This window comes from Acinetobacter sp. SWAC5, from assembly GCF_003419885.1.
Classification (GTDB): domain Bacteria; phylum Pseudomonadota; class Gammaproteobacteria; order Pseudomonadales; family Moraxellaceae; genus Acinetobacter; species Acinetobacter cumulans.
On record NZ_QUWR01000025.1, the window covers coordinates 1 to 43,241 of the forward strand.

Annotated in this window: 25 protein-coding genes, 1 tRNA gene and 1 pseudogene; 12 read left to right on the forward strand and 15 right to left on the reverse strand. The window is 40.4% G+C overall.

Annotation, left to right across the window (positions count from 1 at the left end):
• Window positions 1-392 precede the first annotated feature (392 nt).
• The 5 genes from DYI81_RS15260 to DYI81_RS15280 all read right to left on the reverse strand — a co-directional run bounded on the left by DYI81_RS15260 (window position 393) and on the right by DYI81_RS15280 (window position 7,000).
• Window positions 393-1,973, reverse strand: coding sequence for an NAD(P)/FAD-dependent oxidoreductase (locus DYI81_RS15260; RefSeq protein WP_117008007.1), 1,581 nt, complete (start codon window positions 1,971-1,973; stop codon window positions 393-395).
• 19 nt (window positions 1,974-1,992) lie between these two features.
• Entirely contained in the window at window positions 1,993-2,838 is an 846-nt protein-coding gene (locus tag DYI81_RS15265) for an SDR family NAD(P)-dependent oxidoreductase (RefSeq protein WP_117008008.1), read from the reverse strand.
• A gap of 26 nt (window positions 2,839-2,864) precedes the next feature.
• Window positions 2,865-3,821, reverse strand: coding sequence for a metal-dependent hydrolase (locus DYI81_RS15270; RefSeq protein ID WP_117008009.1), 957 nt, complete (start codon window positions 3,819-3,821; stop codon window positions 2,865-2,867).
• A 219-nt stretch (window positions 3,822-4,040) separates the two neighbouring features.
• Window positions 4,041-5,510: a VWA domain-containing protein gene (locus DYI81_RS15275; RefSeq protein ID WP_117008010.1), complete on the reverse strand. Its 1,470-nt coding sequence runs from the start codon at window positions 5,508-5,510 to the stop codon at window positions 4,041-4,043.
• Window positions 5,498-7,000 (reverse strand): AAA family ATPase, encoded by a 1,503-nt coding sequence (locus DYI81_RS15280; protein ID WP_117008011.1) that lies wholly within the window; start codon window positions 6,998-7,000, stop codon window positions 5,498-5,500. Before DYI81_RS15280 ends, DYI81_RS15275 begins: the two co-directional genes overlap by 13 nt.
• 133 nt (window positions 7,001-7,133) lie before the next feature.
• On the opposite strand from DYI81_RS15280, the gene DYI81_RS15285 reads away from it, so the two are divergent.
• Both DYI81_RS15285 and DYI81_RS15290 read left to right on the forward strand, forming a co-directional pair.
• Window positions 7,134-7,622, forward strand: a complete 489-nt coding sequence (locus DYI81_RS15285; protein WP_117008012.1) for a hypothetical protein — start codon at window positions 7,134-7,136, stop codon at window positions 7,620-7,622.
• A 394-nt stretch (window positions 7,623-8,016) separates the two neighbouring features.
• On the forward strand, window positions 8,017-9,642 hold the full coding sequence (locus DYI81_RS15290; RefSeq protein ID WP_117008013.1) for an NAD+ synthase: 1,626 nt from the start codon (window positions 8,017-8,019) through the stop codon (window positions 9,640-9,642).
• A gap of 207 nt (window positions 9,643-9,849) precedes the next feature.
• Here DYI81_RS15290 and DYI81_RS15295 read toward each other — a convergent pair.
• Window positions 9,850-9,926, reverse strand: a tRNA-Met gene (locus DYI81_RS15295).
• Window positions 9,927-10,108: 182 nt separating this feature from the next.
• Between DYI81_RS15295 and DYI81_RS15300 the strand changes: the two genes are divergently transcribed.
• Both DYI81_RS15300 and DYI81_RS15305 read left to right on the forward strand, forming a co-directional pair.
• Entirely contained in the window at window positions 10,109-10,510 is a 402-nt protein-coding gene (locus DYI81_RS15300; protein ID WP_106985736.1) for a hypothetical protein, read from the forward strand.
• A gap of 293 nt (window positions 10,511-10,803) precedes the next feature.
• Window positions 10,804-11,244 carry a universal stress protein gene (locus tag DYI81_RS15305; protein ID WP_106985737.1) on the forward strand — a complete coding sequence of 147 codons (441 nt, stop codon included), beginning with the start codon at window positions 10,804-10,806 and terminating at the stop codon, window positions 11,242-11,244.
• A gap of 102 nt (window positions 11,245-11,346) precedes the next feature.
• Here DYI81_RS15305 and DYI81_RS15310 read toward each other — a convergent pair whose 3' ends face one another.
• The 3 genes from DYI81_RS15310 to DYI81_RS15320 all read right to left on the reverse strand — a co-directional run bounded on the left by DYI81_RS15310 (window position 11,347) and on the right by DYI81_RS15320 (window position 25,956).
• Entirely contained in the window at window positions 11,347-11,667 is a 321-nt protein-coding gene (locus DYI81_RS15310) for an MGMT family protein (RefSeq protein ID WP_117008024.1), read from the reverse strand.
• An 84-nt stretch (window positions 11,668-11,751) separates the two neighbouring features.
• Complete coding sequence (locus DYI81_RS15315) at window positions 11,752-24,009, reverse strand: BapA/Bap/LapF family large adhesin (RefSeq protein ID WP_117008014.1); 12,258 nt, start codon at window positions 24,007-24,009, stop codon at window positions 11,752-11,754.
• 447 nt (window positions 24,010-24,456) lie between these two features.
• Entirely contained in the window at window positions 24,457-25,956 is a 1,500-nt protein-coding gene (locus DYI81_RS15320; RefSeq protein ID WP_117008015.1) for a cation:proton antiporter, read from the reverse strand.
• Window positions 25,957-26,186: 230 nt separating this feature from the next.
• Between DYI81_RS15320 and DYI81_RS15325 the strand changes: the two genes are divergently transcribed.
• The gene (locus DYI81_RS15325) at window positions 26,187-26,741 is read left to right on the forward strand and encodes a hypothetical protein (RefSeq protein WP_117008016.1); all 555 of its coding nucleotides are present in this window, start codon (window positions 26,187-26,189) and stop codon (window positions 26,739-26,741) included.
• An 80-nt stretch (window positions 26,742-26,821) separates the two neighbouring features.
• Here DYI81_RS15325 and DYI81_RS15330 read toward each other — a convergent pair whose 3' ends face one another.
• Both DYI81_RS15330 and DYI81_RS15335 read right to left on the reverse strand, forming a co-directional pair.
• Window positions 26,822-27,727 carry a neutral zinc metallopeptidase gene (locus tag DYI81_RS15330; RefSeq protein WP_117008017.1) on the reverse strand — a complete coding sequence of 302 codons (906 nt, stop codon included), beginning with the start codon at window positions 27,725-27,727 and terminating at the stop codon, window positions 26,822-26,824.
• A 56-nt stretch (window positions 27,728-27,783) separates the two neighbouring features.
• Entirely contained in the window at window positions 27,784-28,704 is a 921-nt protein-coding gene (locus DYI81_RS15335) for a DUF808 domain-containing protein (protein WP_117008018.1), read from the reverse strand.
• Window positions 28,705-28,892: 188 nt separating this feature from the next.
• Here DYI81_RS15335 and trpS point away from each other — a divergent pair, with 188 nt between their 5' ends.
• Window positions 28,893-29,906 (forward strand): tryptophan--tRNA ligase, encoded by a 1,014-nt coding sequence (gene trpS / locus DYI81_RS15340; RefSeq protein WP_106985745.1) that lies wholly within the window; start codon window positions 28,893-28,895, stop codon window positions 29,904-29,906.
• A gap of 360 nt (window positions 29,907-30,266) precedes the next feature.
• On the opposite strand, the pseudogene DYI81_RS15345 reads toward trpS, so the two are convergent.
• Together DYI81_RS15345 and lysS are read right to left on the reverse strand one after the other, a co-directional pair.
• Window positions 30,267-31,650: pseudogene (locus DYI81_RS15345) on the reverse strand (capsule assembly Wzi family protein).
• A gap of 300 nt (window positions 31,651-31,950) precedes the next feature.
• Window positions 31,951-33,480, reverse strand: a complete 1,530-nt coding sequence (gene lysS, locus DYI81_RS15350) for a lysine--tRNA ligase (RefSeq protein ID WP_117008019.1) — start codon at window positions 33,478-33,480, stop codon at window positions 31,951-31,953.
• A gap of 493 nt (window positions 33,481-33,973) precedes the next feature.
• Here lysS and DYI81_RS15355 point away from each other — a divergent pair, with 493 nt between their 5' ends.
• On the forward strand, window positions 33,974-34,480 hold the full coding sequence (locus tag DYI81_RS15355; RefSeq protein WP_117008020.1) for a YqiA/YcfP family alpha/beta fold hydrolase: 507 nt from the start codon (window positions 33,974-33,976) through the stop codon (window positions 34,478-34,480).
• 154 nt (window positions 34,481-34,634) lie between these two features.
• Here DYI81_RS15355 and DYI81_RS15360 read toward each other — a convergent pair whose 3' ends face one another.
• Window positions 34,635-35,177: an adenine phosphoribosyltransferase gene (locus tag DYI81_RS15360; RefSeq protein WP_106985748.1), complete on the reverse strand. Its 543-nt coding sequence runs from the start codon at window positions 35,175-35,177 to the stop codon at window positions 34,635-34,637.
• A 541-nt stretch (window positions 35,178-35,718) separates the two neighbouring features.
• Between DYI81_RS15360 and rubA the strand changes: the two genes are divergently transcribed.
• The 5 genes from rubA to DYI81_RS15385 all read left to right on the forward strand — a co-directional run bounded on the left by rubA (window position 35,719) and on the right by DYI81_RS15385 (window position 40,798).
• Complete coding sequence (rubA, locus tag DYI81_RS15365) at window positions 35,719-35,883, forward strand: rubredoxin RubA (RefSeq protein WP_068974687.1); 165 nt, start codon at window positions 35,719-35,721, stop codon at window positions 35,881-35,883.
• Between the two features lie 76 nt (window positions 35,884-35,959).
• Window positions 35,960-37,141, forward strand: a complete 1,182-nt coding sequence (locus tag DYI81_RS15370) for an FAD-dependent oxidoreductase (protein ID WP_117008021.1) — start codon at window positions 35,960-35,962, stop codon at window positions 37,139-37,141.
• Between the two features lie 58 nt (window positions 37,142-37,199).
• On the forward strand, window positions 37,200-38,138 hold the full coding sequence (gene estB / locus DYI81_RS15375; RefSeq protein ID WP_106985750.1) for an esterase EstB: 939 nt from the start codon (window positions 37,200-37,202) through the stop codon (window positions 38,136-38,138).
• A 13-nt stretch (window positions 38,139-38,151) separates the two neighbouring features.
• Window positions 38,152-39,057 (forward strand): LysR family transcriptional regulator OxyR, encoded by a 906-nt coding sequence (gene oxyR, locus DYI81_RS15380; RefSeq protein WP_106985751.1) that lies wholly within the window; start codon window positions 38,152-38,154, stop codon window positions 39,055-39,057.
• Between the two features lie 1,099 nt (window positions 39,058-40,156).
• The gene (locus DYI81_RS15385; RefSeq protein ID WP_117008022.1) at window positions 40,157-40,798 is read left to right on the forward strand and encodes a response regulator transcription factor; all 642 of its coding nucleotides are present in this window, start codon (window positions 40,157-40,159) and stop codon (window positions 40,796-40,798) included.
• A 135-nt stretch (window positions 40,799-40,933) separates the two neighbouring features.
• Here DYI81_RS15385 and ppk1 read toward each other — a convergent pair whose 3' ends face one another.
• Complete coding sequence (gene ppk1 / locus DYI81_RS15390; RefSeq protein ID WP_117008023.1) at window positions 40,934-43,015, reverse strand: polyphosphate kinase 1; 2,082 nt, start codon at window positions 43,013-43,015, stop codon at window positions 40,934-40,936.
• Window positions 43,016-43,241: the final 226 nt, after the last annotated feature.

The following is a 43,241-nucleotide window of genomic DNA, read 5'->3' on the forward strand; positions in this document are numbered from 1 at the left end:
ACGGATGAATATATTTCAGAAATCACTCAACGCTTGAATCATCGGCCAAGAAAAAGACTCGGCTTTAAAAGTCCGAGTCAGGTATTATGGCAACAACATGGTGTTGCACTTCAAATGCTAATCTAAGTATCTAAACAATTAAATCTGTATATTGCTTTTTAAGTCACTCCAATGATATGCCTACGCGCTCATATCAGCGCAACCACAAACATTTTAAGATTCCCCACGCACAATCCTCATTAGCTAGCTTAGGCAGGCGTTTAAGACGTTTTAAGTACTCGGCATATTCAAGCGGAATCAAAAAAAGCTAAATTCTATCGAAGCACCCATTCAAACGATAAATAAAAAAGCCTGAGATATCCCCAGGCTTTTAATGAAATCTATTTTTAGCTTTAAGCAACATCATAACGCGATAAATCGAGCTTCTGTAGGCGTGTTTTTAGCTCAGTTAAGGACCATGGCCATGCAGCAAAGTTTCGGCCATTTTGATCTAAATAATAACTTGAGCAACCGCCTGCATTAAATACGGTTTTATGCAGATTGGCTTGTAACTTCACATTATGGTAACGCAATACATCTGGCTTAATTGAGATTTGCTTTAAGCCCTGCTGTTTCATTTGAAGTAGCCCATCCACAATGTATTGAATCTGTGCTTCTGCAATACCAATAAATGAATCGTAAACCAAAATATTTGGCCCTAGCACCAAAAATGCATTCGGTACTTTTTCAATGCTCGCCCCCAAATACGCCTCAGGAGAACTGTCTTTCCAACGATCCGACAGTCGAATACCGTCCGTATCCCATACTCGCTGACCAATAGGCGGATGAGCCACTTCAAAGCCCGTACCCAGTAAGATTACATCCACTTTAAAGCGCTCACCGTTGGCTGCAATGACGGTATTTCCGTCTATTTCAACTAAACCATGCGGCACCAATTTAACATTGTCTTGTTGCAATGCAGGATAATAGTTATTGGCAAATAAAAGTCGCTTACAGCCAATCGAGAAATTGGGGGTTACGGCTTCTCTGAGTGTGTCATCTTTAATTTGCAATTTTAACAATTGACGACTGAGGTAATTCGCAGGCTCTAAAAAATTAGGATGACGTAAACCAAAGTTAATGCCATTTAAAATCTGCGCCACACTACCACGCCAGATTTGCTGAATGGCAGGGAATCGCTCGACCAATGCTTTGGTTTTATTGCCCAGCGGCATGTCTGCTTTTGGCAATACCCAAGGGGCTGTACGCTGAAATACCACCAACGCTTTGGCCAAAGGCTGTACTTGCGGAATAAATTGGATTGCAGAAGCGCCAGTGCCAATCACCGCAATACGCTTACCTTTTAGGTCATAATCATGATTCCAGCGCGCAGAATGAAACATTTCACCCTTAAAGCTTTCAATACCTTTAATTTTTGGTAAAGATGGCTCTGTAATCGGGCCAGTGCTAAAAATCACAGTTTTTGCTCGATATGCACCTTGTGAGGTTTCCAAATTCCACACATGCGCTTTTGCATCCCATTTTGCATCTAGCAGTTCATGCTTAAACTGAATTTTATCTTGTAGCTTAAATTTCGTTACCACATCTTCTAAGTAACTTAAAATTTCAGGTTGTTTGGCAAACAAATGACTCCATTGATGACTCGGTGCAAATGAAAATGAATACAGTGCTGAAGGAACATCACAGCCACAGCCTGGATAATTATTATCACGCCATGTTCCACCCACACGGTCTGCTTTTTCGAGCACAAGATAATTGTCATAGCCTGCTTGTTGCATTTTATGTGCAGCGACAATTCCTGAAATTCCCGCGCCAATCACAATTGTGTCGTAAGTATGCAGTACTTTTTCAACTGCTTTTTTTGTAGCTTTAGCGCTACCAGTCTTCGCCACTGTCTTTGTACTCACTTGTATTGAATCGCCTTGCTCAGATACGGCCTGAGATTCATCTGCTAGATCTAATTGTGTTTCCATATTCATTTTCTTCACTTTTTTATTTGGTCAAATTACTAAAAATGGGATAACCCAAACCTAAAAGCTTGACGTACAAACTTGGTGAAGCACGTTTTAACCACCAAAATAACTTCGCATCAGGTTGCGGAATGGTATACAGCTTGCCTGCATCTAACTGATTCAATGTTTTCGCTGCAACCGCCTCACTGGTGGTAAAAGCATGTTGCATCAATAATTTATCGGCCATACCCGAATAACGACTCGGTAAACGGCCATTTTTCATAATATTGGTTGGAACCAAGGTAGGACAAAGCACATTCACGCGAATGTTTGAAGCACGTAGCTCAGAAGCTAAGGTTTCAGACAATGCCAACACACTCGATTTGGTCACGTTATAAGCAGTCATTTCGGGAGCTGCGGTATAACCTGCTGCAGATGCCACATTAATAATTGCACCAAAACCCTGCTGCTTAAACTTCGGCACAAAATAATGGCAACCATGAATCACCCCCCATAAGTTGACATGCATACACCACTGCCAATCCTCAAGAGAAACCTCTTCAAACTTACCACCCAAGCCCACGCCCGCATTGTTAATTAACAAACTTACAGGGTGTCCAAGCAAAGCTTCAGCTTCTGATGCCAAATCCTGCACAGACTCTTTATTTCCCACATCGCACTGTACAGCATAAGCTTGTTGACCTGTTTTGCTACGGATCTGCTCTACTGTTTCTTGCGCTGCCTCTAAGTTAATATCTGCACATACAATTTGACCACCGCGCTGTGCCAGCTCAAGTGCAAAACTACGTCCAATACCACTTCCTGCACCTGTTACAACTGCGTATGCTTGGTGACTTGGCTTTTTCTTTTGACTAAATAATCCCATCGATATTTCCTTATCTCAATCTGTACTTACACACGCAACGCTGGCGTAAATTCTTTGGTGAAATACGGCGTTAACACCCCTGTTTCTGGGTTTAATAAACGATCTTTGTAATATTCTAAAAACACCGAGGTATCGTGATCATTCGGGTGAAAGCTTGGTCGTAAATAATCAAAAATATGTCCAATACTGCTACCATAAACCCCGTCTTTTAAGCCAAAGATCAACTGGAAACTACGCGGTACATCTTTCCAATAACTCAGACTGATTAAGTTTGATGGCTTGCGGTAAAACGGTACAAAGAAAGCACCGACTGAGATTAAGCCGAGAATCGTGATCAGGGCTGGAAAAAAGCCAGCCACACGCAATGCATAATTGCTGGATAAGACCTGAAACACATCAAAGGCAATATCTTTATGCTCTGATTCTTCTAGCATGTGCCACATCCAAATGGCACGTTGCTTCTCATCACTCGATCTAAAAAATAGCTCTTCATGATTCATCATGTACTCAGCCAATACCGCTGTAAAATGCTCAATTGCAGCCATCAATGACAGCTTCATTGGTTGTGGTAAGCGTTCAAAACCATAAGCAAAGACATAATGTTCTAATTTACGAAAAATCGTCACAGGTAAGCCACGTTGTAAATAAGCTTCGTTCAGCTCTTCATGCATTTTTGAATGTATAGCTTCTTGACCAATGAGTGAGGTCACGCGTTGCTTGAGCACAGGGTCTTGAATGAAATCACGGTGAAATCGCGCGGTATCAATCACAAGGTCTTCACCGCGAGTCAAAAAAATTGATAATGAGGCAAAATAAGCGCTGGCCAATTCTGCATTCATATAAAATTTTTCATCGACTTTTTGAGGCTCAAAATCAAATTTCATGTGACGAATTGGCACAACATTCGATTGGCTATTTTCATCAAATATAGGAGTGGTAAATACCTTAGACAGTGCTTTTTTAATTGGGCTAATCATTTGCATAATGCTTACTCTTTTTTATTCGCATCCGATCTGCGAAATACGCCAATGTGGTGTACGCAATACACCAACCGATGTAAAAAAAGTAAGCCAACTGGCTATGCAATCCATTTGCAAAAATCGTCTTTAGATTGGCATTTTTTACCTATCTCGACGCATGTCTAACAATTTTTTCAATTATTTTTCTTTAAAAACCATTTTCTTATCAGTTCAGGTCACGCCCTATTTTAAAGGTATCTCTCGTACTGACTTGTTAGGAAGCTCAATCACCTTGCCAGTTGCCGACTGATAAATCCATTGATGATCAAATAAACCCTGATCTAAATGATCAAATCTAAAATTACCAATAGCCACAGCATAAAAGCCTGTACCTTGCTGTTTATGTTGTTCAATGCTTTGCATCAGCTCTACACCCAACTGCCCCATAATAAAGTCTGAAATCACTACAATATCCGCTTGGCGGAAGGTGGGCTGTTCTAGCATATCTACTGCATGTTGCATGGCTGGAATAATGTCGGTGCCCCCGTGAAAAGATTGGCTTAAAAACTCAATCACATCATCAAGCGCCTGCCCTTTTTTTAACTGAATAGCCGTCAAATGGGTCGAGAAGTTAATTAAATACATGGGACGTTTTTCACGCAGTGCTTGTATAGATAAATACAAACACATCGCTTTCGAAATCAGTTCAGGCTGACCATGCATAGACCCACTGGTGTCTAGACAGACAATCATCGGACCTTTTTTACCCACGGGCTTTTGCTTCGGTTTTGCATCATGAAAAATTCGACTGGCTTGCTGTCCTTGCAAATGAAAACTACTGATATTGGATTCAAGATATTTTAAATCAAATAGAATCTGCAAATCAGGATCTGCCAACAAAGCCAGTTCATTCGGCAGTGCCCACGACAGCTCTCGACCTAATTGTATACCTGCAATTTCATCTGAAGCCTGCTGAACAACAGCACTATCAGGCTGGTTATGCCACTGTGTCGCAATACGCTTACGTGCAAAGTGTGTCGGCTGTGCTGAACCAATCAGCTTACACAAACGTTGCAAAGCAACATCACTGGCTAAGTATTCACTCCATTCTGCAAATTTTTCAACCGCTTGTGGGCTCAGTTTCCCACTGGAATAATCAATAAAAATACCCGTATCTGCACCTAAGCTATCTTGATGTTTCGACATTTTTTGTAAGGACAACAAAAAGTCCTGAATATCTTGTAAAAATGCATCACGCATCAGCGCCAATTGTTCAAATTCCCAATGTGCAATCGCCTCAGTTAACTTACGTTGCCACTTATCTTTCAATATTTGAAAATGCAGTTGCCTACGATTGTCATTCAGTGGTTCATCTGCATAGTGCCATGCATCTAAAAGCGGTGTGTCCTGCAAACGTTCCGTCATGGCCTGATACTGTTGTTGCATCTGCTTGAATTGCGTGGCACTCACTTCTGGCTGTGCCATCCAAAACTCAAACTGTTGTACTTCAGCCAAATAAGGATGTTGCGTGTCTAAATTATTTTTAGCCTGATAAGCCCATTCATGCACACGCTCATCTAACTTTTGTGCCACTTTACGATCATCTAGCCAATGCTTAACACTCGATTGCCCAAGCTCACTATAGAGCTGATCCGTTAAACGCTGAATAGAAGCATGCGTTTGCCGTGCCGATGCTGTTTTTAGCGCTGGCATAACTGTTCCAAACGTACACAATCCTGTTGTTGGATTTGATACAGCGCTTCTCTTGCTTGCATGCCTTGAGCCAATTTTTCTGCCTGCGCAGGCAACACAAATATTGATTGCAAGGCTTGTTGCTCATGTGCAAAAGCCTGCGCTTGTTGCATAGCATCTTGTTGTAGTTTCGCTGTGAGCTGTTTAATCTGTGCTTTCAATTGCACCACTTGTGCATCATCTACCACATTGCGCAGACTGCCTTTTGGATATTTAATATAAGGCGTCACCACTTCTTCCAAACCATAGTAGCCACCCTTTAAGGTACAACGACGACCACCGTTATAATTGCACACAATACCGCGCACTTCTTCACCAGTAACATCTACAGCAAAAAAGTCTTTATTGGTGCCCATTTTATCCAGTGCCAAATACAAAGTTCGATCTTTATAATGTTCATCTAAATTCATCGTGACACGCAAATATTCAGTATCGGCAATGAGATAACTTTCATACACGTCGTCGGTATAGTAAAAGGCATTTAAAATGTCTTGTTCTAACTGTTCTTTTTCTACAATTAATTCATCCAATGCTGAGGCATATTTCAGACCAAACTCTAAAATTGATTCCTCGACAATTTGAGCAATAAGTTCAATTTCCTCGGGTTGAGTCCATAAACAATGCTGCAAGATAAACAAATCATTTAGCGCAACTTGACTGCGTTGGTCTAAAAAAGCGGCAGCCTTAACCAAATATGCCACACGTTGCCAACGTCGATCGGACACATAAATATCAAGCTCATCCAGATTCAGCGCTAAACGTTGTTTAATTTCATCAAACACAGCTAAAACAGCATCAGGTAACTGCACTGCATAGATCTGTATACGCCACTCATCAAGCTCGTGCTTTTTAATCTTAAGTGCACTGTCGACTTCTGGCTTTGCCATTACAGGCTTGGCTTGCAACAAGGCATGAAAATGATTGACCTGCTGTATTGGAGGCACCACCAAACGCAAAATAAAACGATCATAAAGTGCATCAAGTCCCTGATCGCTTTCTGGAATTTCGTTTGAAGCGCTCATGAGGACTTTTAATGGTACGTGTTGAATCATGTCACCATTTTTAAAACTATGTTCGTTCACCAAAGTCAGTAAGGTATTCAAAATCGCAGGGCTGGCTTTCCAAATTTCATCTAAAAATGCAAATTCAGCACGTGGCAAATAATGCTCGGTTTTACGAATATATTGATCTTCTTTCAGTGCCTTAATTGACACAGGACCAAAAATTTCTTCAGGCGTGCTAAAGCGATTCATTAAATATTCAAAATATTCTGTAATTTCAAATGCGCTCGACACACGGCGCGAAATCAAGCTTTTGGCTGTACCGGGTGGACCATATAAAAAGGTATTTAAACCCGCCACACCTGCAAGCAAACCCAGGGCAATAATCTGTTCACGCTCATACATGTGCTCACTCATGGCAGAAATGAGAGTGTGAATACGTTTTTTCATAGTGCTTAAAACCTGAGTGAGACCACACTATTGTAACTTTCATGTTCTAGAGATGAAACCTTCTGCGGTCTACACTTGAAAAGCCACACCACAGACTGCTATTAATAACCACAGTGTATTACTCGATTTAACTATGTTGCCTATACTGTCTGTGCTCCTGCCCTTTTTAAAACTCGATCAATTTAAGTGCCGACAGTTAACGCCAGCAGAAGTTCAACTGTGCCAAAGCGTATTTGGTGACTTAATTGATTACAGCCAAGTGCGCATCATGAATCAGTTGTTTGTCCCTTGGCAAAGCCCTTGGGTCGTGATGGCACCTTGTGGTGATATTCATGCACATAATCGGCATTATAAAGCTGACTATAGCCAAGCCAGCCTAGCGTACCAAGCACTGTTTATTCATGAAATGACGCATATTTATCAATTCCAGCAAGGCATCAATGTTTTACTCCGCGGTGCCTTGTTGCAAACGGCTTATTTTCTCTCTGCACGAAAATACAATCCCTATGCTTACCGCTTTAAAGCCAACAAAGCCTTTACTTGCTATAATATTGAACAACAAGGTGATATTGCGCGAGATATTTTCTTAAAGAAAATCCCAAATATTATTCTTCAACCATAATGAACGGTTTTATATCATTAATTTTATTTATAATAATGAAATATAAAGTGATTTAAAAAATATACTATTATTAAACTTCATAAATACACAAATACCCTCCGCATATTTAGCAAAAATTAACCTTTAAAATCTCCAAAAACTCACATTTATAGGACAAGCTACAAGCTTTGAGCTTGAAATGATATAAATAGCCCCTAGTATCTATGTTAAATTCAGCTAAAATAGCTGAGACTTAATTTATGCGTCGCCAGTAATTTTCAAGCACACATTTATATGTCAATTTTCGCATTTAAGTTCGTTGTTTATTAATCCGCAAATACACTCCACTGGATTATTATAATAAAAATATCAGTAATTTAAGTGTATTCACCTATAGGAATAGGATTTAGTTGGAATGAATAGTTTTAAAATTGCACTTGCTCAATTCTCTCCACATATTGGAAATATAGAAGCTAATACTGCAAAAATGCTCGAGCAAGCAAATGAAGCTAAAAAACAAAATGCCGATATTATTGTTTTCCCAGAACTTTCAACGCTAGGTTATCCTGCTGAAGATTTATTGCTACGCCCTAGCTTAAATAAACGCACTAAACTCGCTTTTGATCAATTAGCAGAAATTAAAGATATCGTTTTGGTTTTTGGCTTCGTCAACACGACTGAAGATGGCCACCGCTATAACTCAGCTGCCGTTATGAAAGACGGTCAAGTTTTGGGTGTATATAACAAACAAAATTTACCAAACTATAGCGTATTTGATGAAAAACGTTATTTCAGCGAAGGACATCAACACCTTGTGTTTGAATACTTTGGCCATAAATTTGGTATTTTAATTTGTGAAGACGTATGGTCTTTACCAACAGTCCAGCAGCTGGCTCAACTCAACGTAGAAACTGTACTGGTATTAAATGCCTCACCGTATGAAGTAGGTAAACCACAGCATCGTGTTGAAACCATGAGTGCTTTGGCTAAACAATTGCACATTAACTTGGTGTACTGTAACCAAGTCGGTGGACAAGATGACCTCGTCTTTGACGGTACAAGCTTTGTGATGAACAAAGATGGTCAAGTTGCACTACAAGCACCAAGCTTTAAAGAAGAGCTGTACATTGCAGAATACGATGGCGCACAAAAAACCTTTAAAGCGGGTTCAATTACTCCTGTACTTGAAACCATGGCTGAAATTTACCAAAGCCTTGTACTTGCAACACGCGACTATGTACAACGCTCTGGTTTTAAAGGTGTAATTCTTGGCCTATCGGGCGGTATTGACTCAGCTTTAACGTTGGCGATTGCTGCTGATGCCATTGGCGCAGACAAAGTACAAGCCGTAATGATGCCGTATACCTATACTGCACAAATCAGTGTGGAAGATGCTGCTGAACAAGCGAAAAATATGGGTGTGACCTTTGGTATTGCCGAAATCAATCCAATTGTGAACAGCTTTATGCAAACGCTCTATCCTTTCTTTGGCAATGCACCAGCAGATGCTACAGAGGAAAACTTGCAAGCGCGTTCACGCGGTACGCTATTAATGGCGCTTTCAAACAAATTTGGCAACTTGGTACTGTCTACAGGTAACAAATCTGAATTGTCCGTGGGTTATTGCACGCTTTATGGCGATATGGTCGGTGGCTTTGCGGTATTAAAAGACGTATACAAAACCATCGTGTTTGAATTGGCTAAATACCGTAACAGCATTGCAGAATCCCCTGTTATTCCTGAACGTGTAATTACGCGCCCACCATCAGCAGAATTGCGTCCAGATCAAACCGATCAAGACTCTTTACCTGCTTATGATGTATTGGATGCGATTTTGTATGCTTACATTGAAGAAGACATGAGCCAAGATGATATTGTTGCCAAAGGCTTTGATGCTGAAGTGGTTGCAAAAATCATTCGCTTAGTCGATTTCAATGAATACAAACGCCGTCAAGGTGCGATTGGCCCACGTATTAGCTCACGCGCATTTAGCCGTGAACGCCGTTACCCAATCGTTAATGGCTGGAAACCAGGCATCTAATTAAATACAGCAGATGCGCAATATAAAAAAGCCCAAACTTAGTGTTTGGGCTTTTTTTAGATCTGAACTCAGTTAAATTTAAACCGAAGTACAACAGCATTATCTATTGAGATAAATACAGAATTTTCATTTTATTTGTGCTGAATTATTTATACTTTTTTAAAGCACAAAAAAAAGAGACCAAGCTGAGAGCTTGGTCTATAAAAATGGTGGCTATGACGAGACTTGAACTTGTGACCCCCGCATTATGAGTGCGGTGCTCTAACCAACTGAGCTACATAGCCGTAAACTGTGTGGGCATTATCTAAATTTAGCCCCCCAGCGTCAAGCATTTTTATTCGCAAATGTTTAGTGTTTAATCAAATGTGATTGTTTCAGCCAAAAAACAAACAAATTCAACAGTATTTAGTATTTTTTTCACGTATTTTTATCCTTAATTCCTTTTAAATCCGCTGAGGGCCACAGTATGCAGCAAAAAATTTTCATCCTGCTCTTGAGCATGTGCTTATTTACAGGCTGTCAAATCATCTCGCCTATTTTTGTCGATTACAACGGTGTACGCCGTGATGTTGCACAGTGGATCAACCATCACAGCTTCCTCAGCATGCAACAAAAACGCAGTATGGCGCAATTGAGTCGTGCACAACAAAAAATCGTGCGCTTTGCTGATTTAAATACAGAGCAACAATTAGAATTGGCACGTGAAAATCAAATTGCATTAAGCTGTGCTTCGCAAAGATTAAGCCAAAAGCAAATTCAACAGCTTCAGCAACAAATTTTTGGTGAAAAAACTGCAAAAGTACTTCTCAGCTATGCGCAATTGGCACCCAAAATTAAACTCGATGCCACACAAATTCAGTGTGACTAATCGTCCATTACATTTTCAGCCTCAAGCTTAAGTTTGAGGCTAATTTTTTTATTCTCTTTATCTTCCAGCGCTAAGTTTTTATTTTAATTTTTTTAAATAACAAGATATTTCTAATTCAACCCAAAATCATCCACAAGCATCTGTTTACACATCATTTTTTAACTCATCAATAATAATTATCCCTATGTATTTACTAGGTTTTATTTTATTTAAAACTTAGGTATGCTCAATTAATAAGCTTTAAAACCATTTTAATTTCTCTATAAATTTATATTTAGATCAGGAGTATTCACATGACTTTTCAGAATATCTTAGTTCCTGTAGACGGTTCAGAAACTTCTTATGCCGCAGTAGATAAAGCCATCGAAATTGCACAAGCATTTAAAAGTAAAATTACGGTGGTTCAAGTCCTCACTTTAGACCCATATATTGCAGCAGAATATATTAGCGCGTCGCAAACGAATGAATTAATTGAGCGCGCACGTGTTTCAATTCAAGCCACACTCAATGAAGCCTTGGCTAAATTTGAAGGCACAGGCCTGAACGTTGAATCAAAACTTCTTGAAGGGCAAGTTGTGCATAGTGAAATTGCGAAAGCTGCAGATGAAATCCAGGCGGATCTGATTATTATTGGCTCACATGGGCGTACTGGTCTGAAAAAATTCTTCTTAGGCAGTGTTGCACAAAGTGTGTTGGGTTCTGCTCAAGCACCTGTTCTTATTGTTCGTAAGTAATCTGTCGCACTTGAAAGCTTAGCTTAGATCTTCACGATTTTTTTTGCTTTCAAGAACGCTTTAATGACACTAAAACCTCTTCAATTTTTTGAAGAGGTTTTTTTATAGTTGCCATTGGTATTTTTTTAAATTCACCCGCCCCTCAATAACAGTTACACCTTCTTGCAATAACAATTGCTGTTGTTTATTCATACCCTGTGCATTTAGCTCAACAACACTAAAACGCCCTTGTGCATTAATTACCCGATGCCATGGAATAGCTTGTTCATTGTCTAGGTATTTTAAAACCCGCCCTACCATCCGTGCATGTTTAGGTAAGCCTGCAAGCTTCGCAACCTGACCATAAGTTGCAACTTTGCCATACGGAATCAGTTTCACCACATTTAAAATTTGTATAGCTAACTCAGCGTTTGGATTTGGCATTTTGAATGACTCAAGCATAAAAAAAGAGAGCCCGAGGGCCCTCTTTTATTGTTAATTATTTAAACTATTTAGACAATTGCTAGATCAATGGTAGATCAAGTGATTGTTGTCTAAAAGTTCTTGTAATGTAACATCTGTATTTTTCAAAGTAAGCAATTCTGTCTTACCGTTGAATGTACTGCCTTGACCATCACGATCGATACTAATAATCGTATTACCATGACCGTCTTTCGCCACAGATACGTAGTTACCAATATTAGAAGCCGTTACATTTTGACCTTGTAACAATGCGCTGATATCGATCTTGTCGCCATCTGCTTTCTTGAAGTCTGTCCAAGTGTCATGACCATTACCACCTGTTGCTTCAGCAGTATTCAACAACTTGAAGATTACGGTATCTGCACCTGCATTGGTTGTATAGACATCATTACCTACAGAACTTGTAATTACATCATTACCAATACTTGTGTTGTACTCAAAACCTGTTTCAACGTTGAGGTGAGCCACTGAAACATCACCATTTGGCGCAACCAATTTATATGTAAATTGATCACCAGTACCCACCTTGAATGCTGAGTCTGTCACGCTGTATGTGTAGCTACCGTCAGCTTTAATGTTCAAGTCGCCGTGTGCACCTTTAACCGTAACACCCGTAGTGGTCACAGCAGTATAGGTTTGACCACCATCTTGCGAGATATACAGGTCTGTATATTTCGAAGCAAGTACATCTACACCATGGCCATCATTATCTGTAAGTAGATTACCAGTGGTTTTCGTTGCAAGTGATTTCGCAGTGAAGTCATCAAGATCAATCACACTACGTGTAATTGAAGCATTTACACTACCGCCAACACTGACTAAGCCAGAGTTAGTCACAATCTCAATAGTGTACGTACCTGCTTTCAGACCTGGAATGCTGAGTGAATTACCATTTGGTAAGATGCCAATCACGTCAACCAATGTACCTGCATTTGTTGATGCAACGATTTTACCAGTAGTATCTTTCACATTCACACTTGTACTACCAAGTAGTGATACCAGCTGTGCAGAACCAAAATTGATATTTACATTTTCAATTGTGCCTTTCGCTACAGTAATGTCAGTACTGCCACTCGTTTTACCAATTGCAACACCAAAGAGACCGATAAGCCAACTATAGCTAATTGATTTAGCAGCACCTACACTCACCGCATTTGTAGCTTGTACCCCAATGGTATCCGTATTGTCTGTTGCAACAACTGTTGTTGCATCATTTTTCGGATTTGCTGCATCCCATTTCACAGCAAGATCACCCGCTGTACCAATGTGAATAATGAGGCTCGCAGTATCTGATTTACCTGTAACTGGATCAGTTACTGTATAGCTAAATACTTCAGACTTACCAATATTCGTTACATTTTCAGTCGGTTTATAGGTGTACGAGCCATCTTTAGCAATGATCAGTGTACCGTGGTCACCTGTAATCACTGTAGTACCTGAAGCATTTACAGCTTTGCCATTTACTGTCGTTACAGTTGTACCTGCTGGAACATTGTCTTTACCGTAAATACCATCAGCATCTGTAATCACGTTACCAGACTTATTGGTTACACCTGAAACCACTGGGTCTTTCGCTGTATCAAATACTTGAAGTGATAAGCCAGCGCTAATTGAAGTACCAACACCAATTAATGATCCACCTGAGAATGCAAATTTATATTCACCTGGAAGTAGGTTTTTCACTTGTATTTGTGTGCTTTCACCAAAAATACCTAGTAAGTCAAATAAACCAGCATCCTTATTGGTACCTACAAGTACATCTACACCATTCACAACTTTATAAAGCTTCATTTCAGCTTGGTCGAACAAGTTAATGAGTGATTTTGTTGTTACGGTAATTGTTGCGTTTGCAACTTCGTTATCACCAACGACGAAACCACCAGTAAATGTTTTTTCACCAATATTGAAACCAACAAACTTATTAAATAGCTCAGAAGTACGTGTTGCCAGTACAGGATATTCAAAGTTAATGCCTGCATCGACTAGGTTATCTACCGCATCCACAGTAATGTTTGGTGCTTTAGAACCTGTTTTACCAGATTCACCACCTGCATCACTCGCACTGACTAGAAGTGTTTGACCATCTGTATATGATGTTGGCAATTTAATGCTGTAGTTACCATTTGCATCTGAATTACCTTGTGCAATTACAGTCTTACCATCTGGTGCATAGACTTTAATCACAGAGTTCGCTTCTGCTGTACCTGTTACAGTATCGCCTTTTGCATTAATCGTTGCAGTAGGTGCAGCTGGTGCATACAAGTCTGGTGCAGTTGCAGGAGTCGCAAGCGATTCACCACCTGGATCTTTCGCTGTAACTTTCACAGCTTCACCATCCACCAATGCTGGGTTGAGCGGCACTGTATATTTGCCATCTGCGCCTGCTACTGCAGTACCAATCACAGTTGTGCCTTTACTACCACCATACACTTGTACGATTGCATTTGGCTCAGTTACACCTGTTACTGATTTACCATCTGTAGCAACTTGTGCAGTTGGTGCATCTGGTGCATATAAGTCTGGTGCAGCTGCTGTTACTGGTACAGATTCACCACCTGGATCTTTGGCGGTCACTTTAACTGTTTCGCCATCTACCTGAGCTGGATTCAATGTAACTGAGTACTGACCAGAAGCATCTACAGTACCTGTACCCAAGACAGTTTTTCCGTCTTCTGTATATACCGTAATCGATGAACCTGGCTGTGCTTTACCAGTTACAAATGCACCCGTTTGACTATCAACTTGTGCAGTCAAAATGCTTGGTACAGAAGAATCTACCAATGCATCTGTTGCAGAACCTACATTACCTGCTTTATCCGTTGCAGTTGCAGTGTATGTACCTTCTGCTGCTGTCGCTGGAACAGTCGCTGTATATGTACCATCTGGATTAACCGTTACAGGAACATTATTGCCTGCTGGGTCTTTCACAGTCACTGTGGCACCTGCTTCAGTTTTACCTGTCACTGTTGCCGTACCATCTGAGTTCGAAACCACATCGATGCTTACAACTGGAGCAACATTATCATCCAACACATCAGTTGCTGTGCTTGGATTACCTGCTTTATCCGTTGCAGTGACAGTATATGTACCTTCTGCTGCTGGTGCTGGAACTGTTGCTGTGTACGTACCGTCTGGGTTAACCGTTACAGGAACATTATTGCCTGCTGGGTCCTTCACAGTCACTGTTGCACCTGGTTCTGTTTTACCTGTAATGCTCGCAGTACCGTCTGCATTTGGTGTGATGTCTACCGTTACTTGTGGACCAATATTGTCATCAAGTACATCGGTTGCAGTACCAGTATTACCTGCTTTATCCGTTGCCGTTGCAGTATATGTACCTTCTGCAGCTGGTGCTGGAACTGTCGCAGTGAACGTACCATCTAGATTAACTGTTACAGGAACGTTGTTACCTGCTGGATCTTTCACAGTTACCGTTGCACCTGGTTCTGTTTTACCTGTAATGCTCGCAGTACCGTCTGCATTTGGTGTTACATCCAAGCTCACAATCGTTGGTGCAACATTATCTACAAGTACATCTGTACCTGTACCGACATTGCCAGCTTTATCCGTTGCAGTTGCAGTGTATGTACCTTCTGCTGCTGGTGCTGGAACTGTTGCTGTGTAAGTACCATCTGGATTAACCGTTACAGGAACATTGTTACCTGCAGGGTCTTTCACAGTCACTGTTGCGCCTGGTTCAGTTTTACCTGTAATGCTCGCAGTACCATCTGCATTTGGCGTTACGTCTACAGTCACAACTGGAGCTACATTGTCGTCAAGTACAGCGTTAGATGTTGCAGTATTGCCCGCAGCATCTTTTGCAGTTGCTGTATATGTACCTTCCGCTGCTGGTGCAGCTGCAACCGCGCTAAATGTACCGTCTGGATTAACAGTTACTTTCAGATCATTACCATTTGGATCTTTCACAGTCACTGTCGCGCCAGGCTCAGACTTACCAGTAATAGTTGCTGTACCATCTGGATTTGCTGTCACAGTCAATGCGTCAAGTTGTGCAACGGTATCCACAGTTACATTTGTTGAATCTGGATCACTCAAGTTACCTGCGCGATCTTTCGCGACTGCTTCAACTTTATAAGTACCATCTGCAAGATTTGGTGCTGTATATGTCCAGCTACCATCTGCCGCAACTACTGCAGCACCAGATGCAAGAACTTTACCAGCTGCATCTTTAACCGTTACAGTTACAGTCGCATTCGCTTCAGTTTTACCTGAGAAGCTTGGTGTTGCATCACTCACGACACCTGAATCATCAATGTCAATTGTTGGTTTAACTGTATCAACAATAAACTTGATGTTTGCAGGCGCACTTGTCACACCATAAGCATCTTTTGAAATTGCTTCTAAGCGGAATTGACCATCTGCAAGAGGTTTAGACGGTGTAAATGACCAACGGCCTGTTGATGTATTTAATGTCGCTAAACCTGACTCAACAATTTTATCCGAGCTGTCATAAATGTTGATTTTCACTTCCACACTGTTCACAGATGAACCGTTGAAAGTTTGTTTAGGGTTATTGGTTGCTGGAGGTAATGGCTCTGCTGCAAGCAATGAGCGTGCTGCAAATTTCATTACCGGTGCAGCAGCTGGTGCTGCGAAGAAATCGAATGGATCAATTTCTACTGTTGGCAGTGTAATATCACCTTTCACAGTCGTACCAGTACCAGCGTTGCCAGCTTTATCTGTATACGTACCATTGCCAATTGACACTTCAACTGTTTGAACTGCTGCCGAACCGCTCACCTTAATTTGTGCAGTCCACTGTGTTTCAGAAACCTGCACAAGGTTGTTTAATGTACCGCCTGCTACAGTGATATCAGATGCATCGAAGCCAGTTACAGCCTCGCTGAAGTTAATCACCGTCACACCATTCACATCAAATGAAACTGTCACACTTGGTGCTGTGGTATCAATACTTGGTACGCTGATATTGTCTGCTTTTGAACCAATACCGTTGTTACCTGCAAGGTCTGTGAATGAGTTGTCTGCAACAGTAACTGTAACTAGACCAGGTGCACCTGTGTTGCCATCAGCAACCACTTTGCCTGTCCAAGAACCGTCTGCTTGTTGAGTTAAGCCACTTACTGTACCGCCAGTTACTTTCACATCAGATGCATCGAAACCTTTAACCGTTTCGCTGAAGCTGATTTTCAAGTTGCCATTTGCATCTAGGGTTGTCGTAGATGTTGGCGCAGTGGTATCAAAACCTGGAACAGTTTGACTACCTGTTGCCAATTGGCCTGGGTTACCTGCGACATCTGAGTATGAACCCGCTGGTATCGAGATATCGACCTTACCTGGTGCACCCACTGGATCATTCGATACAACTTGACCTTTCCAAGTACCATCTGGCTGTTGAGTCAAGCCACTCACTGTACCGCCTGCTACAACCAAGTCAGATGGAGTGAAGTCTTTTACTGGCTCGCTAAATGTAATTGTCACTTCGCCTGCTGGCGTAATCACAATCGCTGCTGTTGGTGCAGTTGTATCAACACTTGCAATATTGTTAGATGCGCTATTGCCTTTACCATTATTGCCAGCAAGGTCTGTATAAGAGTTATCTGCAACACTCACAGTAACAGCACCTAGCGCACCTGTGTTGCCATCAGCAACCACTTTGCCTGTCCAAGAACCGTCTGCCTGTTGAGTTAAGCCACTCACTGTACCGCCAGTTACTTTCACATCAGATGCATCAAAACCTTTAACCGTTTCGCTGAATGTGATCTTCAAGTTGCCGTTGGCATCTAGTGTCACTGTTGAAGTTGGTGCTGTGGTATCAATACTTGGTACAGATTGTGATTGGTTCGCAACAGTACCAGGGTTACCTGCATTGTCAGTATATGAACCAGCTGGGATGGTTAAATCTACTTTACCCACGGCACCTGTATTGCCATCAGCAACCACTTTACCTGTCCATGAACCGTCTGGCTGTTGAGTTAAGCCACTCACCGTACCGCCAGTCACTTTCACATCAGTTGGATCGAAGCCTTTTACTGGCTCGCTAAATGTAATTGTTACTTCACCCGCTGGCGTAATCACAATCGTTGCTGTCGGTGCAGTTGTATCGACACTTGGTACGCTGATATTTTCAGCTTTCGAACCAATACCGTTGTTACCTGCAAGGTCTGTGAATGAGTTGTCTGCAACAGTAACTGTAACTAGACCAGATGCACCTGTGTTGCCATCAGCAACCACTTTGCCTGTCCAAGAACCGTCTGCTTGTTGAGTTAAGCCACTTACTGTACCGCCAGTTACTTTCACATCAGATGCATCAAAACCTTTAACCGTTTCGCTGAATGTGATCTTCAAGTTGCCGTTTGCATCTAGTGTCACTGTTGAAGTCGGCGCTGTGGTATCAATACTTGGTACAGATTGTGATTGGTTCGCAACAGTACCAGGGTTACCTGCATTGTCAGTATATGAACCAGCTGGGATGGTTAAATCTACTTTACCCACGGCACCTGTATTGCCATCAGCAACCACTTTACCTGTCCATGAACCGTCTGGCTGTTGAGTTAAGCCACTCACCGTACCGCCAGTCACTTTCACATCAGTTGGATCGAAGCCTTTTACTGGCTCGCTAAATGTAATTGTTACCTCACCCGCTGGCGTAATCACAATCGTTGCTGTCGGTGCAGTTGTATCTAGACTTGGTACGCTGATATTTTCAGCCTTAGAACCAATACCGTTGTTACCTGCAAGGTCTGTGAATGAGTTGTCTGCAACAGTAACTGTAACTAGACCTGGTGCACCTGTGTTGCCATCAGCAACCACTTTGCCTGTCCAAGAACCGTCTGCCTGTTGAGTTAAGCCACTCACTGTACCGCCAGTTACTTTCACATCAGATGCATCGAAACCTTTAACCGTTTCGCTGAATGTGATTTTCAAGTTGCCATTTGCATCTAGGGTTGTCGTAGATGTTGGCGCAGTTGTATCGATACTTGGCACACTGATATTTTCAACTTTTGAACCTTTACCGTTATTACCTGCAAGGTCTGTATATGAGTTGTCTGCAACAGTAACTGTGACTAGACCTGGTGCACCTGTGTTGCCATCTGCTGCAACTTTAGCTGTCCAAGAACCGTCAGCCTGTTGAGTTAAGCCACTCACTGTACCACCTGTCACTTTCACATCAGATGCATCGAAGCCTTTGATTGCTTCGCTGAACGTGATCTTCAAGTTGCCATTCGCATCTAGAGTCATCGTAGACGTTGGTGCCGTAGTATCGAAACCTGGAACAGATTGACTAGCTGTTGCTGGTTGACCTGGATTACCTGCATTGTCTGTGTATGAACCCGCTGGAATCGTAATATCTACTTGACCTGGTGCGCCTGTTGGATCATTCGACACGACTTGACCTTTCCAAGTACCATCTGGCTGTTGAACCAAACCAGTGACAGAACCACCCGCTACAACCAAGTCAGATGGAGTGAAGTCTTTTACTGGCTCGCTGAAGCTGATCGTTACTTCGCCCGCTGGCGTAATCACAATCGTTGCTGTCGGCGCGGTCGTATCTACACTCGCAATATCATCTGTTGCGCTATTGCCTTTACCATTATTACCTGCAAGGTCGGTATAAGAATTGTCTGCAACACTCACAGTCACTTTACCCAATGCACCTGTGTTGCCATCTGCAACGACTTTACCAGTCCAAGAGCCATCTGGCTGTTGTGTTAAGCCACTTACTGTGCCGCCAGCTACTTTCACATCAGATGCATCGAAACCTTTAACCGCTTCGCTGAATGTGATTTTTAAATTGCCGTTTGCATCGAGTGTCACTGTTGAAGTCGGCGCTGTGGTATCAATACTTGGTACATTTTCAATTGCAAATCCACCATTACCTGGGTTATTTGCCACGTCTGTATAAGAGCCTGCACCAATCGAAACAACTACATTTCCTGGAGCACCTGTCGCACCATTTGCTGCGACTTGACCCGTCCACGTGCCATCTGGTTGTTCAGTTAAATTCACCAATTTACCGCCAGTCACTTTCACATCAGTCGCATCAAAGCCTTTTACTGGCTCGCTGAAGCTGATTGTTACTTCGCCTGCTGGAGTCAACGTAATTGTTGGCGTTGGCGCTGTAGTATCGATGCTTGGTACAGATTGTGATTGAGTTGCAGCAGCACCAGGATTATTAGCCAAGTCTGTATATGAGCCAGCTGGGATGGTTAAATCTACGTTTGCTGACGCACCCGTGTTGCCATTTGCAACAACGTGACCTGTCCAAGTACCATCTGCTTGTTGTGTTAAGCCTTGCAATGTACCACCAGTCACTTTGACATCAGATGCATCAAAGCCTTTTACTGGCTCGCTAAAACTAATTGTCACATCACCAGCAGGTGAAATCACAATCGTCGCTGCAGGCGGTGTGGTATCAACGCTAACTACATCCATACCAAGAACGCTCGAACCTTTACCTGCGTTACCCGCTGTATCTGTATATGAGCTATCAGCAATAATTACATCTATTTTGCCACTCGCGCCTGTGGTTCCATTCGCAACAACTTGGCCTTTCCAAGAACCATCCGCTTGTTGTGTTAAGTTAAGCAGTGTACCGCCATTCACTGTCACATCTGACTTATCAAAACCTTTTACAGCTTCGCTGAAGGTGATAACAACTTCGCCTGTAGAGCTGACTGTAAGTGTAGATTTTGGTGCTGCTGTATCAATCTTAGCTGTTGCACTATCTTCTGCACTAATGTTGCCTGCTTTGTCTTTTGCTGTTGCAGATACAACATAGTCACCATCTGTAAGCGATGTTTTAACGGTATATGACCATTTACCATCAGAAGCAACTGTTGCGATACCTGTCTCAATAACTTTGCCAGTCGCATCAGCAACTTTTACAGTCACTGTAGATGTAGGTTCATTTACTTTACCTTTCACATCAGGTGTTGCGTCATTGGTTAAACCAACATCATCCACCTCAACCACAGGTGCTTGAATATCAACAATAAATGCTTTCGCAGCTGGCGCACTTTGGTTACCTGCAGCATCTTTAGAAATTGCTTGAAGCATGTAATAGCCTTCAGCCAAGTCATGAGATGGTGTGTAAGTCCACTTACCTGTAGCTGTGTCTAATTTTGCTAAGCCCGAATCAATATTTTTACCTGATTCATCTTGTAGATAAATCATGACTTCAACACTCTTCGTCGAATTGCCAGAGAATGTTGGTTTTACTTGATTGGTTTGTGGTAACGATGCTGATGTTGTACTTGCAACACTCATTAGCATACGTGCTGAAGCAGCACCAAATAGATTATCAATGTCTACTGTTGGTGGAACAGTATCAATTTTCAAACCTGTATCAATGGCAATATCAGGGTTACCTGCAGCATCTTTTGCAGTCGCTTCAACTTTATAAGAACCATCTGCTAGCGGTTTATTTGGTGTAAATGTCCAATTGCCACTGCCATCAACTTGCGCATTACCAGAGTCAATGACATTACCTGCTGCATCTTTTACTTCTACAGTAACTGTTGCACCCGCTTCGGCTGTGCCTTTAATGATTGGTGACGTAGCATTCGTCAAACCTAATACATCAATCGTCACTGTTGGTGGAGTTGTATCTACAACCAAACCTTTGTCTGTTGCAGTAGCTGGGTTGCCTGCAGCATCTTTTGCAGTTGCATCAACAGTGTATGCACCATCTGGAAGTGTTTTAGATGGCGTATAAGTCCAGTTGCCGTTCGCATCTACAGTTGCAGGACCAGAATCTACAACCTTACCTGTCGAATCTTTAACTTCAACAGTGACCGTTGCACCTTTTTCTGTTGTGCCTTTTACTGTTGGAGTTGCATCATTGGTTAAAACCAAATGATCAATAGTCACTGCTGGTAAAGTAGTGTCTACAATTAAACCCGTCGCAGTCGCATTTGCTTTCGTGTTGGCAACATTTACGGCTTCAACTGCAACTGTATAGTTTCCTTCAGCAAGTGCAGTAGATGGTGTAAATGTCCAATTACCATTTGAATCCACTGTCGCTGGGCCTGTAGCCACAACTTTACCAGTCGAGTCCTTCACTTCAACTGTTACTGTTGCACCAACAGCTGTTTTACCAGAAATATCTGGTGTTGTATCTTGCGTTGGTTTTAATGGATCAATCGATACAGTAAGTGCAGATGTATTCACATCTAAGCCTTGCTCTGTTGCTGTTGAAGGATTGCCCGCAGGATCTTTTGCAGTTGCATCAACCGTATATGGACCTTCTGGAAGTGGGTTTGCAGGTGTATACGACCAGTTGCCATTGCCATCTACAGTTGCTGGACCAGACTCTACAACTTTGCCAGTTGGGTCTTTAATTTCAACATTAACAGTTGCACCAGGCTCAGTTTTACCTGAAATCGTTGGTGTATTGTCATTGGTTGGAGCAAGTGGATTAATGCTAATTGTTGGTGCTTGCGTATCAACAGCTAAGCCTTTGTCTGTTGCAGTTGCTGGATTGCCTGCAGCATCTTTTGCAGTTGCATCAACAGTATACGCGCCATCTGGTAGTGTTGTAGATGGTGTGTACGACCAGTTGCCATTGCTATCTACAGTTGCAGGACCAGACTCTACAACTTTACCTGTTGCATCTTTAATTTCTACATTAACAGTTGCGCCCGCTTCAGTTTTACCTGAAACAGTCGGTGTCGTGTCGTTGGTTGGTGCAAGTGGGTTAATGCTAATTGTTGGTGCTTGCGTATCTACAGATAAGCCTTTGTCTGTCGCAGTCGATGGATTACCTGCAGCATCTTTTGCAGTCGCATCAACAGTATATGCGCCATCTGGTAGTGTTGTAGATGGTGTGTATGACCAGTTGCCATTGCTATCTACAGTTGCTGGGCCAGAATCTACAACTTTACCTGTCGAGTCTTTAACTTCAACAGTAACTGTTGCGCCTGGCTCAGTTTTACCTGTCACCGTTGGTGTCGTGTCATTGGTTGGTTTAAGCGGATCAATGCTAATTACAGGTAAAGATGAATCTACATCTAAGCCTTTATCAGTTACAGTTTTATCATTACCAGCTGGATCTTTTGCAGTAACTTCAACCTCATACGGACCTTCTGGAAGCGGTTTAGATGGTGTATAAGTCCAATCACCATTACCATCTACAGTGCCTTTACCTGAATCAACAATGTTGCCATCTTTGTCTTTAATGACTACATCAACAGAAGCATCAGGATCTGTTTTACCAGTGATCGTTGGTGTTGAGTCACCCGTTGGTTTTAACGGATCAATCGTAATTGTAGGATCAGTCGTATCTACAACCAAACCACCTTTATCTTGTGTGCTTTCATTGCCTGCAGGGTCTTTCGCAGTCACTTCAACTTTGTATTCGCCTTCTGGCAAAGGTTTTGATGGAGTGTAATTCCAGTTGCCTTGGTCATCTACATTTGCTTTACCACTGTCAACCACATTGCCATTTTTATCTTTAATTACAACGTCAATTTCAGCTTTTGGCTCGTTGGTTTTACCGCTAATCGTAGGGGTCGTATCGTTGGTATCGCCCAAATCATTAATGCTAACAGTCGGATCTTGAGTATCAACTGTGAAATTTAAAGCATCCGATTTAGGACCTTCAACACCATCCACTGTCTGTGTTGCAGAAATTGAATGGTCGCCATCTGTCAATTCTTTAGGAAGTTTAACGCTCCAGCTACCATCTGCTTTTGCGACAGTTTCTGCAACTAGCTGGTTACCGTCATAAACTTTAATTGTCGCGCCTGGTTCAGCACCTGTACCTGAGACAACAGGTGTTTTGTCATTTGTTGCGCTACCCGCTGTAAGTTGGCCAGTTTTAGGCTCAACGTTATCAGTCACAACCAATGTACTTAATTTTTTAACAGGGCTTGGCGTACCATCATTGTTATTTGATGAACCATTATTAACTGCAGCACCTACTGCACCAACACCAGCAGCACCCAATGCCCAAGGTAAAATTGCACCAACCAAAGAATCTTTATACAGTAAAGGCTCAATTTCTGCTAAAGGTTGATATTGGATCACGTCTGCAATCGCGCCATTTGCATCCGTAAATTTAGCCCAAAACAAACCGCCATCATCGCTTTCAAAAACCAGACTGTTATCTGGTTTGTCACCAGCAAAATAATTTTCAATAACAATAGTTTCACCGCTTTTTAGCATGATTACTGCATTGTTGCCATCTCGCGTAATTGAAGCCACATCCTCTTTCGGGACCTTAACTACAACAACTGAGTTTTGTGTAAGTCCAACACGGTTCGAATCGACTTGTTCTAGAACCTGATGACTTTCCTTCGAAATAACAGAAATTTGCGTCATAGCGTGACCCTCAATATGTGTTATGTATGTTTCTGTTTTAGATTAGTTTTGCAATGTGTTGTTTTTTTAACTTTTTCATTAAAATACAACCCATTAGAAACTCTATTTTTAATAATGTGTTTTATATCACATTTTGCTTTTTTTTTGCACAATTGCTTGAAAAATATTGTTTAATTGCCATGTCTACACTCCTAAAACTGTAATATAACCATTAAATAACAACAACTTATTTTTTGTGACATGAGTCACATTTTTTTTGTAACCGAATTTCCAGCTTTTTACTTAAAAATAGAAAGCCATATACCAAGTTTCCGTCAAATGGTTATAAATTAATACTTTACATAAATAATAAAAAAGCCAAATAAAGTTATACTTTATTTGGCTTTCGCAATTCTTATACAGGTTAAATGTATAAGATAAATATCAGAGTAAAATTTGTACTAATCCTTAGAAGTTATCTGGGTTTTCTAAGCGTTTTACTTCTTGTACACGCTCAGGGTTATGTACCGCAGCTACACCATCCTCAGCCTTTTCATCAATCAATGCTTCTGGCTTATACACGGTAATCGTTTCATTACCTAATGCATCCTCACCCACCACATATTGAAAACCTTTACGGTTCATTTTATGGCACATCCGTTGATACCAACCTTTAAAGCCTTGGGTTTCTTCATCGGGATTATGATAAAAAGCATTCATGACCGCAGGCAGGCCTAAACCGCAGACCAAACCAGATAACAGCACCACAATAAAGGTATACCCAATTAAAATACTGCTATATTCACTTAACTGAGGCACGTTCGCGACCGCCAAAATTAAGGCAAGCGAAATCCCACCACGCACCCCACCCCAAGACAATATGGCCAAACTACCGTTGTAACTCTTTTTGCGAAAACTTGGGAAAAAGGCAAAGGAAAGATAATTGGCAGCAAAGCGTGAAGCATGCAAAATTAAGAAGGCAACAATCCCGCCCAAAATTAAGCTAATACTGAGATCTAAAATAAAAAGCTCTAAACCGATAAGCGTAAATAAAAAGGAGTTAATAATCCCTTCAACTGTATGCCAAAAATGATTCACTTCACGGATTTCACGTGCTTCTAAAATCTCTTTCCAGCGGTTACCCACAATTAAGCCACCAATCACACATGCAATAGGTGCAGAAGCGTGAGCAAACAATGCAACTAAATACGAACCACAGGCCAATAAGGCCGTAGTCAAAATCAGCGACTCCATCTCATGCTTACCACGTAAAATACGCAATATGGCTTGACCAAAACCCCAGCCAATAATAATAGCTACGACAATTTCATAAAGTAAGGTTTTTAAAATGCCATACAATGTGACGTGCGCACCCTGCAGTACATTTAACAAGGTCATAAATAAGGCAATACACATTGCATCGTTAAATAGTGACTCACCTTCCAACTTAACAATTAAATGATGGGGAGCACGTACAGAACTTAATACGCCTTTAATCCCGATTGGATCCGTCGCCCCCAAAGCAGCACCAAGCAATAACAGCACCAGTAAATCAACATGCTGTCCAATTAAAAATTGGTAACCATACAGCGCCATCCCAAAGAACGTGGCACACAAAACCAGCGCAATACTGGCCAAAATACTAATAGGTTTCCAATGGCTACGTAAATCTGAGACCTTAAATTTCAACGCGGAAGACGTCAAAATAAAACAGATCACACCATTAATTAAAAAGTCATAAAAATCAATATGTCGAACTGCTTCCTCAATATTATGAATATTGATGACCACAAATTGATTACCATTCAGCAGGCTTGCGCCCCACTGTAAAATAAAGACAAAAATTGCTGAAACAATAGGCACACCAATGGCTTGTGGAAAGCCCAAGATCCGCTTATTAAAAATTGTAGTTGCAATTGAGAGTGCAAAAATTACAGTAAATACCTGTAAGAAAAAAAAGTTTCCCATTCCTCATCCAATTCTTTGAGCCTGAGTGCTAATGAGCAAATTCAAATTATATATTTAAATAAAAAATACCTAACAGCAACTCATTTAGATTGTAAATATTGTACTCAAATCGCGACTATTTTCGTGTAGCAATTCAGTTTATTTCACTATTTCATACAGAATGTTTTACCATAAAGTAACTGCCATAGGTTTAGTGTCTTATGGTTTAAACTGCTTGTTGTGATGATCTTATGCACCTTACTGTAAAAACTGTTTTCCGCATGTGTTTCGCGGCTGTTATTTTTTTCATCACCATCTCTTTGGTCTGGACGTGTATCTCAAAATTAAATGAAATACGTTTAGCTGATCAAACATTTCAAAATGCTCAAACGATTCATTTGGTTTCCACAAAGAAAGAGCAATTGGTGTTAATTTCTAACAATCAAAAACCAGACCCAGCTATATATATTGCGATTGCGCAAAATGGTTATATTGCCAAAATTAGTTGCGAGCACTATGCAAATATTTGTACAGATCAATACAACCAGCAACAAACCCGACAGATTCATCAAGTCGATTTACTAAAAGTAGGCTACAACTTCTATATTCATCAAGTTAAATATACGGATAGTCGCACACAACACTCTCAGGAATTCAAATACGATCAAGCCCAAATACAACAAGCATATCAACAAGACATAAATAATTTAAAATATACAGTGTTTGGGATTGGATTATTTTCGTGCGCAGCCCTATTTGTTAGCTTCCGAATTTTAGTTAATTTCAAGAAATTCTTAAATAAATAAACATGTCTTTAAAATCAAAATCTAGATCAGCATCAAAAAAAGAAAAGAGGAAAGTCTTTTTTTGATGCAATAAAACTTGTTTAAATTGCTTGATTAAACGTATCGCAACTGTCAATTCGACCTGACTTTAAACCAATGTCAAACCATTTCATCCGCTGTTGACTAGTACCATGGGTAAAACTGTCTGGTACCACTTGGCCCGTTGCGCTTTTTTGCAAATAATCATCACCAATTTTATGTGCAGCATCCATCGCTTCTTCGACATCACCTGATTCTAAAAATTGCGTACGCGCATTGTTGTGATTTGCCCAAATTCCTGCGAAACAATCTGCTTGTAATTCTTGACGAACGGACAACTGATTACCTTGTACTTTCGTTGCTTTGGCACGTGCTTGCTGCACCTGCTGAGAAACACCTAAAAGTGTTTGTATATGATGACCAACTTCATGAGCAACCACGTATGCTTGTGCAAAATCTCCAGCCTGATCATCACGACTCAGTTCAGTGTTATTTTGCTCACCCGAAATACCCATTTGCGTGCGCATATCTTTAAAGAATGCTGTATCTATATAAACTTTTTGATCTGCAGGACAATAAAATGGCCCCATTGCAGCTTGTGCAGTACCACAGCCTGAGTTCACTACACCATTAAACATCACCAATTTAGGTGGCGTATATTGTGCATTCAACTGCTGTTTAAATATTTCATTCCATGTATCTTCAGTATCTGCAAGCACAGTACCCACAAATTGCATAGCTTCTTGCTGATCAGGTGTAGGATTATCCAAACCTTTGGTTTCCGCAGACGATGCCTGCTGTGTAACTTGCTTGGTTGCTTGATAAGCCTGCTGAGGGTCAACACCAAAAAACTTCCACGCAACAAAAGCCACAACTAAACCAAGGATACTAATCCCACCCGCTTTCGCACCACCGCCACCACGACGGTCTTCTACATTTGCACTGACTCGGCGACCTTTCCAACGCATCTCAATCTCCCTATTCAGCTATTTTGGTTATGTTAAGCCTATTCTTTCATTTGGGTCTAGGTGCTTTTATGTCGAACTTTCCCAATCAGATGAACAACCAACAAGACCAAGAGACCTGCCACAATACCTGTCACCAAGTTAATTGCCGTGGGTGTTATTGCACCGATAATACTCGACATAGTTGGGAGCTCCTGTGCAAATTGTACTGCATCCTCTGTAAAATGATGCATCCAAGGCACAGCATGATTAATAATACCACCACCCACTAAAAACATCGCGATGGTTCCCACAATCGTAAGCGTCTTCATTAACTTTGGCGCAAATGCCAGTAATCCTCGGCCAATTGTATTTTTAAATGCTGAGGGTTTCTGAGTCAGATAAAGCCCTAAATCATCAATTTTTACAATCATTGCCACAAAACCATAAACACCCACAGTCATAATGACTGCAATCACACTGAGTACACTTAGCTTGGTCAAAAATGTTGCGGTCGCAACAGTACCCAAGGAAATCACTACAATTTCAGCGGACAAAATAAAGTCGGTACGAATCGCCCCTTTTATTTTGTCTTTTTCAAATGTAGCCAAATCAATTTCAGTATTTTCCAGCTCCTGTTGTGCATCTTCTGCTGTTTTTGCTTTTTTATGAAATAGACTATGAATAACCTTCTCTACACCTTCATAGCATAAAAATAAACCACCGATCATCAGCAAAGGATTGATCAGCCACGGTGCAATCACACTGATTAAAAGCGCTAAGGGCACCAAGATTAATTTATTAACAAATGAACCTTTTGCAACACCCCAAACCACAGGTAATTCACGCTCTGAACGCACACCACTGACTTGCTGGGCATTTAAGGCTAGGTCATCCCCTAATACGCCAGCCGTTTTTTTGGCTGCCATTTTACTCATGACCGCAACATCATCTAAAACCGTGGCAATATCATCTAGCAATAACAACAAACTACTGGCCATTTTTATTCTTCCTCATTTTTTGCATGAGTTTAATCGCTTTCATCGCAAAATAATGTATCTGCATGATGATTTTTTAGATATTTTTTTACAGATTTCTAATGTGGCTGACATATTGAAAAATTATCCCGTACAATGTTGCCATTCGTTAAAAATGTACAGCAGCGCTGGCTGCAAAGATGGAATAGATAATGAGCAATCAAGATAACCGTCCAGTGATTTTGACTGGCGACCGACCAACAGGACAACTTCACCTCGGTCACTTTGTAGGTTCTTTACGTTCACGTGTAGGCTTACAAGATTCGCATCACCAACACCTGTTATTGGCTGATGCTCAAGCGCTGACTGATAATGCCGATAATTTCGAAAAAGTACGTCGCAATATTATTGAAGTTGCAACCGATTATTTGGCAGTCGGCATTGACCCTACTAAAACAACAATTTGTGTTCAATCATGCTTACCAGCATTAAATGAACTTACCATGCTGTATTTAAATTTTGTAACGGTTTCACGTTTAGAACGTAACCCGACCATTAAATCTGAAATTCAAATGCGTGGATTTGAGCGTGATATTCCAGCAGGCTTCTTATGCTATCCAGTTGCTCAAGCTGCCGACATTACTGCGTTTAAAGCCAGCATTGTGCCTGTAGGTGAAGACCAAATTCCAATGATTGAACAAACCAATGAAATTGTTCGTCGTTTGAACCGTCAAATTGGTCATGACTTACTGCCAGAATGTAAAGCACTCTTATCGAATGTTGGTCGTTTACCTGGCTTCGATGGTAAGGCTAAAATGTCTAAATCTTTGGGCAACACTATTGTGCTTGATGCATCTGACAAAGACATTAAAAAAGCTGTTAATGCGATGTATACAGATCCAAATCACCTTCGTATTGAAGATCCAGGCCAAGTAGAAGGTAACGTTGTCTTTACTTATTTAGATGCCTTTGATCCAAACAAAGAAGAAGTTGAAGAACTAAAAGAACATTACCGTCGTGGTGGTTTAGGTGATGGTACAGTGAAGAAACGTCTTGAAGGTGTACTTAAAGAATTAATCACGCCTATCCGTGAGCGTCGTATCGAACTTGCAAAAGATCCAGATTACATCATGGATATTTTGAAGCATGGTACAGACAAATGTCGCGATATCACACAGCAAACGCTAGATGAAGTTAAAGCAGGTCTTGGTGTATTCCATTTCTAAGAATTTTCATCGCAAATTAAAAGCCTTTCTTTGATGAAGGGCTTTTTTTATACAAATTCTTTGACATCAGTCACACAAAGTGCGCATTCTTAACGCTTCGTAACATCGCGTAACTCGAATACTCATGAATGATCCACACTTTCGTTTTATGATCTACTCATGTTTTAGGAAACCCTAAGTCATACATTTTTCCTTTACCGAGACTACGCGAGTAGTTTCGTTGTTATACGCAATGACAACCCCAATCATTGCGTATTTTTTTGTCCAAAAATCATGTATTCAACCAAATATTTCACATTAAGCCATATTAAAAAACCCACAATTAAGTGGGCTTTCTTCAATTCATAACTGAATCAGATATTAATTTAATGGAAACTCTATCCCCAAAGACACCCCAGCATCTGTACCACGACGATCAGAATCACTGAGCCAACCATTCAATTTGACAGGAATATCAGTACGTAGCTGATGCGTCCAAGTTAAATCAAGTGCATTAACTTCATCCTTTTCTGGGAAAGCTAAATTATTTTTTGCACCTCGTTCACTGCCAGTAAGTTTGGCAAATAACACACGTCCATTCACACGATTGGCTGAATTAATCGTCACACTACCACCAGTAGATACCATTTGACCATCACCACCCATGGCATGACCCAATGGGAAACCATGTTGGTAGTAGCCATCCTTATAATTATGATGATTATATGAAATACCTCGAGCATCACCATTAGTACGCGTATCAGCCCACTCTGCATAAAGCTGATAAGGCATATCCTTCATTGATGAAGAATAATCAGCACCTGCAAGATACATTTTTTTCGCTGGCAGTAAGCCAGACTCATCTTCACCAACATATTGACTATACAGACTCATCGGCACATTCATCAGCTTCTGTAAATTTAAACGACCATCAAAACCAGCAATCTGATTTGATGCATTTTTATCATTTACACAATTACCATCAGTACAGTCATTATCTTTACCAATAATTGCATTCCAGTACGCATTAAATGACTTAGGCTGACCTTTACCCCCAATCTGAAGCGTTCTAGATGCACCAAACTCTAGATAAGGCAATGGTTGTGCTGTTAAACGCATACCAATTAAATTAGTATCTGGAATAGCGCGATAATCATCTAAACGTCCAGCAAAAACTTGATATTGCCAAGGCCCAACCCATGACAACCACTTGCTGTCAAAAGCACTTTGTGTGGCACGCTGCGCAGTAAAACCATAAACAGGCCGACTTGCATCACCACGGATCAAACTACCGTCATGCCCTGGCCCCCAGTAAGTTAGGATCTGACCTGCAATCAACCATTGATTCCAAAGTTTGCCTGCAAGATATGAACCTTCAACATTGACGGTTTGTTTCAGCATTTACACGTAAACGTGCATCCCAATTTTGACTACCAGCATTCAATTCTACAGCCGCTTGAAACTGAGCTTTTTGATGATCATCAAAGTTTTGTGGGATATTTTTTTGATCTGACTCAGCAAACACTTCCGCTTTTAATAATGTATTGTTTGCAGTCAATTGACTTTTGATCGATTGAATCACTTTTTGCTGTGCAACAGTACTCACTTTGGCAGACGCTAAAGCACGCTGCACCTCATCTCCACTTAAGGGCCAAGTCGATGTACTGATTTGAATTACCCCTTGCTGATTAAGCCAATTCAAATCAGTACGCAATGATTCATCATTTAAAACCAAGCCTTGCGCCCAAACAGGTGCTACACACATACTCAACAGCCAAAATGACAAACAGCGCTTATTTACAATTTTCAAACCTTCTCTCTTAAATTCTAATACTTAATTCAACCTTAATTCTTAAATTATTCTCGTGAAAAATAATCATTTCTTAAAGAATATTTACAATAAAATAACCAACAGATATATTTAAAAACATGATTAAACTATTCTTTTTATGATTTTTTCAATTTTGTTTAATCACCAATAAAAAACAACACAATTTTTTTTAAAACTGCTTGCATAAAAAAACCCGCTATAAAGCGGGTTTTTTTAACACTCAGTTTTTATCACTTAAGCATTTTTATGACGCATGTGTGGGAACAAAATCACATCACGAATACTTGGTGCATTCGCAAACAGCATGACTAAACGGTCAATACCAATACCTTGGCCAGCTGTAGGAGGCAAACCATATTCTAATGCTTCAACGAAATCTGCATCGTAATGCATCGCTTCATCATCACCTGCATCTTTTTCAGCAACTTGTGCTTGGAAGCGTTCTGCTTGGTCAATTGGGTCATTTAACTCTGAGAAACCATTTGCAAGTTCACGACCACCAATGAAGAATTCAAAACGGTCTGTGATATGCGGGTTGTCATCGTTACGACGAGCCAATGGAGAAGTTTCCGCAGGATATTCAGTAATGAAAGTCGGTTGACGTAATTGAGTTTCAACAGTTTCTTCAAATACAATCGTTTGAAGTTTGCCTAAACCAAAACCAGGTTTTACTTGTTCTTTAAGTTCTTCACGAACAAAGTTTGCAAGGAATTCACGGTCAGCGACATTTTCAGCAGTAAAGCTTGGGTTGTGTTCAAGAATCGCATCAAACATCGAGATTTTTTTGTATGGACCTTTGAAGCTATACACTTCTTCGCCATAAGGAACATCTGTAGAACCTAAAATGTCGATTGCCAGTTTCTCAAGCATTTTTTCAGTGAGTTCCATCAAGTCTTTATAATCTGCATAAGCTTGATAGAATTCAATCATAGTGAATTCAGGGTTATGACGTGTAGAAACACCTTCGTTACGGAAGTTACGGTTAATTTCGAATACACGTTCAAAACCACCAACAACCAAACGCTTTAAATAAAGCTCAGGTGCAATACGTAAGAATAGCGGCATATCCAATGCATTATGATGTGTTTCAAATGGACGTGCAGATGCACCACCTGGAATCACATGCATCATTGGAGTTTCAACTTCCATGAAGCGTTCATTGGTTAAATATGCACGAATACCTGACACTACTTTTGCACGAATTTCAAAAGTTTTACGTGTTTCTTCGTTTACGATTAAGTCTAAGTAGCGCTTACGATACTTTACTTCCGTGTCAGTTAGACCATGGAACTTATCAGGAAGTGGGCGTAATGATTTTGTTAATAATTCGAAATGTTCGATATGTACATAAAGATCACCTTTACCAGAGCGACCCACATAACCTTTAATTGCGATGATATCGCCAAGATCTAAACCTTTGATTGTTTCCAATACTTCAGGTGCAAGCTCTTTACGTGCAACATATAACTGGATACGACCTGTCATATCTTGAATCACAATGAATGAACCACGGTTCAACATTACACGACCCGCTACAGATACATACACCTTTTCACCCGCTTCGATATCTTCTTTCGATACGTCTGCAAATTGGTCTTGTAAGTCTTGTGCGTAGTGCTCACGTTTAAACGTATTTGGCCAAGGGCTTGTACCCTTTTCCTTTGCCTGTTCTTCAATTTGCTTTAACTTGGCATGACGCTGTGCAATTAAATCGTTTTCGGAAATGTGTTGTTCAGAAGTCGATTGAGCGTTATTTTGCGTCATCTCTGCCTCGAATATGATCAAATAAATAAGAAGTTGCATAGCATAGCAGAAATAGAGAAAAATTCGAAGAATCTCTGTGAATTTCAATGTGCTTTCACTCTGCTCCGCACTTTTAAGCTACTATGGCCATTTTTTTAGTCCTGAGCCAACTTTTACAACTATCGGTAATTGCACAGTCCAAAGGCTGACTTACCCTCTTCACCTACGCATTAAAACAACGCTCTAATGCAACCATAAACCTTTTATCAATTCTTCATCATACATCTCACTAGCTCAGCAAGTTGTTGGCGTACATCACTATTTCACTCAGTGTTAAGCCAACCTAAAATATTGATAAAGATGATCTACTTATGACTTATCCCTTAGTAGATTAGACCAATAGCTAAATTATCTTTTTGTGATTAAGCCCTACAATAAGTCAATCGTATTGATTGAAAATTACATTATTTTCAATTGCCAGACATTTTAAAAAAATTCAGTGCGAACAAAAAAAATGACTTCTTGTGTATCTAAAATTCTGTTTTTGCATGGACTTGATTCCTCAAAAGAATCTACAAAATTCCATGCAATTGATGCCGAACAAAAGTACTGCATCAATATCGACTACCGAAACCTAAATTTTCGGACAGTGGCTGACTTTTATCACGATATTATTCAAAAAATTCAACCTAAAATTATTGTGGGACATAGTTTAGGGGGCTATTGGGCTTTAAAAATGTCACATGCTCATCACATTCCCTGTGTTATCGCCAATCCAAGTCTTAAGCCAAATTTCCGTGATGACTACCCTGCGATTAGCGATTACGATTTAGACCATGATATTCCACAACTCGCTTATTTGGAGCTGGGTGATGAAATTCTAGATATGTACGAAGTTAAACACCAATTAGAAGATTTTATGCAAGTTGAAACATATACAGGTGGGCACCATCGCCTAGCACATCCTGAATGTATTAATGCACTCATTCAACAAATTGAAACGACACAGCGCCAAAAATAATCTTGTTGGCTCAGGCGATATAAAAAGGCCTTTTTATGCTATGCAAAAACGCATAGTTCAACACGATTGGGCATATACATCAAAACTCTGTGCTGGGCAAAAAAAAGCCTTGCATGAGCAAGGCTTTGATTGACTGATTCAAATCAATACTTCATTAAGCAGCATCTGCCTCAGGCTTAGATTTATCATCTAATACTGTCCAGATCTTCATACCCAAATCTTGGTGTAAGTCAGGAAGATCTAAGAAAATGCTCGCACCTAAAATTTCGTGATTACATTTTTCAGCCAACTGTTTAACCGCTTTTAAGGTGCCACCAGTAGCCAAAACATCATCCACAATAATCACTTTTTGCGCTTGAATTTCAGCAGACATTTCTAAACGGTCCATACCATATTCTAAGCTATAACCCACACCAACAACTGGCGGTGGTAACTTGCCAGCTTTACGTACTAAGATAAGGCCCTTGCCAGTACGCTGTGCCAACAAGCTTGCTAAAACAAAACCACGTGCTTCTACTGCAATAAAGCTATCTACTGCTGCCAATTGTTCTGCAGGAATACTCGCGATGAGCGCATCCGTCAACGGACCCACTTGTGTTAAGAACAACGGTGTTAAATCGAAGAAGCAAATACCAGGTTTTGGAAAATCTTGGACCGAACGAATGTGTGACCACAATGCAGTAGACGAGTTGCTCATAGGAGAAATTTAAAAATAAATAAGGAATGCGTGAATTTTAACGCTTATTCAACAAAATGAATAGTCAATATACAATTTCAACTCAAGTCAAAAACACCTAAAAACAAACTAACTTATTGTTTTATAATAAAACATTTATTTAAAAAATATTCAGTATATATTCTTCTAATTATAATTTAACGAATAATCAGCTTTTTTCATACACGGCTTTAGTCTAAAAAGCCAAAGTTTTAATCCAGTACATCCTATATAAGATGGTGATCGATAAAAGTGCGATCAATCGCATGATTTATACGACTTGCTAAGTTAGAAAAACACAAAACTTGAAACGATGACTGATGGGTTTAATGACAATTTCTGTCCTCGGCTGACATTCTGCTTTTAATTTCACTGTTTAAACTCTTATGCACTTTACTTTATGCTCGGAACTGCGTAAAAATTTAACCGAAGTTTATGCTGTTTAAAGTCAAATTATTAGAGTCTTGCAGTAGATTGAGTATTTCTGACTGTTTATACATACGGTCGGTTTTTGGAGAATCAAATGAAAAAGTATCAATGCATCGTTTGTGGATGGATTTATGACGAAGCAGAAGGTTGGCCTCAAGACGGTATCGTCGCAGGTACAAAATGGGAAGATATTCCAGACGATTGGACTTGCCCTGACTGTGGCGTGTCAAAAGCCGATTTTGAAATGGTTGAGATCTGATACATCTTTAAAAAGACCATAAGCTTATGGTCTTTTTTTACGTCTTTAATAAAATAAAATCTCTTTGGAGTCGAGTATGCACCCAATTGTCATTATTGGTTCAGGTATGGCTGGTTATGCTGCTGCACGTGAATTTCGCAAGCTAAATACAGAACAAGAACTGGTTATGATTTGTGCTGACGATGCAGCCAATTATGCAAAACCGACCCTATCCAATGCATTTGCACTCAAAAAAGCACCCGAACAAATTGCACTTGGCGATGCTGAAAAAATGGCAACACAGCTCAATATGCGCATTGTGAATCATACTTGGGTTAAAAACATTGATACGGCAGTTCAGGAAATTCAACTTGAAAATACTCAAGGTGAAGCTTCAACTCAAGCCTATTCTCAGCTCGTGCTTGCCGTGGGGGCACATGCCATTCGCTTAGCCATTGCTGGTGATGGTAGCGATGACATTCATACCGTAAACAGCTTAAGCGAGTACAAATCATTCCGTGCCTGCTTAGATCAACGTCAAGACAAACGTGTAGTGATTCTAGGCGCAGGTTTAATTGGCTGTGAATTTGCCAACGATTTACAAAATACAGGCCATGACGTTACGGTTGTAGACTTAGCACCACTGCCTTTAGGTCGTTTGTTGCCGACACACGTTGCGGAATCTTTTAAAGACAAGCTGTCATCTACAGGGATTCAATTTGTCTTAGGCACTACAGTTGAAAAAGTTGCCAAAAATGCCGATGGATCATATAGCGTCGCTTTGGCAAATGGTCAAAGCTTTACAGCGGATGCGGTCTTGTCTGCAATTGGCTTACAACCGAATCTTGCATTGACTGCAGAAGCGAACATTCAGACCAGCCGTGGCATTGTGACCAATGGCCACTTAGAAACCAATCAAGCCAGCATTTATGCTTTAGGCGACTGCGCAGAAGTTAATGGTTTGCTGTTGCCTTATGTCATGCCAATCATGCAACAAGCTCGCGCATTAGCAAAAACCTTAAATGGTGAAACAACAGCTGTGCACTATCCTGCTATGCCAGTTGCTGTAAAAACGCCAGCTGCGCCATTAACTGTTTTACCTGCACCTTTAAATGTAGAAGTTCAGTGGGAAACCGAAGAATTTGAAGATGGCATGCTATCTAAAGCACTGGATAATGAGGGCACACTGCGTGGTTTTGTATTGCTGGGCGCAACGGCTGCCAAGCAACGACTTAGTCTGACCAAGTTAGTTCCTGACTTGATTCCTGCTTCAGTTTAAGGTTTAAATACATGAACGCTTCACGCATTGAAGCGTTCAGTTTTTCAGGAAAATAAAAATGAATAGTGCCCTGCAATACCAACCTTCGCCTTACACACCATTTATGCATGAAACAAAAGTGGATTTAGGTAATGGCATTGAATTACATGTCGAAGTTGGAGGCAATCCTGAACACCCCACTCTATTATTGATTATGGGTTTGGGCGCACAAATGTTGTATTGGCCCGATTTTTTCTGCAAATCTTTGATTGATCAAGGTTATCGCATTATCCGTTACGATAATCGCGATATCGGCTTATCCTCAAAAATTCGAAACAAAGGCCCACGCTTAAATACACTCAAACTGATGGGTCGATTCGCACTGGGTTTAGACAATCAAGGCTCACCCTATAATTTATATGATATGGCCAATGATGCAGCTCTGCTCATTGAACGTTTAGGCTTAGACAAAGTTCATGTGATTGGTGCATCTATGGGGGGCATGATTGCACAAATATTAGCAGCACAGCACCCTGATAAAGTACAAAAACTGGGCTTGATGTTTACCAGTAACAACCAGCCTTTATTACCCCCACCCTTTCCAAAGCAACTTTTTAGCTTAATTGGTAAGCCTGAATCTTCAGATGAAGAAGGCATTGTGAATCATAGTCTGAAAGTTTTTAAAATTATTGGCTCCCCTGGATATGTCAATCATTTAGAAGCAATTCAGACCGCTCGTAAGTTATATCAACGAAGTTATTATCCAGCGGGTGTACTTCAACAGTTTTTAGCAATATTATGTACAGGCTCCTTGCTTAAACTAGATCAACAAATCGATCACAAGACGCTGGTGGTTCATGGCTCTAAAGATCGCTTGTTACCCCCTAGCCATGGTAAGGCAGTTGCTAAAGCAATTTCTGGCGCAAAATTTGAATTAATTGATGGAATGGGGCATGATATCCCACCGCATTTTATTCCATATCTTAGCGGGTTATTTGCTGATCACTTTAAATCATAAACATTAGGACACTATGGCTGCATTACCATCTCTAAGACAGCTGTCATATCTTGTAACGCTGTCAGAAACGCTGCATTTTACAGAAGCTGCGCGCCGTTCGTTCGTCACTCAGTCTACCCTTTCTGGGGGTATCATGGAACTAGAGCGCCTTCTTGGTGGTGTTCTGGTAGAACGTGACCGCCAAAATGTACGTTTAACACCACTTGGTGAACAAGTTGTTGGTCGAGCTCGTGTTTTATTGGCCGATGCACAAGACTTAATGCGATTAAGCCGTGAAATGAGCGAACCGCTCACTGGTGATCTGCACCTTGGGGTTATTCCAACCATTGCACCTTTCATTCTTGCTCAATTGCTAGATGAAGTGCATAAACAATTGCCTAAAATTCAATTGCATTTGCATGAAGCGCAAAGTGAAAAAATTGTTGAACGTTTAGAGCATGGCAACCTCGATATGGTTGTTCTTGCCCTGCCTTTCGATACACGTAGCTTAAAAGTTGCAGAAATTGCGAAAGAAAATCTATATTTGGTTTACCACAAAGCCGACCAAAATGCTGCGCATGCAAGCTCTTTAGATAATTTAGACCTTTCTCGCTTAATGCTTTTAGAAGAAGGCCATTGCTTACGTGATCATGCACTCAGCGCATGCCCAATTGGTGAACGTAAAAATGACCATCGCTTAAAAGCAAGTTCATTACCAACTTTGGTTGAAATGGTCTCTGCTAATCTTGGTTTCACCTTGTTGCCAGAAATTGCACTGCATACCAATATGATTAAAGCGAACCCAGATTTGGTTGTAAAACCAATTGAAGCTGGTCCTAGCCGTACGTTGGCATTGGTTACACGTAAAAGTACACCGCTACAAAGTGAATTTGACGTTTTACTTCAAATTTTGCAAAAAATTACGCAGAACTTACACTAAGTTGAAACTTAGCTAAGTATTCGCGCATCGCCTGAGTTTTATTATCCGTCCTATATGGGAAAGTGTAATAAGCTCAGGTTTTTTATTGCCCTGTCCCCACCCATGCAAAGCAGACGATCACCACCTTAGGCGCTACTCAGCTCCTTTGCTAACTATTGCAAGAATAAGCTAGATACAGTTTTTTTTTTAGTTTTGTCTTGGTATTCAGTCGCGACTCGCTCAATAGCATCGCAGGGAATTAACATCGTGAGAAGTATGAAACCAAATTAGTTATATACGGACATATACTTCAATTCAGTTATGTTAAAGCAAATATTTCATTGATAATCGCAAGATAAAGACTTCATTTTCTTCTGCAAAACACTTAGCTGAGAATGGTTAAAACTCCCCCTAAAGCAACGCTATTTTATTTTTTAATATTAAAAAAAAGAAAAGGGCAATCCAAAATGGTTGCCCTAAATAAGGTAATACATAAATGAAATATCATCTACTTCCTTTAGAAATCTTCTCACTAGCCAGATCAGTTTGAAGATGTGTTTATATTAAGATTAGCGTTTGTAATTGCCTATCCCTATTTTTGGGTATTTTTGCAAAGAAATATTATTTTTTATAACAAATAATCGTCTAATATCATAAAGTTGATTAATTTACGTGACATTAATCACACTTTCTGAGTTTTTAAAAATTTGCCAAATGATAAATTTTAGTGAACCATTAAGTCCACCCGATCAGCCCCACGCTGCTCAAAAAAACTTAGAAAAAACTCATTTATATACCGCTCACACATTTAATGTATATATTCTTTTTATTTTAACCCAATGTAGTAAATTTTATTATTTTACAATGAAAAATAACATAAAAATAACTGCAATAGATATTTGTAACATAAACAAAAACATTTACACCCAAAACCAACATAGCGTTAAAAAAATGAAAATATCAATTGCTCTACAAATACTTAATTATAACTTCCCCTTAAAATCACCATTTCTAGGTATATGCGACTGCATTTTTTTAAGGCACAGTAACTCAATATAAAAACATTGAAATACTGATTTTAATTTACGGTTATTTTTATTTAAATATTTAGAGCTATATAATGATTTCAATTCTAAGTTTACCGGTACCCGTGTTGATTATTCATCAACATCCAAATATGCCGCACACACACATACATACAATACTTGTGAACTTGGGCTATCCCGAAGATCTTATTTTGCATAGCACAGATTTAAGCATTGCAACGCAACTGATTGAACAACATCTTCCAAATTTAATTTTATGCTCTGTTGAAAATTTTGAAGATTTAGTCTTTTTACAAACTACACGCAAAATCCATCCTGAAGCTCATTTGATCAGCTTACATTCATCCATTCAGGGTGAAGAAATCTTACAGGCACTCAAATTTGGGGCAAATGCTTATTTACTCAATACCAGTGAATCTGAACAACTTGCTGAGCATATTCGTATTATTTTACGTGGAGGTGCTATTTTACATCCTGAGTTGGCAAGTTATCTGCTTAATACACACTTAACCCCACCTACTCAAATCGCGCAGACACATGCAACTGCGCTTGCTACTTCAGCTATCGCGTATTCGCCAATTGAAATTCAAATTTTGCAGCAGTTTGCACACACACAAACGCTGGAACAAACCGCATCACTACTTCAACTTTCTCCTGCTCAAGTCAGTAGTCTGATTAAACAAATCCTGCGGAAGGTTAGTTTGTATTATCACTAAAAGGCAATAGCCATACCGTAAACATCGTCTGTCCTGTTGCCTTTTTATATAAGACGAAAAACGATGGCATAAAAAAACCTGATGCTGTGCATCAGGCGTATAACTTAAAACCCAAAAGAGATGAATAAATGCTATTTATTTAATTGCATTTAATAACTCTCGTTGAGCATTGTGTAAGGTTTCATTTTCATTGACCTGTGCACGTACCCACTCACCATTGCCTTGCAGTAACCATGCTTGTTGATTGTCCTTTAAATAGTTCACCAAACCTTGCTGATAGATACGTTTTTTTAAGGCTGCATCTTCAATTGGGAAACAAGCTTCTACACGATTAAATAAGTTACGGTCCATCCAATCTGCGCTCGATGCATAAATGCGTGCATCGCCATTATTGCTAAAATAATACACACGCGTATGTTCTAAGAAACGCCCCACAATCGAACGTACACGAATGTTTTCAGACAAGCCTGGTAAGCCTGGGCGTAAGCAACAGATCGAACGAATAATTAAATCAATTTGCACTCCAGCTTGAGATGCCTCATATAATTTATTAATTAACTGTACTTCGGTCAGCGCATTCACTTTCACAATAATTTGTGCAGCTTTACCAGCTTTTGCATTGGCAATTTCATCATCAATAAAATTGACCAATTGTGCGTGCAATGTAAATGGTGCATGTAAAAGCTTTTTCAGCTTCGCCATCTTGCCCATGCCCGTCAATTCTTGAAAGATACGATGCACATCTTCACACAATTCTTTGTCGGTGGTGAGTAAGCCATAGTCGGTATAAATACGCGCATTCCCCGCATGGTAGTTACCCGTACCCAAATGGACATAGCGCACTAATTTATTATTTTCACGGCGTACCACTAAAATCATTTTGGCATGGGTTTTATAGCCCACTATGCCATATACGACTACCGCGCCTGCTTCTTGCAAAACATTTGCCACAGCAATATTTGACTCTTCATCAAAGCGTGCTCGTAACTCAATCACTGCGGTGACTTCTTTACCATTACGTGCTGCTTCTGCCAGTACTTGTACAATTTCAGAATCTGCACCGCTACGGTATAAAGTTTGTTTGATTGCAAGCACTTGTGGATCGCGTGCTGCCTCACGTAGTAGGTTAATTACGGGTGCAAAAGATTCAAACGGATGATGAAGCAAAATGTCTTGCTTCTGCATCGCACTGAAAATATTTTCAGACTTTTTCAGCACCTTTGGAATTACTGGTGTATGTGACTCATAACGCAAATGTGGGCGCTTAAAATTTGAAAGTAAGCGTGCGAGGTTGACTGGACCATCGACCTTGTAAAGTTGTTCATCTTCTAAATCGAATTCTTCTAGTAAATATTGGTAAATGTGTTCTGGGCAGTTTTCAGTTACTTCCAAACGCACAGCACGACCAAAGCGACGCGAAGAAAGTTCACCTTTTAAAGCTTTCGCCAAATCTTCTACATCTTCATTTAATGCTAAGTCGGCATTACGTGTTACACGGAATTGATAACAACCTGTTGCCGTCATGCCTGGGAATAAATCCGAAACATGCTCATGAATAATTGCTGACAGCATCACATGATGTTCTTTCCCACCAGTAAGCTCATCAGGTAAACGGACTACGCGTGGCAATGAACGTGGCGCAGGTACAACTGCCAAATCAATTTGACGACCAAAAGCATCTTTGCCTTCCAAGGTCACAATAAAGTTTAAGCTTTTGTTGACTAAGCGTGGAAATGGATGCGCTGGGTCAAGGCTAATGGGTGTAAGTACAGGTGCAACTTGCTCTTGGAAATATTTTTTTACCCACGCAGATTGTGCAGGTGTTAATTCTCCACGACGCAAGAAGCAAATGTCTTCTTCACGTAGTTTAGACAAAATTTCTTCGTTTAAAATACGATATTGACGCTCAATGGCTGCATGCGCTGTTTTTGAAATTTGATCTAGCACTTGCTTAGGGGTCAGTCCATCTGGCGTATGGCTCTCTAAACCTAAAGCAATTTGCTCCATCATACCCGCGACACGAATTTCAAAAAATTCATCGAGATTACGTGAGAAGATCAATAGAAAGTTCATGCGCTCCAATAAAGGATGCAATGGATCAACAGCTTGCTCCAATACACGCAAATGAAAATCTAAAATGGATAGCTCACGGTTAATGTAGCGATCGTTATAAGTATATTCAGGTTTTACAAGTGCTGTATCCGCTGCCGTATTCATATCTGCCCTACTAAAATGCTTAATTCACTGGCTATATTTAGTATGCTTCAAATTTGTGACAATTTCATAAAAAAAGCCGATTTTACTCGGCTTTTTTTATATCTTAGATTAGCATTTGAAGTGCAACACCATGTTGTTGCCATAATACCTGACTCGGACTTTTAAAGCCGAGTCTTTTTCTTGGCCGATGATTCAAGCGTTGAGTGATTTCTGAAATATATTCATC

Coding starts and splice junctions, on each gene's coding strand:
- DYI81_RS15260 (WP_117008007.1), bottom strand. CDS start 1,973: ATGGAAACACAATTAGATCTAGCAGATGAATCTCAGGCCGTATCTGAG.
- DYI81_RS15265 (WP_117008008.1), bottom strand. CDS start 2,838: ATGGGATTATTTAGTCAAAAGAAAAAGCCAAGTCACCAAGCATACGCA.
- DYI81_RS15270 (WP_117008009.1), bottom strand. CDS start 3,821: ATGCAAATGATTAGCCCAATTAAAAAAGCACTGTCTAAGGTATTTACC.
- DYI81_RS15275 (WP_117008010.1), bottom strand. CDS start 5,510: ATGCCAGCGCTAAAAACAGCATCGGCACGGCAAACGCATGCTTCTATT.
- DYI81_RS15280 (WP_117008011.1), bottom strand. CDS start 7,000: ATGAAAAAACGTATTCACACTCTCATTTCTGCCATGAGTGAGCACATG.
- DYI81_RS15285 (WP_117008012.1), top strand. CDS start 7,134: ATGTTGCCTATACTGTCTGTGCTCCTGCCCTTTTTAAAACTCGATCAA.
- DYI81_RS15290 (WP_117008013.1), top strand. CDS start 8,017: ATGAATAGTTTTAAAATTGCACTTGCTCAATTCTCTCCACATATTGGA.
- DYI81_RS15300 (WP_106985736.1), top strand. CDS start 10,109: ATGCAGCAAAAAATTTTCATCCTGCTCTTGAGCATGTGCTTATTTACA.
- DYI81_RS15305 (WP_106985737.1), top strand. CDS start 10,804: ATGACTTTTCAGAATATCTTAGTTCCTGTAGACGGTTCAGAAACTTCT.
- DYI81_RS15310 (WP_117008024.1), bottom strand. CDS start 11,667: ATGCCAAATCCAAACGCTGAGTTAGCTATACAAATTTTAAATGTGGTG.
- DYI81_RS15315 (WP_117008014.1), bottom strand. CDS start 24,009: ATGACGCAAATTTCTGTTATTTCGAAGGAAAGTCATCAGGTTCTAGAA.
- DYI81_RS15320 (WP_117008015.1), bottom strand. CDS start 25,956: ATGGGAAACTTTTTTTTCTTACAGGTATTTACTGTAATTTTTGCACTC.
- DYI81_RS15325 (WP_117008016.1), top strand. CDS start 26,187: ATGCACCTTACTGTAAAAACTGTTTTCCGCATGTGTTTCGCGGCTGTT.
- DYI81_RS15330 (WP_117008017.1), bottom strand. CDS start 27,727: ATGCGTTGGAAAGGTCGCCGAGTCAGTGCAAATGTAGAAGACCGTCGT.
- DYI81_RS15335 (WP_117008018.1), bottom strand. CDS start 28,704: ATGGCCAGTAGTTTGTTGTTATTGCTAGATGATATTGCCACGGTTTTA.
- trpS (WP_106985745.1), top strand. CDS start 28,893: ATGAGCAATCAAGATAACCGTCCAGTGATTTTGACTGGCGACCGACCA.
- lysS (WP_117008019.1), bottom strand. CDS start 33,480: ATGACGCAAAATAACGCTCAATCGACTTCTGAACAACACATTTCCGAA.
- DYI81_RS15355 (WP_117008020.1), top strand. CDS start 33,974: ATGACTTCTTGTGTATCTAAAATTCTGTTTTTGCATGGACTTGATTCC.
- DYI81_RS15360 (WP_106985748.1), bottom strand. CDS start 35,177: ATGAGCAACTCGTCTACTGCATTGTGGTCACACATTCGTTCGGTCCAA.
- rubA (WP_068974687.1), top strand. CDS start 35,719: ATGAAAAAGTATCAATGCATCGTTTGTGGATGGATTTATGACGAAGCA.
- DYI81_RS15370 (WP_117008021.1), top strand. CDS start 35,960: ATGCACCCAATTGTCATTATTGGTTCAGGTATGGCTGGTTATGCTGCT.
- estB (WP_106985750.1), top strand. CDS start 37,200: ATGAATAGTGCCCTGCAATACCAACCTTCGCCTTACACACCATTTATG.
- oxyR (WP_106985751.1), top strand. CDS start 38,152: ATGGCTGCATTACCATCTCTAAGACAGCTGTCATATCTTGTAACGCTG.
- DYI81_RS15385 (WP_117008022.1), top strand. CDS start 40,157: ATGATTTCAATTCTAAGTTTACCGGTACCCGTGTTGATTATTCATCAA.
- ppk1 (WP_117008023.1), bottom strand. CDS start 43,015: ATGAATACGGCAGCGGATACAGCACTTGTAAAACCTGAATATACTTAT.